This window comes from Sphingobium limneticum, assembly GCF_008710155.1.
In the GTDB taxonomy this organism is placed as follows: Bacteria; Pseudomonadota; Alphaproteobacteria; order Sphingomonadales; family Sphingomonadaceae; genus Sphingobium; species Sphingobium limneticum.
In genome coordinates, this window is the sequence record NZ_VYPZ01000009.1 from 1 (window position 1) to 54,811 (window position 54,811).

General features: G+C 64.7%; 57 protein-coding genes and 2 tRNA genes (1 of these 59 cut by a window edge). 40 read left to right on the forward strand and 19 right to left on the reverse strand.

Annotation, left to right across the window (positions count from 1 at the left end; all coding sequences use genetic code 11):
• Positions 1–423: 423 nt before the first annotated feature.
• Positions 424–1,095, forward strand: a complete 672-nt coding sequence (locus F4U94_RS12500; protein WP_120250581.1) for a hypothetical protein — start codon at positions 424–426, stop codon at positions 1,093–1,095.
• Between the two features lie 163 nt (positions 1,096–1,258).
• Positions 1,259–1,756 (forward strand): hypothetical protein, encoded by a 498-nt coding sequence (locus F4U94_RS12505; protein ID WP_120250582.1) that lies wholly within the window; start codon positions 1,259–1,261, stop codon positions 1,754–1,756.
• Positions 1,757–1,860: 104 nt separating this feature from the next.
• On the opposite strand, the gene F4U94_RS12510 is transcribed toward F4U94_RS12505, so the two are convergent.
• The gene (locus F4U94_RS12510) at positions 1,861–3,597 is read right to left on the reverse strand and encodes a tyrosine-type recombinase/integrase (protein ID WP_170271937.1); all 1,737 of its coding nucleotides are present in this window, start codon (positions 3,595–3,597) and stop codon (positions 1,861–1,863) included.
• A gap of 270 nt (positions 3,598–3,867) precedes the next feature.
• Positions 3,868–3,942: transfer RNA gene (locus F4U94_RS12515), tRNA-Gln, on the reverse strand.
• A 126-nt stretch (positions 3,943–4,068) separates the two neighbouring features.
• Here F4U94_RS12515 and F4U94_RS12520 point away from each other — a divergent pair.
• Positions 4,069–4,578 carry a MarR family winged helix-turn-helix transcriptional regulator gene (locus tag F4U94_RS12520; RefSeq protein WP_120250584.1) on the forward strand — a complete coding sequence of 170 codons (510 nt, stop codon included), beginning with the start codon at positions 4,069–4,071 and terminating at the stop codon, positions 4,576–4,578.
• Between the two features lie 73 nt (positions 4,579–4,651).
• Positions 4,652–4,966 carry a hypothetical protein gene (locus F4U94_RS12525; RefSeq protein ID WP_120250585.1) on the forward strand — a complete coding sequence of 105 codons (315 nt, stop codon included), beginning with the start codon at positions 4,652–4,654 and terminating at the stop codon, positions 4,964–4,966.
• Between the two features lie 86 nt (positions 4,967–5,052).
• On the opposite strand, the gene F4U94_RS12530 is transcribed toward F4U94_RS12525, so the two are convergent.
• Complete coding sequence (locus tag F4U94_RS12530; protein ID WP_120250586.1) at positions 5,053–5,640, reverse strand: helix-turn-helix domain-containing protein; 588 nt, start codon at positions 5,638–5,640, stop codon at positions 5,053–5,055.
• A 15-nt stretch (positions 5,641–5,655) separates the two neighbouring features.
• Here F4U94_RS12530 and F4U94_RS12535 point away from each other — a divergent pair, with 15 nt between their 5' ends.
• The gene (locus F4U94_RS12535) at positions 5,656–6,594 is read left to right on the forward strand and encodes a DMT family transporter (protein ID WP_120250587.1); all 939 of its coding nucleotides are present in this window, start codon (positions 5,656–5,658) and stop codon (positions 6,592–6,594) included.
• A 230-nt stretch (positions 6,595–6,824) separates the two neighbouring features.
• Here the strand turns inward: F4U94_RS12535 and F4U94_RS12540 are convergent, their stop codons facing one another.
• Positions 6,825–7,583: an enoyl-CoA hydratase-related protein gene (locus F4U94_RS12540; protein ID WP_120250588.1), complete on the reverse strand. Its 759-nt coding sequence runs from the start codon at positions 7,581–7,583 to the stop codon at positions 6,825–6,827.
• Between the two features lie 100 nt (positions 7,584–7,683).
• Between F4U94_RS12540 and F4U94_RS12545 the strand changes: the two genes are divergently transcribed.
• The 6 genes from F4U94_RS12545 to F4U94_RS24995 all read left to right on the forward strand — a co-directional run bounded on the left by F4U94_RS12545 (position 7,684) and on the right by F4U94_RS24995 (position 14,310).
• Complete coding sequence (locus F4U94_RS12545; RefSeq protein ID WP_120252120.1) at positions 7,684–8,664, forward strand: bile acid:sodium symporter family protein; 981 nt, start codon at positions 7,684–7,686, stop codon at positions 8,662–8,664.
• Between the two features lie 86 nt (positions 8,665–8,750).
• Positions 8,751–9,932, forward strand: coding sequence for an aromatic ring-hydroxylating oxygenase subunit alpha (locus F4U94_RS12550; RefSeq protein WP_120250589.1), 1,182 nt, complete (start codon positions 8,751–8,753; stop codon positions 9,930–9,932).
• Positions 9,929–11,539, forward strand: a complete 1,611-nt coding sequence (locus tag F4U94_RS12555) for a phytoene desaturase family protein (protein ID WP_120250590.1) — start codon at positions 9,929–9,931, stop codon at positions 11,537–11,539. The genes F4U94_RS12550 and F4U94_RS12555 overlap by 4 nt, the downstream gene beginning before the upstream one ends.
• A 53-nt stretch (positions 11,540–11,592) precedes the next feature.
• Positions 11,593–12,588 (forward strand): aspartate carbamoyltransferase catalytic subunit, encoded by a 996-nt coding sequence (locus tag F4U94_RS12560; RefSeq protein WP_120250591.1) that lies wholly within the window; start codon positions 11,593–11,595, stop codon positions 12,586–12,588.
• Between the two features lie 32 nt (positions 12,589–12,620).
• Positions 12,621–13,844, forward strand: coding sequence for a dihydroorotase (locus tag F4U94_RS12565; RefSeq protein ID WP_120252121.1), 1,224 nt, complete (start codon positions 12,621–12,623; stop codon positions 13,842–13,844).
• Positions 13,845–13,908: 64 nt separating this feature from the next.
• Positions 13,909–14,310: an excalibur calcium-binding domain-containing protein gene (locus F4U94_RS24995; protein WP_249042047.1), complete on the forward strand. Its 402-nt coding sequence runs from the start codon at positions 13,909–13,911 to the stop codon at positions 14,308–14,310.
• Positions 14,311–14,379: 69 nt separating this feature from the next.
• Here the strand turns inward: F4U94_RS24995 and F4U94_RS12575 are convergent, their stop codons facing one another.
• Positions 14,380–14,562: a hypothetical protein gene (locus F4U94_RS12575; RefSeq protein ID WP_120250592.1), complete on the reverse strand. Its 183-nt coding sequence runs from the start codon at positions 14,560–14,562 to the stop codon at positions 14,380–14,382.
• A gap of 498 nt (positions 14,563–15,060) precedes the next feature.
• Between F4U94_RS12575 and F4U94_RS12580 the strand changes: the two genes are divergently transcribed.
• From F4U94_RS12580 to F4U94_RS12610, 7 genes are all read left to right on the forward strand, one after another.
• On the forward strand, positions 15,061–15,978 hold the full coding sequence (locus tag F4U94_RS12580; protein WP_120250593.1) for a YihY/virulence factor BrkB family protein: 918 nt from the start codon (positions 15,061–15,063) through the stop codon (positions 15,976–15,978).
• A 63-nt stretch (positions 15,979–16,041) separates the two neighbouring features.
• Positions 16,042–16,117: transfer RNA gene (locus F4U94_RS12585), tRNA-Trp, on the forward strand.
• Between the two features lie 228 nt (positions 16,118–16,345).
• Positions 16,346–16,549 carry a preprotein translocase subunit SecE gene (gene secE / locus F4U94_RS12590; protein ID WP_056687668.1) on the forward strand — a complete coding sequence of 68 codons (204 nt, stop codon included), beginning with the start codon at positions 16,346–16,348 and terminating at the stop codon, positions 16,547–16,549.
• Positions 16,550–16,619: 70 nt separating this feature from the next.
• Entirely contained in the window at positions 16,620–17,156 is a 537-nt protein-coding gene (gene nusG, locus F4U94_RS12595) for a transcription termination/antitermination protein NusG (protein ID WP_056687666.1), read from the forward strand.
• A 390-nt stretch (positions 17,157–17,546) separates the two neighbouring features.
• Positions 17,547–17,978 carry a 50S ribosomal protein L11 gene (gene rplK, locus F4U94_RS12600; RefSeq protein ID WP_120250594.1) on the forward strand — a complete coding sequence of 144 codons (432 nt, stop codon included), beginning with the start codon at positions 17,547–17,549 and terminating at the stop codon, positions 17,976–17,978.
• Between the two features lie 4 nt (positions 17,979–17,982).
• Positions 17,983–18,681 carry a 50S ribosomal protein L1 gene (gene rplA, locus F4U94_RS12605; RefSeq protein ID WP_120250595.1) on the forward strand — a complete coding sequence of 233 codons (699 nt, stop codon included), beginning with the start codon at positions 17,983–17,985 and terminating at the stop codon, positions 18,679–18,681.
• 255 nt (positions 18,682–18,936) lie between these two features.
• Positions 18,937–20,712 (forward strand): DEAD/DEAH box helicase, encoded by a 1,776-nt coding sequence (locus F4U94_RS12610; protein ID WP_120250596.1) that lies wholly within the window; start codon positions 18,937–18,939, stop codon positions 20,710–20,712.
• A gap of 62 nt (positions 20,713–20,774) precedes the next feature.
• Here the strand turns inward: F4U94_RS12610 and ybaL are convergent, their stop codons facing one another.
• The 3 genes from ybaL to F4U94_RS12620 all read right to left on the reverse strand — a co-directional run bounded on the left by ybaL (position 20,775) and on the right by F4U94_RS12620 (position 23,153).
• Complete coding sequence (gene ybaL / locus F4U94_RS12615) at positions 20,775–22,409, reverse strand: YbaL family putative K(+) efflux transporter (protein WP_120250597.1); 1,635 nt, start codon at positions 22,407–22,409, stop codon at positions 20,775–20,777.
• Positions 22,410–22,558: 149 nt separating this feature from the next.
• A complete protein-coding gene (locus tag F4U94_RS25365) occupies positions 22,559–22,690 on the reverse strand; it encodes a hypothetical protein (RefSeq protein ID WP_269462501.1) in 132 nt (43 codons plus the stop codon).
• A gap of 61 nt (positions 22,691–22,751) precedes the next feature.
• A complete protein-coding gene (locus F4U94_RS12620) occupies positions 22,752–23,153 on the reverse strand; it encodes a hypothetical protein (RefSeq protein WP_232015715.1) in 402 nt (133 codons plus the stop codon).
• Between the two features lie 222 nt (positions 23,154–23,375).
• On the opposite strand from F4U94_RS12620, the gene rplU reads away from it, so the two are divergent.
• The 3 genes from rplU to F4U94_RS12635 all read left to right on the forward strand — a co-directional run bounded on the left by rplU (position 23,376) and on the right by F4U94_RS12635 (position 24,850).
• Positions 23,376–23,672, forward strand: coding sequence for a 50S ribosomal protein L21 (gene rplU, locus F4U94_RS12625; protein ID WP_120250599.1), 297 nt, complete (start codon positions 23,376–23,378; stop codon positions 23,670–23,672).
• A gap of 29 nt (positions 23,673–23,701) precedes the next feature.
• Positions 23,702–23,971 carry a 50S ribosomal protein L27 gene (gene rpmA, locus F4U94_RS12630; protein ID WP_120250600.1) on the forward strand — a complete coding sequence of 90 codons (270 nt, stop codon included), beginning with the start codon at positions 23,702–23,704 and terminating at the stop codon, positions 23,969–23,971.
• Between the two features lie 306 nt (positions 23,972–24,277).
• Positions 24,278–24,850 carry a GNAT family N-acetyltransferase gene (locus F4U94_RS12635; RefSeq protein WP_120250601.1) on the forward strand — a complete coding sequence of 191 codons (573 nt, stop codon included), beginning with the start codon at positions 24,278–24,280 and terminating at the stop codon, positions 24,848–24,850.
• Between the two features lie 116 nt (positions 24,851–24,966).
• On the opposite strand, the gene F4U94_RS12640 is transcribed toward F4U94_RS12635, so the two are convergent.
• On the reverse strand, positions 24,967–25,491 hold the full coding sequence (locus tag F4U94_RS12640) for a GNAT family N-acetyltransferase (RefSeq protein ID WP_120250602.1): 525 nt from the start codon (positions 25,489–25,491) through the stop codon (positions 24,967–24,969).
• Positions 25,492–25,522: 31 nt separating this feature from the next.
• Positions 25,523–26,374, reverse strand: coding sequence for a metal-dependent hydrolase (locus F4U94_RS12645; RefSeq protein WP_120250603.1), 852 nt, complete (start codon positions 26,372–26,374; stop codon positions 25,523–25,525).
• A gap of 55 nt (positions 26,375–26,429) precedes the next feature.
• On the opposite strand from F4U94_RS12645, the gene F4U94_RS12650 reads away from it, so the two are divergent.
• From F4U94_RS12650 to F4U94_RS12665, 4 genes are all read left to right on the forward strand, one after another.
• Positions 26,430–27,047 carry a TetR/AcrR family transcriptional regulator gene (locus F4U94_RS12650; RefSeq protein WP_120250604.1) on the forward strand — a complete coding sequence of 206 codons (618 nt, stop codon included), beginning with the start codon at positions 26,430–26,432 and terminating at the stop codon, positions 27,045–27,047.
• Between the two features lie 189 nt (positions 27,048–27,236).
• Positions 27,237–28,334: a GTPase ObgE gene (obgE, locus tag F4U94_RS12655; RefSeq protein ID WP_120252123.1), complete on the forward strand. Its 1,098-nt coding sequence runs from the start codon at positions 27,237–27,239 to the stop codon at positions 28,332–28,334.
• A 90-nt stretch (positions 28,335–28,424) separates the two neighbouring features.
• Positions 28,425–29,555 carry a glutamate 5-kinase gene (proB, locus tag F4U94_RS12660; RefSeq protein WP_120250605.1) on the forward strand — a complete coding sequence of 377 codons (1,131 nt, stop codon included), beginning with the start codon at positions 28,425–28,427 and terminating at the stop codon, positions 29,553–29,555.
• A 5-nt stretch (positions 29,556–29,560) separates the two neighbouring features.
• Entirely contained in the window at positions 29,561–30,478 is a 918-nt protein-coding gene (locus tag F4U94_RS12665) for an NAD-dependent epimerase/dehydratase family protein (RefSeq protein WP_172598772.1), read from the forward strand.
• A 9-nt stretch (positions 30,479–30,487) separates the two neighbouring features.
• Here F4U94_RS12665 and F4U94_RS12670 read toward each other — a convergent pair whose 3' ends face one another.
• Both F4U94_RS12670 and radA read right to left on the reverse strand, forming a co-directional pair.
• A complete protein-coding gene (locus F4U94_RS12670; protein ID WP_120250606.1) occupies positions 30,488–31,006 on the reverse strand; it encodes a CvpA family protein in 519 nt (172 codons plus the stop codon).
• A 72-nt stretch (positions 31,007–31,078) separates the two neighbouring features.
• A complete protein-coding gene (gene radA / locus F4U94_RS12675) occupies positions 31,079–32,446 on the reverse strand; it encodes a DNA repair protein RadA (RefSeq protein WP_120250607.1) in 1,368 nt (455 codons plus the stop codon).
• 163 nt (positions 32,447–32,609) lie between these two features.
• Here radA and F4U94_RS12680 point away from each other — a divergent pair, with 163 nt between their 5' ends.
• The 3 genes from F4U94_RS12680 to F4U94_RS12690 are packed head-to-tail and all read left to right on the forward strand — an operon-like array spanning position 32,610 to position 36,208.
• Positions 32,610–33,308, forward strand: coding sequence for an endonuclease/exonuclease/phosphatase family protein (locus tag F4U94_RS12680; RefSeq protein ID WP_120250608.1), 699 nt, complete (start codon positions 32,610–32,612; stop codon positions 33,306–33,308).
• Between the two features lie 51 nt (positions 33,309–33,359).
• A complete protein-coding gene (locus F4U94_RS12685; protein ID WP_120250609.1) occupies positions 33,360–35,705 on the forward strand; it encodes a patatin-like protein in 2,346 nt (781 codons plus the stop codon).
• Positions 35,702–36,208 (forward strand): hypothetical protein, encoded by a 507-nt coding sequence (locus F4U94_RS12690; RefSeq protein WP_331852605.1) that lies wholly within the window; start codon positions 35,702–35,704, stop codon positions 36,206–36,208. The genes F4U94_RS12685 and F4U94_RS12690 overlap by 4 nt, the downstream gene beginning before the upstream one ends.
• A gap of 161 nt (positions 36,209–36,369) precedes the next feature.
• Here the strand turns inward: F4U94_RS12690 and F4U94_RS12695 are convergent, their stop codons facing one another.
• Positions 36,370–36,660, reverse strand: coding sequence for a 4a-hydroxytetrahydrobiopterin dehydratase (locus F4U94_RS12695; RefSeq protein ID WP_120250610.1), 291 nt, complete (start codon positions 36,658–36,660; stop codon positions 36,370–36,372).
• A 40-nt stretch (positions 36,661–36,700) separates the two neighbouring features.
• On the opposite strand from F4U94_RS12695, the gene F4U94_RS12700 reads away from it, so the two are divergent.
• From F4U94_RS12700 to F4U94_RS12710, 3 genes are read left to right on the forward strand one after another with little or no spacing between them, the layout of a single operon-like run.
• Entirely contained in the window at positions 36,701–37,108 is a 408-nt protein-coding gene (locus F4U94_RS12700) for a metallopeptidase family protein (RefSeq protein WP_120250611.1), read from the forward strand.
• Entirely contained in the window at positions 37,105–37,704 is a 600-nt protein-coding gene (ccmA, locus tag F4U94_RS12705) for a heme ABC exporter ATP-binding protein CcmA (protein WP_120250612.1), read from the forward strand. The genes F4U94_RS12700 and ccmA overlap by 4 nt, the downstream gene beginning before the upstream one ends.
• Positions 37,701–38,348, forward strand: a complete 648-nt coding sequence (locus F4U94_RS12710; RefSeq protein WP_120250613.1) for a heme exporter protein CcmB — start codon at positions 37,701–37,703, stop codon at positions 38,346–38,348. Before ccmA ends, F4U94_RS12710 begins: the two co-directional genes overlap by 4 nt.
• Before the next feature lie 165 nt (positions 38,349–38,513).
• On the opposite strand, the gene F4U94_RS12715 is transcribed toward F4U94_RS12710, so the two are convergent.
• Entirely contained in the window at positions 38,514–38,909 is a 396-nt protein-coding gene (locus F4U94_RS12715; RefSeq protein WP_150411925.1) for a hypothetical protein, read from the reverse strand.
• 479 nt (positions 38,910–39,388) lie between these two features.
• Between F4U94_RS12715 and F4U94_RS12720 the strand changes: the two genes are divergently transcribed.
• Positions 39,389–40,279, forward strand: coding sequence for a DMT family transporter (locus F4U94_RS12720; RefSeq protein ID WP_120250615.1), 891 nt, complete (start codon positions 39,389–39,391; stop codon positions 40,277–40,279).
• Between the two features lie 115 nt (positions 40,280–40,394).
• A complete protein-coding gene (locus tag F4U94_RS12725; RefSeq protein WP_120250616.1) occupies positions 40,395–41,339 on the forward strand; it encodes a cupin-like domain-containing protein in 945 nt (314 codons plus the stop codon).
• 14 nt (positions 41,340–41,353) lie between these two features.
• Here the strand turns inward: F4U94_RS12725 and F4U94_RS12730 are convergent, their stop codons facing one another.
• Entirely contained in the window at positions 41,354–41,632 is a 279-nt protein-coding gene (locus F4U94_RS12730) for a chorismate mutase (protein WP_120252126.1), read from the reverse strand.
• Positions 41,633–41,736: 104 nt separating this feature from the next.
• Here F4U94_RS12730 and F4U94_RS12735 point away from each other — a divergent pair, with 104 nt between their 5' ends.
• The 7 genes from F4U94_RS12735 to F4U94_RS12765 all read left to right on the forward strand — a co-directional run bounded on the left by F4U94_RS12735 (position 41,737) and on the right by F4U94_RS12765 (position 50,516).
• Positions 41,737–42,765 (forward strand): polyprenyl synthetase family protein, encoded by a 1,029-nt coding sequence (locus F4U94_RS12735; RefSeq protein WP_120252127.1) that lies wholly within the window; start codon positions 41,737–41,739, stop codon positions 42,763–42,765.
• Between the two features lie 110 nt (positions 42,766–42,875).
• Entirely contained in the window at positions 42,876–43,655 is a 780-nt protein-coding gene (locus tag F4U94_RS12740; protein WP_150411926.1) for a TSUP family transporter, read from the forward strand.
• Positions 43,656–43,734: 79 nt separating this feature from the next.
• On the forward strand, positions 43,735–46,329 hold the full coding sequence (gene hrpB / locus F4U94_RS12745; protein WP_120250617.1) for an ATP-dependent helicase HrpB: 2,595 nt from the start codon (positions 43,735–43,737) through the stop codon (positions 46,327–46,329).
• A gap of 55 nt (positions 46,330–46,384) precedes the next feature.
• Positions 46,385–46,663 (forward strand): ETC complex I subunit, encoded by a 279-nt coding sequence (locus F4U94_RS12750; protein WP_120252128.1) that lies wholly within the window; start codon positions 46,385–46,387, stop codon positions 46,661–46,663.
• A gap of 120 nt (positions 46,664–46,783) precedes the next feature.
• Positions 46,784–47,029: an acyl carrier protein gene (locus tag F4U94_RS12755; RefSeq protein WP_120250618.1), complete on the forward strand. Its 246-nt coding sequence runs from the start codon at positions 46,784–46,786 to the stop codon at positions 47,027–47,029.
• A 131-nt stretch (positions 47,030–47,160) separates the two neighbouring features.
• The gene (gene spt / locus F4U94_RS12760) at positions 47,161–48,390 is read left to right on the forward strand and encodes a serine palmitoyltransferase (protein WP_120250619.1); all 1,230 of its coding nucleotides are present in this window, start codon (positions 47,161–47,163) and stop codon (positions 48,388–48,390) included.
• A 122-nt stretch (positions 48,391–48,512) separates the two neighbouring features.
• On the forward strand, positions 48,513–50,516 hold the full coding sequence (locus F4U94_RS12765) for an ATP-binding protein (RefSeq protein ID WP_120250620.1): 2,004 nt from the start codon (positions 48,513–48,515) through the stop codon (positions 50,514–50,516).
• Here F4U94_RS12765 and F4U94_RS12770 read toward each other — a convergent pair.
• The 4 genes in view from F4U94_RS12770 to gcvPA are tightly spaced (at most 56 nt apart) and all read right to left on the reverse strand, a layout consistent with a single transcriptional unit that may run on beyond the window.
• Complete coding sequence (locus F4U94_RS12770) at positions 50,473–51,363, reverse strand: hypothetical protein (protein WP_120250621.1); 891 nt, start codon at positions 51,361–51,363, stop codon at positions 50,473–50,475. The two genes, F4U94_RS12765 and F4U94_RS12770, sit on opposite strands and share 44 nt — an antisense overlap.
• Before the next feature lie 56 nt (positions 51,364–51,419).
• Entirely contained in the window at positions 51,420–52,064 is a 645-nt protein-coding gene (locus F4U94_RS12775; RefSeq protein WP_120250622.1) for a DUF938 domain-containing protein, read from the reverse strand.
• Positions 52,061–53,632, reverse strand: a complete 1,572-nt coding sequence (gcvPB, locus tag F4U94_RS12780; protein ID WP_120250623.1) for an aminomethyl-transferring glycine dehydrogenase subunit GcvPB — start codon at positions 53,630–53,632, stop codon at positions 52,061–52,063. Before gcvPB ends, F4U94_RS12775 begins: the two co-directional genes overlap by 4 nt.
• Positions 53,629–54,811, reverse strand: the 3' portion of a protein-coding gene (gene gcvPA / locus F4U94_RS12785; RefSeq protein WP_120250624.1) for an aminomethyl-transferring glycine dehydrogenase subunit GcvPA. 176 nt of this gene lie beyond the right edge of the window; 1,183 of the gene's 1,359 nt are visible here — the last part of the coding sequence; its start codon lies off the right edge, out of view — the gene reads right to left on this strand; its stop codon occupies positions 53,629–53,631. Before gcvPA ends, gcvPB begins: the two co-directional genes overlap by 4 nt.

A 54,811-nucleotide genomic window follows, 5' to 3' on the forward strand; every position in this document is an offset into this window, starting at 1 on the left:
CGCTGCCAACGATCCCATATCTCCGCTCGCTGGCTGGCCGTGTAATATATCCGACGACGCTGCTTCATCGTGACACTCCATCTTACTCAAAAGATTAAAGTGTTGCCGCCACCCGTTGAACCCACCGTCGTTACCAGTTGTCAGTGTCGCTCGTCGCGACCACGATCCTTTGCCTGCTGCGTCGGAGTATCGAATTCCGACGGCCGCCCCTTGGACTGGCCGACGGTTTTAGGCGACAAGCTCATAGCCTGCTGTTGGAGGCCGCTGGTACGTTCAAGGCCTTGGGCCATTCTTGCAAATTCGGACAGATGGGTTGGCCCTTACAACGACGCCGCCGTTCGTAACATGGGATGAAAGGTGTGATTGCACCAGCCGCGCGGCCTCGGAAATCGTCCGAATCGTCAGCCGCGGGAGGGCATTGTGATGGCTGCCCGCACAAAGCCCGCGCGCATAGCGGTCAAGCGGGCTCTGGTTCCCGTACACGCCAAGGCCATCATTGCCGATGAGGGCGATCCGCTGACTTGGCTTTATACAAATCCGTTGGGCACCAGTGAAACGGGCATCGTGTTCGGCGTCCTTAGGCGAACATATGCCGACAGACTGAATAACGCTGCCGAATTCGGACGGCGCAAGATGCAGCCGATCGCCCCCGCTGGTGATCCGCTGTCCTCGCCGTGGCGCACGACCGCAGAGCGCATAGATGTTGTTCTTCCGCCGGGCACTGACGATAGCCTGGTTGATGCAGAAACCATCCTGACCCGGATGGATGAACACGCCGTCGCGCATGAGAAAGCATTGCTGGTCTATCTCACCCTGCCTTTCGAGAACGACGACCGACTGCACATGGGGTGGGAACGATGCCGTGACTTCGCCCGGCTAATCGCGCGCGAACGTGGCCTTGCGTCGGTTCTGGTTCTCCATGCGCCGGGTTCGATAGGTGCGCCGCACCCGCCGCACTGTCATCTGCTGATCGTTCCGCGGACGACCCGGTTTGGCCTTCGATACGGTGTGTATGATGACGAGTTGACTTGCGATTCCGGGCAGACGGTCATCGATGAGATGTGGCGACGGCACATCGCGAGTGATCCCGCTTAAGCATTAGGCGCCCTAAACGGCGTAGTATCCAGCCCGGGCATGGCGTCGACCATGCCCGGGTTTTTCGTGAATCACGCGGCCGCGGCGGAGCCGCTGCCGGTTGGAATGGAAGGGAGGTGGAAATCGATCCCCGTGGTGGGGATGAAAATGAAGGAAGACCAGAATGAATACCGCCGACACCGCCCTCGATACCGCTCGCCGTTACGTTGAGGCAGTAAGCAAGATGCTCCTCGGCAACAAGAAAATGGGCCCCAGCCTATCGATTATGGCCGCAGACCCGCTAACGCCAGCCTCTGCCACCCACATTGCTTTGACAGCGAAAGAGGCCAACGCTGACATCGTTTGCCTTGAGTTCGATTTTACGGTGCCTGAGCCAGAATTGCTCGGCATTACGCTGGTCGCGGCTCGAGATGAGGCAGTGTACATCCACAGCGGTTGCCGCCTAACCATGGCGTCTGGCAGTCGGTCGGCACGTCTGCTGCCTCGCGAAGGCACGCGCGGCCACTTCCAGATCCTACCGAGCGAGATCGTTCAGCGCGACAGCAAGCCGGCGGGGCTGCTGAATGGCATTGATCGTGCGGCATCGCACTTGCGTCAGTTAGTCCGCAATGGGGTGGATGTGACCGATCAGGTTTCCGTCCATTTGGTGGCAGCAGAATAGTTACGCTCAGGCAGCCGATCATCCGCACTGATGGAATCGATATTGCAATCAGGCTGGGCCGGGGGAGCTTTTGGCTCCCCCGGAAAGATGCCTTGGTCCGGCAGTCACGCTGCGCGACTTTTGCGGCTTTTTGCCGGTTGCGCGATGCGGACGGCAGGCGGCGGCAACAGTATGGGAGCGGGCGTAAGATGGTCCGTGGCTGACGCCAGTTCTTCTATAACAGCTCGAAGCTCCTCGAGGGGGCCGGCGTCGCTGTACCGCTCCTCGTTGATGTTGGTCCCGGCGTGCCCCATCACATCCCGCCGGAATTCACTGAAGACCTTCTTCGTCTTCAGATCTGTCGAGAAGCGATGGCGCATACCATGCACCGTCGCATCGGACGTCATTTCGCCACGAGCTTTCAGGTGAGACCAGACATTCTTGAAATAGACGTCTCCGTAGCCCTGCACAGCGTTCGTGGGGCGTAACTCTGGAAACAGGGCGTCGTATCCGCGTTGGCCACATTCATGGGCGAAGTCCAGAAAGCCGAGGCGAATCAACTCACTGTGCAATGGTACCGGGCGAACGGAGTGGTCATTCTTGACTCGTCCGGTCTCCGTGAAGTCGATCCAGATGAAGGCGATGCCATTCTCGATTTTGATATCGCGGGGGCGAAGCTTGCACAGTTCCTCGCGCCTGGCACCTGTGTAATGCAGCAGGAGGGGGCACCAGTAGAATGCGTCATGCACTATCGCATCACCGGGTGTGAAGCGGGCGCCCAAGACCTTCTGACCGGTCCCACCTGAATGCGGCTGGCAGCCGGTGAAAACCGGCAGCGCGAACAACTTTCCGACGTCGTCGGCTGGTGTGGCAGGGCGCAGGCTGCGAGCGCGCTTTGCCTTCGAAACCGCAATGAAAAGATCGTTGAACTTAACTGCCGGTAGCGCCATCCCATTCTTGCTGGCCCAGCGATAAAGACCTTTCAGGCTGGAGATGTGACGGTTGCGGGTGCGCGCCGAAAGGTGCTGTAACTTGTCCTTCTGGAGGCTGTCGTCAGCCTCGAAATCCGCAATTCTTTGAAGGAGCGCCGCCCTGCTCTTGTCCGACCCCATGTCATAGCGCGCCGGCAGGTAAGCGACCTTGCGCTTGAAACTCGCAAAGTCGGCTTGCGTGTACGTTTCGAAGGGCTTCTGGCCGACCAGCAGTTCGAACAGGGCGGCGCTGCTGCGCGCCTGGCGGGCGGATTTGATGTCCCAAGTCTCCTCGGCAACGAGGTCGGTTATGGCTTGCTCGACAAAATCGCACAGCAGTGGGCCAGACTTCACCCCCGTGGCTGCCGTATCCAACCCTACCGATGGCGCACCGGTTTCAGCGGGATACTGGACATCCTCAATTGGCGCGATTGCTTCTTGAAGCGCGATCTCGGCTTCGATATGGGCGTCGCGAAAATGCGGATAGACAGCGAGTTCCAGCATCCAGCGGAGGCGATCGTTCGGCTCATAGCCGCGCCGCCGCAATTCCTGGTCAAGAGCCTGGGGCTGGAGCTGCGTGATGCCTTTCTCCTCCCGCAACCGGATGATTGCACGAAGGTCGGCGAGCCGCTGCTCGTCCCATCCCAGTTCGGTGGCAAGCCGGAGTTCTTCGTCAGGAAGAAGCGACATATGGCCGCCGAGGCTGGTCAGACGCTGGTAGTAATCGACGAAAGCGAGGTTGGCGGCGCTATGCGCCTCAGCATCGTAAGGCGCCGCGCGTTGTTGGGAACAGAGATCGGCTAGCAATTCCTCGTAGAGGCTGCGTGCCATGGCCTGCAGATCGTCCTCAGCCGGCACGGCCCCCACCGTGCGGATCTTCTCATTCAACATCGTAAGCACACCCCCGGTCGCCCCGGCCAGCGCAGCTCCCCAGTTCCGCGCCTTCGACCGATCCGACGTTCTCAAGGATATCCTGATATCGAGAGGCCTGCCACCGGAAATGCGATGGACCCGGCGCCACCAGAAAATGTGACCGCGTCGATATACGTGCTGCAGAGATGCCATGCTCAGCCTTCCGGCCAGCGTGTTGGCACACTCAGGTGCACAATTTTGGCTGGCCATTTAAGTTAGGCCAGCAAATTCAGGCATTTAAGGTGAAACTGGCTGGGGCGGCAGGATTCGAACCTGCGCATGGCGGCATCAAAAGCCGCTGCCTTACCGCTTGGCGACGCCCCAGCAGCGCCGAACATCATGCCGGCGCGGGGACGCCATATAACGTGTCATTCGTGAAAGGAAAGCCTAGTCATGATAGTTTGATGACGCCAATATGCGCGTAGCCCTTTTGCCGGATCACAGCCCTTCATGTCGGTTTCCAACCCCTCCGCCACGCAGATATCGCCTGCCTCGCCGCTCTTCCTGCGCGAGGACGAGATCCGGCGCGGGATCGAGATGCTGTATTTCGGCTATTCCGCCCTCACCCGATCGATCGACGAGGGGCTGGCGGCGCAGGGGCTGGGGCGCGCGCATCACCGGGCGCTTTATTTCATTTCCCGCCAGCCGGACCTGACGGTCAAGGATCTCCTGCGCCTGCTGGCCATCACCAAACAATCGCTGGGGCGCGTGCTGAACGACCTGGTCGAACAGGGCTATATCGAGACTCGCACCGGTGCGAGCGATCGCAGGCAGAAATTGTTGCGGCTCAGCCCGGCGGGCAAGGCGCTGGAAGCGGAACTGTTCCGTGCCCTGCGCGAGAAGATGGCGACCGCCTATGCACAGGCGGGCCAGGGATCGGTGACGGGATTCTGGCGCGTGCTGGAGGGCCTGATTCCCGAAGCCGACCGATCGATGGTATTCGGCCTGCGCAGCGGATAAACGACACGGCTGCGAAACCTTCTGCCGCTTTCTGCGCTTAGACAGGCACTATTCAATGGCAAGAGGAGCCACCATGCGCACATCCCTACTCGCCGCGGTCGCGGTTTTGAGCGTCGCCGGCCTGTCCGCCTGCTCGGAAAAGGCGCAGACCAATCTGGAAAATGCCGGATCGGCGATCGGCAATGACGTGAGCAATGCCGTCGATGATGCAGGCGCCAAGATCGACAACGGGCTGGATCATGCCGGCCATGCGATCGACAATGGCGCCGAACGGATCGGCGCGGCGAGCGACAATGCGGCGGCCGATGCCAAGCGCGAGGCAGGCGAGGCCAAGCATGATGTCGGTACGACGCTGGAAAAGGCCGGGAACGACCTGAAGAAGGAATGACGGCCCCCTTCGACTGCCCGCCTGCGGCAGTCGCTCAGGACAGGCTTAGACAAGCTCAGGGCGAACGGACTTTTCGCGACTGACGCCTAAAACACCACATTCCTGACGAAGCGGACCGGTTCGGTTTCGCGGTTGGCGAAGAGATAGGGGCGATCGCTGGTGAAGATCAGGAAGTCGCCCCTTTCCACTCGTTTGGGAGCAGCGCCCTCCCGCTCCACGGTCAGCACGCCGTCCATCACATAGAGCATTTCATGCCAATTGGCGGCGTCGGCTTCGGCCGGATAGACCTCCCCTACCCCCAGCGACCATGTCCATAATTCCGCCTCCCGCGCGGCGGGGACGGTGCCGAGCAAGGTAGCGCGGCTGTCCGGGCTTGGCCCGCGCCAGGCGAGACTGTCGATTCGGCTGTTGTCCGGCATTTCGGGTGGACGGACGAGGCGGGAGAAGCTGACGCCCAGCGCCGCCGCCAGCCGGTCCAGCGTCGAGAGGCTGACATTCGCCTCCCCGCTTTCGATGCCGGAGATCATGCGGCGACTGACATCCGCCGCCGTCGCCAGCCCATCCTGACTGAGGCCGCGTTCGGCGCGGAGCGCGCGAACATTGCCGGCGACATGGGCGAGAACATCGGGGCGGCGTTCCGTCGGCCGATCTTGACTGTGCAATATATTACTCATAGGGCGATGTGCATTATGTTGCACAATGACGCCCCCGACAAGCCCGACTCTCCGCGCCTGATGATCGGCCGCCCCGAACTTGCGCTGATCGGCGTGACCGTCCTTTGGGGCGGGACGTTCCTGATCGTCCATCATGCGATGCAGGAAACGGGGCCTTTCTTCTTCGTCGGACTGCGCTTCGGCACGGCGGCGCTGATCGCTCTGCCGCTGGCGCTGCCGGTGCTGCGCGGGCTGACGGGCAAGGAGTTGCTGGCAGGCCTGATGATCGGGCTGGGCATTTTCGTCGGCTACTCGCTCCAGACCTGGGGATTGCAGACGATCAGCAACAGCACGTCCGCCTTCATCACCGCCGCCTATGTGCCGCTGGTGCCGATCATGCAGTGGATCATCTTGCGGCGGCGACCGCGCCTGACCAGCTGGATCGGCGTGGCGTTGGCCTTTATCGGGTTGATGCTGGTGGCAGCGCCCAAGGATGGACTGGCGCTGGGCAAGGGCGAGGCGCTGACCCTGATCAGCACGGTGGCGATCGCGCTGGAGATCATCTTCATCAGCCTGTGGGCGGGCAAGGTGAATGTCGCGCGGGTGACATTGGTGCAGTTGGCGGTGACGTCGCTGCTGGCCTTTGCCTGCATGGGCGCGGTGGGTGAGCAGGTGCCGCCGCTCAGCTGGACCGTGGGGCTGAGCGCCTGCGGGCTGGGCGCGATGACGGCGCTGATCCAGTTCGTGATGAACTGGGCGCAGCGTACCGTTTCGCCGACGCGCGCGACGTTGATCTATGCCGGCGAGCCGGTGTGGGCCGGAATCATCGGCCGGATCGCGGGTGAGCGGTTGCCGCCCACGGCGCTGATGGGCGGCATATTGATCGTCGCGGCGGTGATCGTCAGCGAAATGCAGTTCGGGCGGAAGAAAAAATCCGAGGAAGCCGACGCTGGGAAAGAACCGGCATCGGCGTAACGCAAGCGCCGCCCTGTAGGACAGGCTTTTCTTCTGCCATTTCCTTCTGCCTACCCGCTTCTCGACGACGCTCGAAAAGGACAAGGCTGGGCCTTATGCCGGTAAGTAATGATGTGGATCTATAGCTTTATGTTCCCCGGCGAAGGCCGGGGTCCAGCCGGGAACCTGGAACTGGGCCCCGGCCTTCGCCGGGGAACGCTTCGGTAAGGCACCCTCACCGCATCTTGCTATTAGCCGCGCCTGAAAACCGGCGCGCGCTTTTCGAAGAAGGCGGCGAAGGCTTCCTGCGCTTCTGATGAAGACAGAGCCGCGCGAAACAGGCGCGCTTCCTCCTCGATCCGGGCAATGAGTATGGCGGGATCGCCCTTCATCAGGCGGCGGGTGGCGAGCAAGGCCTGGGGCGGCTTGGCCATCAATGCCGCCGCCTTCGCACGCGCATGGACGAGCAGGCCGTCCGCCGGGACGATCGCCGTGATCATGCCGGCCCGATCGGCGCCCTCCGCATCCAGCGGTTCGCCCAGCAATAGCATCGCCGCCGCCTTAGCATGACCCAATATGGCGGGCGCGAGCAGGCTGGAGCCGGCCTCCGGCACGATCCCCAGATTGACGAAGGGCATGACGAAACGCGCGTCGGGCGCGGCATAGACGAGGTCGCAGTGGAAGAGCATGGTCGTGCCAACGCCCACGGCCTGCCCCTGAACGGCGGCGACCAATGGCTTGTCGAAGGCGGCGATGGCGCGGATGAAGTCGAAGGCGGCGGCCCCGCCCTCTGGCCCGGCCATGAAATCCTTGAGATCATTGCCGGCGCAAAAGGCATCCCCCTGCCCTGCGATCAGCACGGCGCCGATGTCCTGGCACGCGGCGGCATCCGCCAGCGCGTCCGTCATGGCGCGATACATGGGCGCGGTCAGAGCATTTTTCTTGTCAGCGCGGTCGATCATGATTTCCACGACGCCCTGATTTTGCGTGATCGCGATATGCTCGCTCATGGCCAGCCTCTCCTTGCATCCATCCAAGGGGAAATTGTTGGCGCAGGTCGAGCGCCGCGTCTATCCCCCGCCGCAATCCTTCCTTCTGCCGGAAACATGCATGAACCGCCTGCGCCAAGCCCTCGACCCGTTCCTGCTGCTGCTGATCGCCACCGTTGCCCTAGCGTCCATCCTGCCGGCGCGGGGCGAAGGCGCGCGGATCGCGGATTGGGTTGCCGATGCGGGCATCGTGCTGCTTTTTTTCCTGCATGGTGCGAAATTGTCGCGCGAGGCGATCTGGGATGGGGCCAAAGCGTGGAAACTCCATCTGGCGACATTGGCCACGACCTTTGCCGCCTTCCCGCTGCTGGGTTTGCTGATCGGGCGATTCGGATTCGTGCCGCAGGATATGCGCGCGGGACTGCTGTTCCTGACGCTGCTGCCGTCCACGGTGCAATCGTCGATCGCCTTTACCGCGATCGCGCGGGGCAATGTCGCCGCTGCGGTGGTCAGCGCCTCCTTCTCCAACCTGCTCGGCATTTTCCTGACGCCGGTGCTCGTCGCGCTGCTGATGCAGAGGAGCGGGAGCGGCAGCCTGATTTCGCTGTCGTCGGCCGAGGGGATCGTGCTGCAATTATTGCTGCCCTTCGTCGTCGGCCATTTGCTGCGGCCATGGATTGGGGGATTTGTGGCACGGCATAAGGCGATGATCGGCCGGGTCGATCGGGGATCGATCCTGCTGGTGGTCTATGCCGCTTTCTCCGCCGCCGTGGTCGAAGGGCTGTGGGCCAAGGTGTCGAGCGAAGAATTGGCGGTGCTGGCGGGGCTGTGCATCGCCATGTTGATCGTAATCCTGCTCTTCACCCTGATCGTGGGGCGGATGCTGGGCCTGTCGCGGGAAGATGCGATCGTGCTGCAATTTTGCGGGTCCAAGAAGAGCCTGGCGTCGGGCGTGCCGATCGCAGGCGTGCTGTTCCCGGCGGCGGCGGTCGGGCCGATCCTGTTGCCCATCATGCTGTTTCACCAGATCCAGCTGATGGCCTGCGCCTGGTTGGCAAGGCGTTATGGCGCGCAGGTGGAGGGTGATCCGGTCGCGGATTGAGACAGCGACTGAGACAGGTGAATCGACTTATGCGAAAGACTGTTATACGCACGTAAAAATAACGATGCCGGGGGGCGTGGTCTGTGATGCAAGGGGAATATGCCGGGAATGATCCCGACGCAGGATGGAGCCTGCCGGCCTGGACCTATGCCGACGCCGAATTTTTCGGGGTGGAGGTAGAGCGCATCTTTCGCCCGTCCTGGCAGATCATTTGCCATGAGAGCGACATCCCTGCCCCCGGCGATTTCCACACGCTCGACTATATCGGCGAAAGCGTGATCGTGATGCGCGGTGACGATGGTGTCGTGCGCGCCTTTACCAATGTCTGCCGTCATCGCGGGGCGCGCATCGTCAATGACGTCAGCGGCTGCGCGAAGAAGCTGGTCTGCCCCTATCATGGCTGGACCTACGAACAGGATGGCCGGCTGTCGGGCGTGCCGATGAAGGCCAGCTATGGCGCAGCCTTCGCGGTCGCGGATCATGGGCTGGCGCCCGTCGAGGTAGATAGCTGGCAGGGCTTTCTGTTCGTGCGGCTGGTGGACGATGGCGGGCCGTCGGTGGCGCAGATGATGGCGCCCTATGAAGCGGAGGTGGCGCTCTATCGGTTCGCGGACATGCGGGCGCTGGGGCGGGTGACGTTGCGGCCGCGGCCTGTGAACTGGAAGAATATCGGCGACAATTATTCGGACGGGCTGCATATCGCAGTTGCGCATCCGGGGCTGAAACGGCTGATGGGTGATGGCTATGGGGTGGAAGCATCCGCCCATGCCGACAAGATGTGGGGGCCGATTATCGATCGCCCTTCGGCCAATCTGTCCGAGCGGGCCTATCAGCATTTTCTCCCGCCTGTGCCGCATCTGCCGGCGGAGCGGCAGCGGCTGTGGACCTATTATAAGCTGTGGCCCAATTTCGCCTTCGACATCTATCCCGATCAGGTGGACTTCATGGCCTGGCTGCCGGTGTCGCCGACGCAGACGCTGATCCGGGAGATCAGCTATGCCCTGCCCGATGCCAATATGCCTGAACAATGGTGTCGGGAGATGAAGGCCGCGCGATATCTGAATTGGCGGATCAACCGGCAGGTCAATGCCGAGGATACGGAATTGGTCGGGCGGGTGCAGGCGGGGATGGCGTCGGCCAGCTTCACCGTCGGCCCCTTGAGCGAGCAGGAAGTGGCGCTCCGGCATTTTTGCGGGCGGGTGCGTGAGGTTATTCCAGAGGCGCGGTCACATCGCGCGCCGGCGATGGGGTGGAGCAGCAGGGCATGAGCAGATCCTACGACGCAGTCATCATCGGCGGCGGGCATAATGGCCTGGTCTGCGCCTTCTACCTGGCGCGGGCGGGCTATAAGGTCCGCATCCTGGAGCGGCGCGATGTCGTCGGCGGCGCGGCGGTGACGGAGGAATTCCATCCCGGCTTCCGCAATTCGACCGCCAGCTACACGGTCAGCCTGCTCAACCCCAAGGTCATCCGCGACATGCAGCTGGCGGATCATGGCTATCGCGTGATCGAGCGGCCGATCAGCAATTTCCTGCCCCAGCCCGATGGCGGCTATCTGAAGCTGGGCGGCGGGCTGGAGAAGACGCAGGCCGAATTTCGCAAGTATAGCGCGCATGATGCCGACGCGCTGCCGGCTTATTATGATGCGCTGGAGGTGGTGGCCGATGTGCTGCGCGATCTGGTGCTGAAAAGCCCGCCCAATGTCGGCGACGGGCTGAGCATGATCGTCGAAGCGCTGAAACAGGGGCGGCGGGTCGCGGGGCTGGGGCTGGAGCAGCAGCGCGATGTGCTGGACCTGTTCACCAAGTCGGCGCGCACGTTCCTGGACAGCTGGTTCGAGAGCGATGCGGTGAAGGCGGCGTTCGGTTTCGACGCGGTGGTCGGCAACTATGCCAGCCCCGATGCGCCGGGCAGCGCCTATGTATTGTTGCACCATGTGTTCGGCGAGGTGAACGGCAAGAAGGGCGCATGGGGCCATAGCGTCGGCGGCATGGGTGCGATCACGCAGATCATGGCGCAGGTCGTCACCGCGATGGGCGTGGAGATCAGCCTGGAGGCGCCGGTCGAGACGGTGCTGGTCGATGGCGCGCGTGCGGTGGGCGTGCAGCTTGAGAGCGGCGAGGAAGTGATGGGCGGCGCGGTGATCGCCAATGTCGGGCCGAAATTGCTCTATGAGCGGATGATGGCCCCGGCCGACCTGCCCGCCGATTTTGTGAAGCGGATCAAGGCGTTCAAGGCCGGGTCGGGTACGTTCCGCATGAATGTGGCGCTGTCCGCCCTGCCCGATTTCACCTGCCTGCCCGGCGTGGGCGAACATCACCAGTCCGGCATCATCATCGCGCCGACTCTGGACTATATGGACCGGGCGTTCATGGACGCGAAGCGCGATGGCTGGTCGAAGGCACCGATCGTGGAAATGCTCATCCCGTCGACCATAGACGATACATTGGCGCCAGAGGGGTGCCATGTCGCCAGCCTGTTCTGCCAGCAATTCGCGCCGGAACTGCCGGACGGGCGTTCGTGGGACGACGAGCGTGAGGCGGCAGCGGACCATATCATCGCGACGGTGGACGCGCATGCGCCGGGCTTTGCCAAGAGCGTTATCGCGCGGCAGATTCATTCGCCGCTCGACCTGGAGCGCAAGTTCGGGCTGATCGGTGGCGACATCATGCACGGCAATCTGACGCTGGACCAGATGTGGGCGGCGCGGCCGGTGCTGGGCCATGGCGCCTATCGCGGGCCGGTGAAGGGCCTTTATATGTGCGGCGCGGGGACGCATCCGGGTGGCGGCGTGACCGGGGCGCCGGGGCATAATGCGGCGCGGGAGGTGTTGCGGGACGGGACGCTGATCGGGAAATGGCGCGGGCGGGGATAAGTGCGCCAACGACGCCTTGCCCTCCCCTCCAGCCTCCCCTAAAGACCCGGCTCATGCCCGATATCTTCATACCTGACGCCACACCCGAGCTGACCGGCCGGGCGTTGTTTCCGCACAGGCATCTTCTGTCCATCGCGGACTTGAAGCCCTGGGAAATCCGTTTCCTGCTGGATGAGGCGGAACATTGGGCGCAGGCGAACAAGGGCCAGGCGCGCAAGCATGACGGGCGGCTGGCCGGGATGACCCAGATCAACGCCTTTTTCGAGAATAGCACGCGCACTTTGCTGTCGTTCGAGATTGCGGGGAAGCGGCTGGGCGCGGACGTGGTCAATATGGCCGCCGCGACGTCGAGCGTGAAGAAGGGCGAGACGCTGATCGACACGGCGATGACATTGAATGCCATGGCCGCCGACGTGATCGTGATCCGCCATGCCAGTTCGGGCGCCGTGCGGCTGATCGCGGACAAGGTGGATTGTCCGGTGCTGAACGCGGGCGATGGCTGGCATCAGCATCCCACGCAAGCCCTGCTCGACGCGCTGACCATCCGTCGGCGCAAGGGCAGTTTTGCCGGGCTGGTCGTCGCGATCTGCGGCGACGTGCTGCATAGCCGGGTGGCGCGATCGAACATGCTGTGCCTGGCCGCGCTGGGTGCGCAGGTGCGCGCGGTGGCCCCGCCGACCCTGCTGCCGCCCGAGGTGGAAATGCTGGGGGCGACGCCCTTTACGCGGATGGACGAGGGGCTGGATGGCGCGGATGTCGTCATGATGCTGCGGCTCCAGAATGAGCGGATGGACGGGGCTTTCATCCCCTCCCCGCGTGAATATCATGCGCTGTACGGGCTGACGCCGGAGCGGCTGGCGCTGGCCAAGCCCGATGCGCTGGTGATGCACCCCGGCCCGATGAACCGGGGCGTGGAGATCAGCAGTTCGGTGGCCGATCATCCGGAGCGCTCCGCCATTACCGAGCAGGTGGCGATGGGCGTAGCGGTGCGCATGGCGTGCCTGGACGTGCTGACGCGCAGTGCGCGCGGCGTGGAGGGATGGGCATGACCATCCCGACCAACAAGGAAAGCGGGTTGGGCATGAGCAAGATCGCCATCATCAACGGCAAGCTGGCCGACCCCACGGGCGACGCGCCCCTTCCCGGCACCGTGCTGATCGAGGGCGACTGGATCGTCGCGGCCGGCGATGTCGCGGTGCCGGACGATGCGCAAAGCGTCGATGCGGGCGGGCTGGTCGTGGCGCCGGGCCTCATCGATCTGGGCGTGTTCGCGACCGACAAGCCGGCCTTTCATTTCGGCGGCATCACGCGCGCGGCGTTGATGCCCGACCAGCGCGCGCCGCTGGACGAGGTGGGGCTGATCCGCCAGGCGACGCGGGCGGGCAAGCCCGATTTCTGGGTCCACCCGATCGCAGCGGCGACGCGCGGCCTGTTGGGCCAGGAAATGGCCGAAATGGGCCTGATGCAGATGGCGGGCGCGAAGGCGGTCGGCACCGGACGCCAGTGGATCGCCGATTCGGGCGTGATGCTGCGGGTATTGTCCTATGCCAGCGGGTTGGGCCTGACGGTGATCGCCCATGCCGAAGATAGCGGGCTGACGGCCAAGGCAGTGGCGACCAGCGGCGAGACGGCGACGCGGCTGGGCCTGCCGCACGCGCCGGCCTGCGCCGAGGCATTGGCGATCGCGCGCGACATCATGCTGGTGCGCGAAACGGGCGCGGCGATCCATTTCCGACTGGTGACGACGAAGGCGGGCTTCGATCTGATCCGCGCCGCCAAGGCGGAGGGGCTGAAGGTTACGTGCGGCATCAGTCCAGCCTATCTGTTCCTGAACGATCAGGCGGCGACCGATTTCCGGACCTTTGCGCGGCTGTCGCCGCCGTTGCGGGACGAGCGCGACCGGCAGGCCAGTCTGGCGGCGGTGGCGGATGGAACGGTGGACGTCATCACATCCAGCCATGATCCGCGCGGGCCGGAGGACAAGCGCCTGCCCTTCGCAGACGCGTCGCCGGGCATGGCGGGGGCAGAGACGCTGCTGGCGCTCTCGCTCAATCTGGTGCGGGACGGGCATGTTTCGATGGGCCGGCTGATGACGCTGCTGAGCGCCAATCCGGCGCGGATATTGGGTGTCGATGCGGGCAGCTTCGCGGCGGGCAGTGCGGCGGACCTGATCTTCGTCGATTCCGATGCGCCGTGGATCGTGGACCGGGCGAAGATGGCGGCATCGGCCGACAATACGCCGTTCGATCGCGTGCCGGTGCAGGGGCGCGCGCGGCGGGTGATGAAGGGCGGGATGTTCCTTTAGCCGAACGGCATTTGTCATATTTGCGGCAACCGATCCTTTACCCTGATCGGCTTATCCGATCGGCATGACAGTGGGAAATTTTGCCATAAAGGCGGCCTTGGCAGCGGTGGCGATCGGCGGCATAAGCGGGGTCGCATCGCACCAGTTCGCCAGCGAGCCGGCGGCAACCACGCAGGCCGCGCCGAGCGAGCCATGGCGGCCGACCCGCAACACGATCGGCATTGATCGCTCCATGTCCGCCGCTGATCTGGACCGGCAGCAGCCAAGCGGCGGCGGCGCGATATCCGCCCCGCGCGTGCGATCGGCAGCGGCGGTGGGGTCTTCCGGATCAAGCTGGTCTTATCGTGGCTGCCGTGAAGCGAGAGCTGCTGGTGCAACGCCGCTCCATCGTGGCCAGCCGGGCTATGGCGTGCATATGGATGGCGACGGGGACGGCATCGCCTGTGAGGATTATCGCGGGCGCTGATGCGAGGGTGCCGGCCAGAGAAGGTCTGGCGGCGGCGATCGAGATCATGACGACGCGACAGGGCGAAGTTCACAGTGTTGCGCGGCTTTTCGCGCCCGAAGCGCTCGCAACGCGCTCGCGAGGCGTCACCGGCGCGGCATTCGGGTCACGATCGCGCGCCATCAGGGTCACAGGATCGCGCCACTCGCGCGCCAGCATCGCGCCTTTGCGTGCCGACCGATCGGTGATGCAATTGGAGGACGAGGCTTTCATCCCGCAGGATAGACCAGAGAAAATCCTACATTGGAAGCTTGGTAGGAGTGGCTGAAGCGTCGTCCTTCTCCCTTTGAGGGAGAAGGATATGGAGCCTTACCGCATAGCGGTTAGGCGGAGTTGGATGAGGGGGGGACTGGCGCAAGGCCGGTCTATTCTCGTGAGGCTGCCCCCCCTCACCCAGCTACGCCTAGGCAGCAAGCTGCCAAGTCTGCGCAGCCCTCTCCCCCACGGGAGAGGGATAGCCGGCTTGCAATCAGAATTGTCCATGTTCCCCCTCCCGTTTACGGGAGGGGGCTAGGGGGTGGGCAGGCCGTCGCTAGAGCCCACCCCGCTGCGACTAACGCGCTTCGCGCGCAAGTCTCGCTGCCCCTCCCGCAAGCGGGAGGGGTATGGCAGGAAGCCACCCAACACCGCCATTCCATCGCCCGTCCGTCTTCATGAGGGAACCACCCTCCCCCCTTGCGCGCTTGCTTTGGTGAACAGCAGGGGAATGTGATGACCGCTACCGTCGCGAGCCAAGTGCATGTCGATGCGCCGTGGAAGATACCGGCGCGAGGATGGTGGGAGATATTGAAGCGCGTCCATGGCGCGCTGTCGGCCAATCATGTCGGGCTGCTGGCGGCGGGCGTGGCCTATTATGCGTTTCTGTCGATCGCGCCTTTGCTGGCGGCCGTGGTGCTGACCTATGGGCTGTTCGGCGATCCGTCGATGGTGCAGCGGCATATGCAGGCGATCATTTCCGTCGTGCCGGCCGACGCCGCATCGCTGATCAACGACCAGTTGCTGGGCGTGGTCAGTACGCGGAAACCCGCGATCGGGTTCGGGCTGCTGCTGGCGCTGGCGATCGCGGTCTATGGCGCGACCCGTGCGGCGTCGGCGATCATGGAGGCGCTCAACATCGTCTATGGCCAGAAGGAAGGCCGCAACATCCTGAAATTCTATCGCACGTCGATGGGGATCACCTTTTCGGCGGTGCTGGTGGTGGTCGCGGGCGTGTTTACCGCCACGATCATCGGCCTGTTGCAGGATTTCCTGACCAATTGGGGTCCGGGCGTGTTGTTCGCGATCAAGGCAGCGACATGGGTGTGCGCGGGGCTGCTGGCCAGCACGATCTTCGGCCTCATCTATCGGTTCGGGCCGAACCGGCGCCACGCGCAGTGGCAGTGGCTAACGGTGGGATCGGTGGCGGCGACCCTGTTCTGGCTGGCCGCGACGCTGGGCGTGTCCTTCTATGTTTCCACATTCGGCAATTATAACAAGACCTACGGGTCGCTGGGCGCGGTGGTGGTGCTGCAACTGTGGCTGTTCGTGTCCGCCTATATCGTGTTGCTGGGCGCGCAGATCAACGCGGAGGCCGAGCGGCAGACCAGCGCCGACACGCAAGTTGCAGAGCCAATGCAAAAAGCCGCATAATGGCGCTTGCCCTCCCCGCACGGCCACGCTAAAGCGCCCTCCTTCGCTGGTCCCGGCCAGTGCAGGAGTGTAGCTCAGTTGGTAGAGCGTCGGTCTCCAAAACCGAATGCCGTGGGTTCGAGTCCCTCCACTCCTGCCAAGCGAACTGGCCGCGAGCCCTTGAAAAGCAAGGGCTCGCGGCTAAGTGTGCTTAGCGATTTCGAGGTGGGCGGTACGTCCACCGTTAAGAAATCGCGGCCTTACAGGCCGGCGAAGTTGGTCGCGGAGCGTGCGGCCGCACCCCCGGACGCTGAAACATAGCGGGATCGGGAGGGCGGACTGTTGCTTCGCGATTTGGTGTTGGTTTCAAGACGTGCAAAGGCAGACGATGGCGAAGGTATCCCCCGGCGAATTCGTCAACCAGGTACAGACCGAAGCGAAGAAGATCGTATGGCCGACCGGCCGCGAAACGGTGATGACCGGCGTGATGGTCGTCATCATGACGACGCTGCTGGGCCTGTTCTTCTTTGGCATCGACACTTTCTTCGGCGCGATCGTCCAGTGGTTGCTGGGCGTGGCAGCGGGTCGTTAAGCCTAAGGCTTAGATTTGCGGGCGTCGGGACATTGAGCATAATGCTCTGAACAGGAGTTTAGACGGTAACATGGCGCGCTGGTACATCATCCACGCCTATTCGGGCTTCGAGAACAAGGTCAAGGAATCGATCCTGTCCGAAGCCGAGCGCATGGGCCTGTCGCAACTGGTCGAGCAGGTCGAAGTGCCTGTCGAAACCATCACCGAGGTCAAGCGCGGCAAGAAGGTCCAGGTCGAGCGCAAGTTCATGCCCGGCTACGTCCTCGCCAAGCTGGCGATGAACGACGACATCTATCACCTGGTGAAGAACACGCCCAAGGTGACGGGTTTCCTGGGTTCGATGGGCAAGCCGCAAGCGATCAGCGAGGCGGACGCCGCCCGCTATTTCGGCGCCCAGAAGGAAGCCGAAGCCGCCCCCAAGCACAAGGTCAGCGTCGATTACGAAATCGGCGACAGCGTCAAGGTGCTGGACGGCCCGTTCGCCAGCTTCAACGGCGTGGTCGAGGAACTGGATTTCGAAAAGAACCGCGTCAAGGTGTCGGTGTCGATCTTCGGTCGCGCGACCCCGGTGGAACTGGATTTCGAACAGGTCGAACTGTCGAAATAAGCACTGGCCGCAAGGCTGGTTTTCAAAAAGGGTCGCCTTTTCTTCGGATCGGCGGCCCTTTTTGGCGTCTGGACGACCATCCAGATAAGGCCGTTCCCCGGCGCAGGCCGGGGTCCAGTTCAGAGCGTGGACCTGAACCCCGGCCTGCGCCGGGGAAACAGGGAGCAACGGCTTATCGCGATAGGATTGAGGGCCGCGCTGGGATTTTTCGGGAACGGGACAGACCCCCTTTCCTTTCGGAACGAACATCGCTATAGGCCCGCGCTTCCATATCGCCCGTCAGGGTGGATGGAGCCAAATGCGGGAGGTTGTCTTCGTGACAACCGTTCGACCGCTAAACTTGAACCGGCAGATGTGTTCGCACATCCGCCAGCTAAAGAGTGAGTGACAATGGCCAAGAAGATTACGGGCTATATCAAACTCCAGGTGCCCGCTGGAGACGCAAAGCCCGCCCCGCCGATCGGTCCTGCACTGGGTCAGCGCGGCGTGAACATCATGGAATTCTGCAAGGCGTTCAACGCGCAGACGGCCAGCATGGACAAGGGCACCCCGCTGCCCACGATCATCACCGTCTATGCCGACCGCAGCTTCACCTTCACCACGAAGCAGCCGCCTGCAACCTTCCTGATCAAGAAGGCGATCAACCTGAAGTCGGGTTCCAAGGAACCGGGCAAGGTCGTAGCCGGCAAGATCACCCGCACCCAGCTCGCCGAAATCGCGCAGGCCAAGATGGTCGACCTCAACGCGAACGACATCGACGCTGCAACGAAGATCATCGAAGGCTCCGCTCGCGCGATGGGCCTCGACGTGGTGGAGGGCTGATATAATGGCGAAGATCACCAAGAAGGCCAAGGTTCTGGCCGCTGCGGTCGACCGCGAAAAGCTGCACGGCGTTGACGAAGCGCTGGGCCTGATCAAGACCCACGCGACCGCCAAGTTCGACGAATCCGTCGAAATCGCGATCAACCTGGGCGTCGATCCGCGTCATGCCGACCAGATGGTCCGTGGCGTCGTCACCCTGCCCGCCGGCACCGGCAAGGACGTTCGCGTCGCCGTGTTCGCCCGCAACGACAAGGCTCAGCAGGCGCTCGACGCCGGTGCCGACATCGTGGGCGCCGAAGACCTGCTCGAATCGATCCAGGCCGGCAACATCGACTTCCAGCGCGTCATCGCCACCCCCGACATGATGGGTCTGGTGGGTCGTCTGGGTAAGGTTCTGGGCCCCAAGGGCCTGATGCCGAACCCCAAGCTGGGCACCGTGACGCCGAACGTCGCCGAAGCCGTGAAGGCCGCCAAGGGTGGTCAGATCGAATTCCGCGTCGAAAAGGCCGGCATCATCCACGCTGGCCTCGGCAAGTCGAGCTTCTCGGCCGAAGACCTGCGCAAGAATTTCGACGCCTTCGTCGACGCGATCGTCAAGGCGAAGCCGTCGGGTTCGAAGGGCAAATATGTTCGCAAGATCGCCCTGTCGTCCTCGATGGGCCCGGGCGTGAAGGTCGATGTGGCGGAAGTCGCTTCGGTCTGAGTTTTGCGCTATAGACTATGAGACAAGCCTCCTTCCTCGGAATGTGGAAGGAGGCTTTCTTGTTTGAGGGGATACGGCCTTAGCGCCTGTCCCCTTTGCCATTCCGAGAGAGAGAATGGCGGTTGGGCAACCAACCTGAACGGGTGCGAATTGACCTGACGCACCGGCTGATCGCGAACCGGCGACAGCGAGACAGGTTATGTTGATTCCGTCGGATGAAGGCGGGTCGCTTTTAACCGACGAGAAAACAAAAACATGACATTTGAAACACTCCACCCCCTCCTTGCCCAGGCGTTGACGACCAAGGGCTATGAGGCGCTGACCCCCGTCCAGTCCGAAGTGACGCAGGAAGAAGCGCATGGCCGCGACCTGATCGTGTCCGCGCAGACCGGTTCGGGCAAGACCGTCGCCTTCGGCTTGGCCATGGCCGGCGAATTGCTGGGCGACGCCGATCGCCTGCCCCCGCCCGCCTGGCCGCTGGCGCTGGTAATCGCGCCGACGCGCGAACTGGCGTTGCAGGTCAGCCGCGAGCTGGAATGGCTGTACGCCGGCGCCCGCGCCCGCATCGCCACCTGCGTCGGCGGCATGGACGCCGCCAAGGAACGCCGTGCCCTGTCGCAGGGCGCGCATATCGTGGTCGGCACGCCGGGCCGTCTGCGCGACCATCTGGAACGCGGCGCGCTCGACCTGTCGGCGCTCAAGACCGCCGTGCTCGACGAAGCGGACGAAATGCTCGACATGGGCTTCCGCGAGGATCTGGAAGGCATTCTCGACGCGACCGGCGAAGGCCGCCGCACGCTGCTGTTTTCGGCCACCATGCCCAAGCCGATCGTGGCGCTGGCCCGCCGCTACCAGAAGGACGCGCTGCAAATCGCGACCATCTCGGCCGAGCGCGGTCATGGCGACATCAGCTATCAGGCGATGACCGTCGCGCCCGCCGACATCGAAAATGCGGTGGTGAACCTGCTGCGTTTCCATGAAGCGGAAACGGCGATCCTGTTCTGCGCCACGCGCGACAATGTGCGTCACCTGCATGCCAGCCTGACCGAGCGTGGCTTTGCCGCCGTGGCGCTGTCGGGCGAGCATAGCCAGAATGAGCGCAACCATGCGTTGCAGGCGCTGCGCGACAAGCGCGCCCGTGTCTGCGTGGCGACCGACGTGGCCGCACGTGGCATCGATCTGCCCACGCTGACGCTGGTGGTCCATGTGGAGCTGCCCCGCGACGCGGAAACCATGCAGCATCGCTCGGGCCGTACCGGCCGTGCGGGCAAGAAGGGCACCGCCGTGCTCATCGTGCCCTATCCGCGCCGCCGCCGCGTCGAATCCATGCTGAAGGGGGCGAAGATCCCGGTCGAATGGACGACGGCGCCGAGCAAGGAGCAGATCGCCGCGCAGGATGCCGAACGGCTGCGCGCGCGCCTGCTGGAGCCGATGGAGCTGGAAGAGTCCGACTGGGCGCTGGGTGGCGAACTGCTGGAAGCCAAGAGCGCCAAGGAGATCGCCGCGATGCTGGTGCGCAGCGCCCGTGCGGCGATGCCTGCGCCCGAAGAGCTGCTGGACGCCAGCGAGGCGCCTGCGCGTCGTGACGGGCCGCGTCCGGGCTTTGAGGACACGCAGTGGTTCCGCATGGACATCGGCCGTCGCCAGAATGCCGATCCGCGCTGGATCCTCCCGCTGATCTGCCGCCGTGGCCATGTGTCGCGTGGCGACATCGGCGCGATCCGCATCACCACCAACGAGACGATGTTCGAAATTCCGCGCGCCATCGCGTCGAAGTTCATCGCATCGGTCAAGCGCACCGGCGAAGCGGGTGACGAGGGTGCGGACGTCACGTTCGAGCCGACCGAAGGCGCACCGCGCGAGGAAGCCCGCGAGAACCGCAAGCAGCTGCGCCCGTCCAACGATTCGCGTCCCAACCGCAGCGGCCCGCCGCGTGGCGGACCGGGCGGCGGTCGTCCGCACAGCCCGCGCCCGTTCAAGGGCGCCGGCGCCGGTGGCCCGCGCAAGGGCCCGCCCCGCTCGCGCGGTTGATAGCCCTGCTTTGACGAGTTGAAAAAGGCCCCGTTCGGTATGACCGAACGGGGCCTTTTCTTTTATCGCACGCCGCACAGGGTGAGCATGCGGCCGGCCAGTTCGCGTTCGCCCATGACGACATGGGGGACGCCCAGCCGCTCCAGATGCTCGACCTCCGCATCGCTATGGGCGCGGGCGATGACCTGAACCTTGTCATTGAGGTTGCGGGCATGTTCGTGGATGGCGCCGCCTTCATAGCCTTCTGGCACCGCGATCAGCAGGTGACGCGCCTCGCAAATGCCGGCGGCGAGCAGATGCTTGTCCTCCAGCGCGTTGCCCTTCACCACCGACAGGCCGTTTTCCTCGGCCTCCTCCGCGCGTTCCGGGTCGCCTTCCACGACCACGAAATGCACGTCATGTTCATGCAGGCGCAGGGCGATCAATTTGCCCACGCGGCCATAGCCGATCAGGATGACATGGCCGATGCGTGGGCGTGCCGGCGCCTTGGCGGCTTCCACTTCCTCATCGTCATCCTTCTTGTGGTCGCGCACGATGAGCGAGAAGAGGATGGGGTTGAGGAAGATGGAGACGAGCGCGCCGGCAAGGATGAGGTCGCGCGCGTCGGCGGGCAGGACGCCAAGGCCCGTGCCCAGCGAAGCCAGGATGAAGGAAAATTCGCCGATCTGCGCCAGGCTGGCGGCGATGGTGAGCGCCGTCACATTGGCATGGCCAAAGGCGCGAACGATGCCCCAGGCGGCGATCGACTTGCCGATGACGATGATGAGCACCGTCGCCAGCAGCGGCAGCGGATGCTCCAGCACGATCGAGGGGTTGAAGAGCATCCCCACCGACACGAAGAACAGCACAGCAAAGGCATCGCGCAGTGGGAGTGTCTCCTCCGTCGCGCGGCGGCTGAGCGGGGTTTCGCCCAGGATCATGCCGGCGAAGAAGGCGCCCAGTGCGAAGGACACGTCGAAGGCGAGGGCTGCGCCGAAAGCGACGCCCAGCGCGATGGCGAGGACGGCGAGGCGGAATAGCTCGCGCGATCCGGTATGGACGACCCAGTGGAGCGCCCAGGGGATGACGCGACGGCCGACGATCAGCATGACCGCGACGAAGCCTGCGACCTTCAGCAGCGTGCCCAGCAGCGGCGCTATGAGCGCCCCTGCCCCACCGCCGTCCGCATTGTTGAGGACGCCGGCCAGCGCGGGGAGCAGGACGAGGGCGAGGACCATCACCAGATCCTCCACGATCAGCCAGCCGATCGCGATTCGGCCGCGCCGGGTTTCGACCAGGTCGGCGCCCTGCAACGCGCGCAGCAGCACCACGGTACTGGCGACCGAGAGCGCGAGGCCGAAGACGATGCCCCCCATCAGGCCCCAGCCCATATAATAGGACAGGCCCATGCCGAGCAGGGTCGCGACCGCGATCTGCACCAGCGCACCGGGGACGGCGATATTCTTGACCGATAACAGGTCTTTCAGCGAGAAATGCAGGCCGACCCCGAACATCAGCAGGATGACGCCGATTTCGGCCAGTTCATTGGCCAGGCCCGCGTCGGCGACGAAACCGGGCGTGAAGGGGCCGACCAATATGCCGGCGACCAGATAGCCGACCAGCGGCGAGAGTTTGAGGCGATGGGCGATGGCGCCCATGATGAAGGCGACGACGAGGCCGGCAACGATGGTGCCGATCAGGGGCGTGTGATGGGGCATGAAAGCCTTTCGATCCTGTCGCCGGACGCTGTGCGATCCGTCCGGCGGGAATATTTATACCACATTCGTTCGGTTCGAGCCTGTCGAGAACGCAGGCGCGGAGCTGACTGCTTCTCGACTGGCCCCGGCCGAACGGATGGAGGGGACGTTTATTCTACGACGGTCATCATCATCGCCGACAGGCCGGCGGCGGCAACGGCCAGACCGGACATGATGGCGGGCATGAACCACCAGGGTGGGCGGCGACGACGGATGCGTCGCGATGCTTTCCTGCGAGCCATGGGAGATGCTCCTTCTTCCGACGAAAGCCCGGCTGCGAGGGCCGGGCGTTAACGCGAATCGTCAGGAAGCGAAGGGCGGCGCACGGGCGCGGCGGGTGCGCGCGGGGGTAAGGGATCGAAGAGGTGCACGATACCGTGCGACAGAGCCTGTCGCGCGGGCATGGCGGATCGCGAGCAGGACGATGGCCAGCGCCAGCGCGAGCAGCATGGGCGGCGATGCGCCGTCCCCACCGGGGCGGGGCGTTTCCACCGCCGTCTGGGATGCAGGCTGGGCGCGGGCCTTGAGCACCACGTCCAGAGTCGCGGGGTTGAAGGCGGAGCCGGTCGCGCGGCTGAGCGGCGGTCCCAGCGGCGCCAGAGCGGACAGCAAAGTCACCGCCAGCAGCGTCCACAGGGCGGCAAGGATCGGCAGGCGCATCATCGCACCCTTTCCGCTCCACCATGACCCTGTATCCTGCCGCATGCGCGAGACTTGCTCCTATAATAGCGTATCTGTAATGCCGACCTGGCCTGTGTAGCCATGAAGATAGGAACGAAAAAGCGGGAAAACCACCCCGGTTCCAAACTGCCATCGGTTGACAGGCGCGAGTCATTCCACTAACGGGCCACATTCCCGCGCGGGTCGGCAAGGCGTCATGTCTTTGGTGAGTTGCGTAAAGCAGATTTGAACGAGAAGAGACAAGCCATGTTCGCTATCGTGCGCACGGGCGGCAAGCAGTATCGCGTCGCCGCCGGAGACAAGATCGTCGTAGAAAAGCTGGCTGGCGAAGCCGGCGACAAGGTCACGCTGGACGACGTCCTGCTGGCCGGTGAAGGCGGCGACCTGAAGGACGTTGCCAAGCTGACCGTTGCCGCCGAGATCATCGCGCAGGCGAAGGGCGAGAAGGTCATCGTCTTCAAGAAGCGTCGTCGTCACAACTATCGCCGCAAGAACGGTCACCGCCAGAATCACACGATCCTCAAGATCGTGTCGATCGACTGAGCGCAGACATAAGTTAAGGAGTTTAGGTCATGGCACATAAAAAAGCTGGCGGTTCGTCGCGCAACGGTCGCGATTCTGAGTCGAAGCGCCTTGGCGTGAAGAAGTTCGGCGGTCAGGAAGTGATCGGCGGCAACATCATCATCCGTCAGCGCGGCACGCGCGTCTATCCGGGCCGCAATGTCGGCATCGGCAAGGACCACACGCTGTTCGCGCTGAACGAAGGCCGCGTGGTATTCCACACCGGCAAGCTCGGCCGCAAATATGTGTCGGTCGACGCTGTGGCACTCGCCGCCGAATAACGGACGATCGATGACGGATCGTCCCCCGCAAAAGGGGCGATCCTCCCGGCAGATGTCATTAGACGGCTGCCGGTTTTCGAGGGAAACAAGGGGCGCTCCTTTCATGGGAGCGCCCCTTTTTCCGTTGCCCGATTCCAGCCGGATCGTGACAAAAGAATAAAGCGGCACTTCCTCTTCCGATTTCCCTCAAGCCTCTGGAACTCCACGCCTTCTCGCGCGTCTTGCGGGCGGGGAATCATCCAGACCATGCCGTCGCGAAGTCGTCATCATTGACGGCTAACGGCGCAGCCAAGAGGAGAGACGAGAATGTTTGCCCGTACCCCCCGCCTGCTCCTTCGTCCGGGCTGGATGGAAGATGCCCCCATGCTGGCCCGGACGATCGGTGATCCGTCGGTCCTGCGTAACCTGACCCGTGCGCCCAGCCCCTATGGACTGGACGATGCGGAAGCCTTTCTGGCGCTGCCGCAACATCCGCAATTGCCGCGCCTGCTGGCCTTTACCCGCACCCAGGGCGCCCCGCGCCTGGTGGGTGGTTGCGGCATCCATCTGAGCGAGGATGGCGCGCCGGAACTGGGTTACTGGATCGCCCGCCCTTATTGGGGCCTGGGCTTTGCGACCGAAGCCGCGCGCGCCGTGCTGAGCATGGCGCGGGCCAATGGCGTTCGCGATATCCGCGCCTGCCACTTCGCGGACAATCCGGCATCCGGCAATGTCCTGCGGAAGCTCGGCTTCCACTTCACCGGACACAAGGCGCAGCGTTACAGCTTGGCCCGCGATGCCATGGTCGATTGCCTGCTGTTCGAGGAAGGCGAGTCGATGCGACAGGATAACGACCCGGCCATGGACCTGTATCGGGATGCGATGCTGGTGGCGGCGTGAAGTCGATATCGTAAATATCATCGTCATCCCCGCGCAGGCGAGGAACCATCTCACAAGATATCGTCAGACCCAGAAATCGGGAGATGGGTTCCCGCTTTCGCGGGAATGACGATGTTTTAGTGTTTCGGCCGATCGAATACCCGCGTCGGCTTTCCGCCATAATCGGTATCGACGAGCGCGTGGAAACCCAGTTTCTCCGCCACATGGATCGATGCTGCATTGTCGGGGTCGATGATGCAGCGGAGCGAGGGCGCGGCGACATGCGCGTCGGCCCAGTCGAGGATCGCCTGCATCGCTTCGGTGGCGATGCCCCTGCCCCAGGCTTGCGGACCCAGCACCCAGCCGGCTTCCGGCACGCCTTCCAGTTCGGCTATGCCTCGTTCGGCGCTGAGCAGACCGGCTTCGCCGAGGAAGGCGCCGCTGTCGCGTTCCTCTATCACCCACATGCCGTGGCCGAGCAGCGACCACATGCCCGCATAGCGTAATATGCGGAACCAAACCGCCTGGCTGTCCTGCGGCATCCCGCCAATATGGCGTACGACATCCGCGTCGGCCCATAATGTGCGGCAGTTGGCATAATCCTCCACCCTGTGCGGGCGGAGGATCAGGCGGATGGTTTCGAGCGTGGGGGCTTGCGTCATGCGCCGATAAGACGCCGTCCCTGGCGCCCGGTCAAGCCGGCGACGGCAGAGCGTCCTGTTGAAGCGCATCGGCATAAGGGCTTTCGGCCAGCGCGATGAGCGCGCGGTCGTCCACCGCCCAAGGGTGGAAGCCGGGCAGGAAATAGCCGAACCATGGTCGCGCGACGCGGCGCAATATGCCGGGCCGGACCAGCGCGTAGTTGAGCAGCCCGCCCCATGCGCGAACGCCGGTGACGCCGTCCTGTTGCAACAGGTCCATCATGCCGCGGGCACGGTGGTGCAGGAAATGCTTGGTCACGACCAGCATCATCGCACTCTTCACCCACCAGCGTTTGAAGCGGCTCCAGTCGCGAGTGGCATGAACCCAGGTGTCGTGGGCGACGCCCTTATGCTCGATCTCCTCGATCGCGTGCCAGCGCCAGAGCGCGGCAATCTCCGGATCGGCCCCGTCCAGATGGCGCGGATCGCTCAGCAACTCATGGGCGAGGATGGCGGTAAAATGCTCCAGCGCCATGGTCGCGGCCAGGCTGGCGATGGGCGGACGCTGTTTGGCGAGGTCCAGCACCATCGTCACGTCGGCGTCGAGGCGCGATACGTCATAGCCATGATCCGTGACCTGCCGGTTGAAGGCCAGATGTTCGCGGCTATGCACCACTTCCTGCTTGATGAAGGCGGCGATTTCGCTTGCGAGGCGATCCGGCACGCCATCGCGGAAGGTGCGGACGCTGTCGATGAAATAGGCTTCGCCGCGCGGAAAGGTGATCGACAGGGCATTGAAGAAAGCCGTGGCGATCGGGTCGCCATTCAGCCAATGTCGCGCGACCGTGCGATCCCGTCCAAAGCGACGGTCGCGCGGTGTGATAGTGAGATCGATCGGGGTCATGGGGGATGCCTCCGGTTGTTACTTACACTGGTGTAAATAAGAGTAACTGACACTCATGTCAATAAAACGCGCACGCCTCAGCCAGGATGAGAGCCGCCTCGTCGCCGTGGAGGCGGCGCGCGACCTGCTGATCGAGGCGGGACCGCAGGCCGTGACGCTCAAAGCCGTGGCCGGGCGCGTCGGGCGGACGCATGCCAATCTGCTCCACCATTTCGGGTCGGCGGCGGGCCTGCAAAAAGCGCTGGCCGCCCATCTGGGCGACACGATCACGGCCAAGATCGGCGATGCGGTCAATGCGGCGCGGCGCGGCGAAGTCAGCCCCCGCATCATCGTGGACATGACGTTCGACGCGTTCGACCGGGAGGGCGCGGGCGCGCTGGCCAGTTGGATGCTGGCGTCGGGCAATGAGGATGCGCTGGACCCGGTGGTGGAAGCGATCCACCGGCTGGTCGACAAGCTGGCGGAGAGCGCCCTCACCCCCAACCTCGCCGAACTGATCCGCGAAAATACGCTGATGCTGGTGCTGCTGGCGCTGGGCGATTCGCAACTGGGTGGGGCTATGGCCGGGGCGCTGGCCCTGCCGCGCGAAAAAGCACGGGAAATCGCCACAAGGAGCCTCACTTTTGCACTAATGCAGGAGGCGGCCGCCTTAGCTGCGAAGGCCAAGGTTTAACTTTTCACGATAAGGCGCTATGGGCGCGGGCAGGATGGACGATCGCTGTATCGTCCCATTGTTTCTTGTTTACCGCATTTCGCGAGCCGACGGCTGTTCCAGCCGCCTCCGGAATGCTATTTTTGATTTTACGCATTCTGCGAGCCGCCGACTGTTCCAGCCGGCTCCAGAATGCTCTATGGGCGCGCCATGCATTTTCTCGATCAAGCCAAAATCTACATCAAATCCGGCTGGGGTGGCCCCGGCGCTGTCAGTTTCCGCCGTGAAAAATACGAGGAATATGGCGGCCCCGACGGCGGCAACGGCGGCAAGGGCGGCGACATCATCTTCGAAGCGGTGCAGGGCCTCAATACCCTGATCGATTTCCGCTACACGCAGCATTTCAAGGCGCAGCGCGGCACGCCCGGCATGGGCAAGAACCGCTATGGCGCCGGTGGCAAGGATCTGATCATCAAGGTGCCGGTCGGCACCCAGATATTGTCCGACCCCAAGCCGATCGAGGGTAGCGAAGACGAAGACGGCTATCCCGAATATGAGGATCAGGACGTTCTGGCCGACTTCACCGAGGTCGGGCAGCGCGTCACCTTCCTGCGTGGCGGCGACGGCGGGCGCGGCAACATGTCGTACAAGACCAGCACCAACCGCGCCCCGCGTCAGCATGGCACGGGCTGGCCGGGCCAGGAATTGTGGGTGTGGCTGCGCCTCAAGCTGCTGGCCGATGTCGGGTTGGTGGGGATGCCCAATGCGGGCAAATCCACGCTGATCAATCAGGTGACCAATACCAAGGCGAAGGTCGGTGCCTATGCCTTTACCACCACCAAGCCGCAGCTGGGCGTGGTGCTGCACCGCGATCGCGAGTTCGTGCTGGCGGATATTCCGGGCCTGATCGCGGGCGCGGCCGAGGGCGTGGGGATTGGCGACCGGTTCCTGGGGCATATCGAGCGGTGCCGCGTGCTGCTGCACATGATCGACGCGACGACCGACGATCCGGTCGAAGCCTTCCATATCGTGACCGACGAACTGGCCGCGTACGGGGAAGGTCTGGACGAAAAGCCGCAGCTGGTGGTGCTGAACAAGGGCGACCTGCTGGGGCAGGAGCTGATGGAAGATATTGCCGACCAGCTGCGCGAGGAAGCCGGCGTGGAGGATGTCTTCATCATTTCCGGCGCGACCGGCGAAGGCGTGGGCACGCTGCTGGACGCGGTGCTGCTGATGATGGATCAGGATAGCGAGGACCGTGAAGAAGACGGCGGCGCGGACAGCGACGCCGGCTGGTCGCCGATCTAGAGCCAGATCATCAACCTCCGTTCGGTTCGAGCTTGTCGAGAACTTTGCGCGGGGGTTCTCGACAGGCTCGAACTGAACGGACCTTTTACTGTGACCTCTCCCCTCTCCGGTTTCCCCCCTGCCCTCGTCCGCCGACTGGTCATCAAGATCGGGTCGGCCCTGCTGGTCGATCCGGCGGGACAGGTGCGCGTCGATTGGCTGCGCACGTTGGTGGCCGATGTGGCGGAACGCAAGGCGGCGGGGCAGCAGGTCATCATCGTGTCGTCGGGCGCGATCGCACTGGGTGCGCGGCGGTTGAAGCTGCCCAAGGGCGGGCGTGGATCACTGGAGGATGCGCAGGCGGCGGCGGCGACCGGGCAGATTGCGCTGTCGCAATGCTGGGCCAGCCTGCTGGATGAGAAAGGCATTACCGCCGCGCAGATGCTGGTGACGCTGGACGATCTGGAAAACCGGCGGCGTTATTTGAACGCTTCGGCCACGCTGGAGCGGCTGATGGCGCTGGATGTGGTGCCGGTCATCAACGAGAATGACAGCGTGGCGACAAGCGAAATCCGCTTCGGCGACAATGATCGGCTGGCGGCGCGTATCGGACAGGCGGCACGGGCTGACGCGGTTGCGCTGCTTTCCGATGTGGACGGGCTTTACACCGCCAACCCGCACGTCGATGCCAGCGCGATGCTGATAGAGACGATAGAGACGATCGACGCGCGGATCGCGGCGATGGCGGATGACGGGTCCGCTTCGGGCATGGGGTCGGGCGGCATGGTGTCGAAGATTCAGGCGGCGCGGATCGCGACCGGTGCGGGCGCACATCTGGCGATCATTTCGGGCAAGGTGGATTCGCCGCTGGCGCATTGGGCCAATGGTGGCAAGGGTTCGATCTTTCTCGCTGCGCAAGGTAAGGGCGCGCGCAAGGGCTGGCTGGCCGGGCGGTTGACGACGCGCGGGCGGATCATCGTGGACGCGGGCGCGGAAAAGGCGCTTGGCAAGGGTAACAGCCTGCTGCCCGCCGGGGTCGCGAGCGTCGAAGGTGTGTTCGATCGCGGCGACGTAGTCGATATCGTGGCGCAGGACGGGCGGGTCATCGCGCGGGGCCTGATCGAATATGATAGCGAAGCGGCGGTGAAGATCGCGGGCAAGCGTAGCGAGGATATCGCGGCGCTGCTGGGCGAAATGCCGCGATCCGTACTGGTCCATCGCGACCATATGGCGATGGTCTGAGGGTCATGCAGCAGATGCGGATTGCCATTACCGGCGCGACGGGCTTCGTCGGTGCCGAAGTGCTGGAACAGGCGCTGAGCGACGGGCTGCGCGTCAATGCGCTCACCCGCCGGGCGCAGCCGCCACGCGCGAAGCTGAAATGGGTGCATGGGTCGCTGGAGGATGCGGCCGCGCTCGATACGCTGGTGCGCGATGCCGATGCGGTGATCCATATAGCGGGCGTGGTGAACGCGCCCGACCGCGACGGGTTCGAGGCCGGCAATGCGCGCGGCACCATGGCGGTGGTCGACGCGATGCGGAAGCGCGGGATCAAGCGGCTGGTGCATGTGTCGTCGCTGGCGGCACGGGAGCCGGGCCTGTCCGACTATGGATGGTCCAAGGAACTGGCCGAAAAGCATGTGAAGGCCAGCGGCCTGGACTGGACGATCGTGCGGCCCCCGGCGATTTACGGGCCGGGCGACAAGGAAATGCTGGAACTGTTCCGCATGGCCAAGCGCGGCATCATGATGCTGCCGCCGGGCGGGCGCTTGTCGGTGATCCATGTGGGCGATCTGGCCGCGCTGCTGCTGGCGCTGTCGGGCGAGCGGGAAAACAGCCTGACCCGCATTTATGAGGTCGATGACGGTACGCCGGGCGGATGGGATCACAAGGATTTCGGGCAGGCGATCGGCCGCGCGATCGGGCGGTCGGTGAAGACGCTGGCGACGCCGGAATGGCTGCTGACCATCGCGGCGCGGGCCGATCGGCTGGTGCGCGGCAAGAAGGCCAAGCTGACACCGGACCGGGTCGATTATTTCTGCCATCCCGACTGGGTGGTGGGCAAGCGCCGGCAACCGCCCAAGCGGCTATGGTTGCCGCAGGTGAAGACCGAGGATGGGTTGAGCGCGACCGTAGCGGCCTATCGGCTGAAGGGGTGGCTTTAATAACGGAATTTATTGGTTTTCCGCAGCCGGCTTTTTCGCACGTTGTTCGGCTAGAAATTCGCTGATCGCCTGACCGCTGGCGTTGAGCAGCGGATAGGTGCGCGCGTCGCTGAGCCAGTCGGGACGGCGGGCGCCGCTGCCGTAGAATGTGTCATAGACCAAACTGAAGGCGAGGAAGAGGATCGTCGCGCCGATCAGGCCCTTTACCGCGCCGAAGCCCGCCCCCAGCACCCGGTCGACCGGACCCAGGATCGACTGGCGCGTGCGCCGGCCGATGGCGTGGGCGATCAGTTTCCCCACGCCGAAGGTCACGCCGAAGACGAGCACCAGCGCAAGCATCGCCGCGCCGCTGCTGTTGCCGACGAAAGCGCTGAGCAATTCGGCGGCCGGGGCATGGAACAGGCGGATGGCGAAGATCGCCAATACCCAGGCGATGAGCGAGAGGGTTTCCAGCACGAAGCCGCGCATGAGGCCCAATATGGCGCAACCGCCGATGGCGAGCAGGACGAGAATGTCGATGGCGTTCATTGGCGAGCCTGTATTGCCTGACGCTGTTCCCCGGTGAAGGCCGGGGAACAAGCTGGAGATTTCCCGCCGTCGCTATCCGCGTCCCAGCATCTGGTCAACAAGCTGCGCGAGGGTGCGGAAACCGCTGACCGCGATTCCCTTGACCCCGTCCGCCGCCGACGCGGGGATATAGGCGCGGGTGAAACCGAGTTTCGCCGCTTCGCGCAGGCGCAGGGGCGAATGGGAGACGGGGCGGATTTCGCTCGACAGGGCGACTTCGCCGAACAGGACGATATCGACCGGCACCGGCCGTTCCGACATGGCCGAGATAAGCGCAGCGGCAACGGCGAGGTCGGCGGCAGGATCGGTCAGGCGATAGCCGCCCGCGACGTTCAGATAGACTTCGCAGGTCGAGAAGCTGAGGCCGCAGCGTGCCTCCAGCACGGCAAGGATCATCGCGAGCCGGCCGCTGTCCCAGCCGACCACGGCGCGGCGGGGGGTCGCGCCGCTGGAGAGGCGCACGACCAGCGCCTGAATTTCGACCAGGACCGGTCGCGTACCCTCCAGCGCGGGGAAGACGGTCGCGCCCGTGACCGTCTCGTCGCGGTTGGTGAGGAACAGGGCGGAGGGGTTGGCGACTTCCTCCAGCCCTTCGGCGACCATGGCGAAGACGCCGATCTCGTCCGTGCCGCCGAAGCGATTCTTGACCGCGCGCAGGATGCGATATTGGTGGCTGCGTTCGCCTTCGAACGCCAGCACGGTGTCGACCATATGTTCCAGCACGCGCGGGCCGGCGATGCTGCCGTCTTTCGTCACATGGCCGACCAGGATCAGCGCGGTGCCGCGTTGCTTGGCGAATTTGATGAGTTCCTGGGACGAGGCCCGAACCTGGCTGACGGTGCCGGGCGCCCCTTCGATCAGGTCGCTATGCATCGTCTGGATGGAGTCGATGATCAGCAAGGCGGGCGGCGGTCCGTCCCCCAAGGTCGTCAGGATATCGCGGACGGAGGTGGCGCTGGCCAATTGTACCGGCGCGTTGCCGAGGCCCAGGCGCTGGGCACGCAGGCGGACCTGATCGGCGGCTTCCTCACCGCTGATATAGGCGACGGAAAGGCCCCGCGCGGCGATGCGCGCGGCGGCTTGCAGCAGCAGCGTGGATTTGCCGATGCCCGGATCGCCACCGATCAGGGTCGCTGAACCATGGACGATACCGCCGCCCAGCGCCCGATCGAATTCGGCGATGCCGGTGCTGGTGCGCGGAGGCAGTTCGACCGTGCTGTCCAGGCCGACCAGCGTGATGGCGCGTCCGCCATTTTGCAGGTCATGCCGGGACGAAAAGACCGTTTCCGCCGCTTCTTCGACGATGCTGTTCCATTCGCCGCAATCCTCGCACTGGCCCTGCCACCGGCTGGCGACGGTGCCGCATTGCTGACAGACGAATTTGCGTTTTGCCTTGGCCATGTCTTCTCATCTCCGTTTGGTTCGAGCCTGTCGAGAACCGATGCGCGCGGGTTCTCGACAAGCTCGAACCGAACGGGAGTTTGTATGGAAGGAATTTAGGAACAATTCAAGAACATCGCAACATGATCTGGAAACATCCGCCAAGCTGGCGCATTGAAACGGCATGAAAACAATCCGGGTTGCCAGCTATAATATCCGCAAGGCCATCGGCACCGATCGGCGGCGGGTGCCGGAACGGGTGCTGGAGGTGCTGGCGGAGGTAGATGCCGATATCGTCGCCTTGCAGGAGGCGGATCGGCGCTTTGGCGTGCGGTCAGCTGCGATCCCACCGCTGTTGATGGACAATCAGAGTGGATATCGGCCGGTGCCGCTCAACGTGCAGACCGATTCGATGGGCTGGCACGGCAATGCGATATTGGTGCGCAAGGAAGCGGAGGTCGGGAGCCATGACGTGCTGCACCTGCCCTATCTGGAGCCGCGTGGCGCGACCATGGCGGAGGTGACGCTGAACGGCGCGTCGGTGCGGGTGTTCGGCATGCATCTGGATCTGTCGGGCCTGTGGCGGCGGCGGCAGGCGGCGGCGGTGATCCATGCGGCGGCGCAGGGCGAGGCGATGCCCACCGTGCTGATGGGCGACCTCAACGAATGGAGCGCCGGGCGGGGATGCCTGGCCGATTTTGCGCGGCATTATAGCTTTGCGCCTTGTGGGCGCAGTTTCCATGCGCGGCGGCCGGTGGCGCGGCTGGACAGGATCATGCACTGCGGGAAACTCAAGCTGACGAATTGCGGCGTGCATGAGAGCGCGGCGGCGCGGAAGGCTTCGGACCATCTGCCGATCTGGGCGGAGTTTGCGGTTGGGTGAACGAACGGGCTTTGGGTTGCCAATCCCCCTCCCCTCTGCGACGTTCGCCCCATGAAGGAGCGGGAATTGCGGCTGGCGCTGGTCTGCTATGGCGGGATCAGCCTGGCGATCTACATGCACGGCATCACCAAGGAGGTGTGGCATCTGGCACGCGCCAGCCGGGCCTTTCATGATGGCGTGCCGGCCAGCGGCGGCAGCGAGGCCGTCTATGCGCAGGTGCTCGCCGCGATGGAGGCGGCCAGCGGGGTGCGATTGCGCGTCATGCCAGACATTATCGCGGGCGCGAGCGCAGGCGGGATCAACGGCATTTTTCTGGCGCAGGCGGTCGAGACGGGGCAGTCGCTGGAGCCGTTGACGACCATGTGGCTGGACAATGCCGATGTCGACCGGCTGCTGGACCCCGATGCCCGCCCTGCCCGCGCGATGACGAAATTCTGGGCCACGCCGTTGGTGTGGATGGCGGCGCGGCGGCCGGGCGATGCGGTGGAGCGGACCGTGGCACCGGACACGCGCGAGGAAGTGCGGATGAAACTCTCCCGCTTCATCCGGTCGCGCTGGTTCGAGCCGCCCTTTGGCGGGGAGATATTTTCGGCCATGCTGGTCGACGCGTTCGACGCGATGGCGGCGGCGGAAAAGGGGCAACCGCTGTTGCCGGAGGGGCATCCGCTCGACCTGTTCGTGACCGTCACCGATTTCGAGGGGCATCCCCAGAGCCTCAATCTCAACAGCCCGGCACAGGTGATCGAGACGGAGCATCGGCTGTCGATCGGTTTCAAGGCGCGCGGGCGCAGCCAGGACGGGCGCGAACGGGGCTTTGCCGATGCGGCCGAACTGGTGTTTGCGGCGCGGGCGACGGCGAGTTTTCCCGGTGCCTTTCCCCCCTTCACCGTCCGGGAACTGGACCGGGTGTTGAAGCGCCGGCATCGCGGATGGCCGACGCGCGACGCCTTTCTGGCGCGTGCCCTGCCCCGCCATGCGGCGCGCGGGACGGCTGAGGACGCGGTGCTGATCGACGGATCGGTGCTGGCCAACGCACCCTTCGCGCAGGCGATCGGCGCGCTGAAGAACCGGCCGTCGCGGCGAGAGGTGGATCGGCGCTTCGTCTATATCGATCCGAAGCCAGGGCATCGCTCCATCCGCCTGAACAAGGAGGGCGAGCAGCAGGATGCGCCGACCGGCGAGGATGCGCCATTGCCCGGATTTTTCCGCACCATATTCGGCGCATTGTCCGACATTCCGCGCGAGCAGCCGATCCGCGACAATCTGGAGGCGATCGACCGGCATAGTGCGGGCATCAGGCGGATGCGGCGGATATTGGATGCGCTGCGGCCGGGCATAGAGGCCGATGTGGAAAGCGCGATCGGGCGCATGCTGTTTCTGGACCGGCCGACGCCCGCGCGCCTTTCCGCATGGCGCGGCAAGGCGCAGCAGCGGGCGGCGAGCGCGGCGGGCTTTGCCTATCCGGCTTATGGGCATCTCAAACTGTCGGGGATCGTCGAGTCGCTTTGTTCGCTGCTGTTTCGCCTGAGCGGCGAGGAAAGCGCGATGATGCGGGAAAGCTATCGTCAGGCGATCTGGGCGGCGATCCGGGCCGAGGGGGCGGATCAGTTGAGCGACGATGGCGGATCGGCGTCGGCGCCGGTCGCTTTCTTTCGCGCGCATGACCTGGCCTTTCGCATCCGACGGCTGCGCTATCTGGCGCGGCGGCTGGCCGATACGCTGGAACTGGAGGCGGAGGCGGACGATCCGGCGGTGCTGGCGATGCACGACGCCATCTATGGGGCGCTCAGCCTCTATGCAGAATGCGAGGATAGCGAATTTCACGGGGCCGAGGTGATCGCGGCGGCCAAGTCCGTGCCGACCGATGCGGCGGCGGCGATGGAAGCGGTGGCGCAGGCGCGGGGATTGAAGGCGCGGGACGAGGCGGCCGACCTGATGCTGGCGGAGGCGTTCGCCGGCCTGCCCAAGGGCGGTCGTCGCACGATGCTGCTCGCCTATCTCGGCTTTCCCTTCACCGATATCGCCACATTACCGTTGCTCCAGGGTGACACTCTGGATGAATATGATCCGGTCAAGGTCGACCGGATTTCGCCGGAGGATTGTTCCGCGATCCGGGGCGGCGGCGCGAGCGCCACGCTCAAGGGCATTGAATTCAACAACTTCGGGGCTTTCTTTAGCAGGGTCTATCGGGAGAATGACTATCTGTGGGGCCGGCTGCATGGGGTGGAGCGGCTTCTGGACATCGTGATTTCGGCCATGCCCGCAGCAAGCCGTCTTTCGCCCGAAGCATTGGCCGACTATAGGCGGGCCGCGTTTCTGGCGATCCTCGATGAGGAAGAGTCGCGGCTGCCCCATGTAGCCGATCTTATCGCCAGCTTGCGGGAGGAGATCGGGTGAGCGGGCGTTTTGGTCTGGTTCCTGTGGTGCTGATGCTGGCGCTCGTCGCCGGCTGTCGCGACTCGTCCGATGACAGCGCGCAGGCCGATAATGGCATCGCGCCGCCGAGCGTCGTCGCCACCCTTTTGCCGGACCAGGCCGCGCCCCTGCCGATCGACAATGCGAGCGTTCCGGCCAAGGCATCGCCAGTCGTCACCGTGCGCGCCCAGCCGGCGCCGCGCAATGTGATGGACCTGCCGCCGTCGGACGATGATGTGTCCGCCCTGCCCTTCCCGCAGGAAGTCACCGCCTTCATGGTCGATCGCGACGGATGCGACCATTTCCGGGGCGAGGACGCCTATGATGCGGAACGACGCGCCTATATTGCCGAGAATGTCGCGGAATTATGCCAGGGGACCGACGCCCGGTTGGCCCTGTTGCGCCGTCGCTATGCCGGTGACAGGTCGGTGACCGCCGCGCTCAAGGGCTATGACGCGCATATCGAGGGTGTGACGAGTTATTGAGGTTGGGGTGTGGCCTGGTTGGCTTGGCGGACATGCCCCCGACATTCGTCACCCCGGGCTTGACCCGGGCCCCCGCTGCTTATGTAAAGCCAAGATCGAAGAAAGCGGGATCCCGGGTCAGGCCCGGGATGACGATATAGCTTTATTCGCTTGTTGCCTGATTACTCCGCCAACCCGTCGATCGCCTTGGCCAGATCGATGTCCCGCTGCGACAGGCCGCCGGCGTCGTGGGTCGTGAGTATGATGTCCACCCGGTTATAGACGTTCGACCATTCGGGATGATGGTCCGCCTTTTCGGCCATGATCGCGACGCGGGTCATGAAGCCGAAGGCGCCGACGAAATCGGTGAAGGTGAAGCGGCGGGAAATGCCGTCAGGGTCCGATACCGGCGTCCATTGCGGCAGGTCCGCCAGCGCAAGCGCCCGTTCCTCATCGGTCAGTTTACCAATCATGTCCCTATCCTCATGAAATGCCTTGGGGTATGTGGCAGGCATGTCGTCCAACGGTCAACCGCCCCGCTTCGCTCCCACCAGGGAAGAGATTGAGACGCTGGCGCTTGTTGCGCTGAGCCGACTGCCCTCCCCATTTACCGAGCATCTGTCCGATGTCGTGCTGTTCGTGGAGGATTTTGCGGACGCGGCGATCCTGAAAGAGATGGAACTGAGCGATCCGTTCGAATTGACCGGCCTCTACACCGGCCGGTCGATCGGGCAGGAGGCGCAGACCGGGGACGGGCCGCCGACGGTGCATCTGTTCCGCCGGCCGTTGCTGGACGAATGGGTGGAGACGGGCGTGCCGCTGGATGCGCTGATCACCCATGTGGTGGTGCATGAGATCGGCCATCATTTCGGTCTGTCGGATATCGACATGCATGTCCTGGAGGACATGGTCACCCTATGACCGGTGCGGCGTTGCGCCTGACCGATGTCGCCTGCCTGCGGGGCGGGCGGATGTTGTTTGCTGGCGTGACGTTGGCGCTGGAGCCGGGCGGCGGGGCGTTGCTGACCGGGCCGAACGGGGTGGGCAAGTCCAGCCTGCTGCGGGTTTGCGCCGGGCTGCTGCCCGCCTTTGCCGGGACGGTGGCGTGCAGCGGCGGCGTGGCGATGACCGACGAAAGGCTGGCGCTGGACGGCGAGTTGCCGCTGCGTGATGCCCTGTCCTTCTGGGCGAAGCTGGACCGCGCCGGGCAGGAGGCGGTCGATGCCGCGATGGCCGCGATGGCGTTGACGGGGCTGGCGCAGGTGCCGGTGCGGATGTTGTCGACCGGGCAGCGCAAGCGGGCGATGCTGGCGCGGGTCATCGCCATCGGCGCCGGCGTCTGGCTGCTGGACGAGCCGGGCAATGGCCTGGATATGGCGTCGCTGGACCTGTTGGGCCAGGCCGTGGCCGGGCATCTGGCCGCGGGCGGGATCGTGGTCGCGGCGTCGCACCAGCCGCTGCCGATCGACGCGCCGGTGACGGTCGCGCTCTCCGATTATCAGGCCGAGGCGGCATGAGGATATTGTGGTTGCTGGCGGTGCGCGATTTGCGCCAGGCCTGGGCATCGGCGGGCCTATGGCTGCCGATCGCTTTCCTGCTGCTGGTCGCCAGCCTCTATCCCTTCGCGGTCGGGCCGGATGCGGCGTTGCTGGGGCGGACCGGCGGCGGGATGCTGTGGATCGCGGCGCTGCTGGCCAGTCTGCTGCCGGTCGATCGGCTGGTCGCGCCGGACATGCAGGCGGGCGTGCTGGACCAGATCGCGCTGCGCGGCATTGGCGAGGAACTGGTGGTGACGGCGCGGCTGGTAGCGCATTGGCTGGGGTTCGGGCCGCCGTTGATGATCGCCACCCTGCCCGCCGCCGCGCTGCTGAAGCTGGATGGCGCGACGATCATGACGCTGGAACTGGGGCTGTTGATCGGGACGCCGGCGCTGGCGGCGCTGGGGTTGCTGGTGGCGACGCTGACGGCGGGGCTGCGGTCGAGCGGGGCGCTGGCGGGGCTGTTGGCGCTGCCGCTGGCGGTGCCTTTGCTGATCTTCGGCGCGGGGACGCTGGGCGATGGGAGCGGCGCGGCGTTCAAATTTCTGGGCGCGGCGTCCTTGCTGCTGGTGGCGATCACACCCTTTGCAGGCGGGGCGGCGATCCGGGCCGGGCGGGAATAGGATTTCGGGCGCAAGAGTCTTTTGTCACCGCATTTTGCGAGCCGTCATCTGTTCCAGATGACTTCAAAATGCTCTAACTTCGCACATTTCCCGCATGTTTCGATATTTTGTTGCGCGCGCCTGATCCTATTGGAAACTGTTGCGGCAATCGACTGCACGGCGCGATCATGGCATTATTGCGTGCAATAGGACAGCTTTGCGCCCCTGCTTCATTGACGCGTGCCTGCGAATCAGGCAGCCTCCCCTACGGAAGTCGATAAAAATCGACGCCATCGAGAGGATGCCACCATGAACCGAATTCGCGCGAATTCCGGAAATGCCTTTCATCGGCTGCTCGTTCGATGCCTGGCGGAACAACATCAACCCACGGACGAAGAGATTGATCTGGTCGCGGGCAAGATCTGGCACGAAAGCTACGGATCGCAGACCGGCCAGCCATGGGTGGAGGTCGTGCCCGACAGCGTGACCCATCGGCAGATGATTGGCGCGGCGAAAATGGCGCTGCGGCCGCAGTTGCAGCGCGAGTTGGGGGCTGGATAAGGCCGTGCCGGATTGCGCCATGTCCGTTGGCAAGGTCGGACTATGGAGGCGCGGTAGATCCTAAGCCGTAGGCCAGCCGCCAACCAAGTTCGAGATGATGATGTGCATAGGGAAACCGCGCGGCATCAAGGGTGGCAGGCACATAATTTCCCCATGTTCCGCGTAGCTTCGCCTGATAGCGAGATGCGACGGGGACAAACCATAGGACACGTTCCCCGGCGCAGGCCGGGGTCCAGGTCCACGCGCTGAACTGGACCCCGGCCTGCGCCGGGGAACGGACGGCGACAGGTTCGCATCTTTCCTGTTGATATCAGCCCGCATTTGCCCATTGGTGCCGGCTCTAACGGGATGGGTTTTTACGGCAGGATGCGAGCCTCCTTGTCGGTTACGCCCTCTTACCGCGTGACGGGATCGACGAAGGCCCCGGCCGGACCGGCGCATCCCGCCTCCTCCCTTCCTCCGGCTCGACATCGCCCGGCCCTTGCGCCAAAGGCGGCGGCATGTTCGGTCTTGTCGCGCCCATCCTTTTCGTCCTCATCTGGTCCACCGGTTTCATCGTCGCGCGGGCGATGGTGCCGCATGGCGCGCCGGAGCTGATCCTCGCGCTGCGGCTGACGGCGACGGCGATGGTGCTGAGCGGCGCGGCACTTTATGCGCGGCAGGCCTGGCCCAGGGGGCAGCGGCTGGGGCTGCATCTGGCGGCGGGCGCGATGCTGCATGGCTTCTATCTGACGCTCAGCTGGTGGGCGGTGAATAACGGCATGCCGGCCGGCGTCATGTCGCTGCTGGGGTCGCTGCAACCGCTGATGGTGGCGGTGGTGAGCGTAGCGCTGTTGGGCGAGCGGCTGCCGGTGCGTGCCTGGGGCGGGCTGGCTATAGCGATCATCGGCGTGGGCTGCGTCCTGACGCCCGCGATCGCGCGATCCGGCGCAGGCGCGATCAGCATGGTGCCGGCGGTCGTGGGGATGATCGCGGTGCTGGCGATGGCGGGCGGTACGCTGATCCAGCGCGGCGCGATCGCGGGCGACGGCATCGCCGTATCGGGCGCAGTGCAGAATATGGGCGGCGCGCTGGTGGCGATCGCCGCGTCGTTGCTGGTGGGCGAATATCGCTGGGACGGGGCGCCGATCCTGTGGATCGGCCTTGGCTGGTCCGTGCTGGGCCTGTCGGCCGGTGGCCTGACGCTGCTGGTGTGGCTGGTGCGGCATCAGGGGGCGACGCGCATGTCGATGCTGTTGCTGCTGGTGCCGCCATTGGCCGCGATCGAGGCGTGGATTTTGTTCGGCGAGCGGCTGGGGCCGGTGCAGCTGTTTGGCTTCGCATTGGCGCTGGGCGGGGTGCTGATCGGGCGGTCGCAGGGCAAGAAGGTGGAGGTCGTGGAGCCGGCGTGACCGGCCTGCGCGTCCTTCGACAGGCTCGGGCCGAACGGATCTGGGCGCCTGTTCATCGTCACATGAACGTCATGCGTTGCAACATCGCCGTCATCATCGGGCGTTAGGCAGCGGCATGAGCAAGACGCTGCCCTCCCTCCCCGCCCAGGCCGCCGACATGGCCATGCAGATGGCCCTGCGGCAGATCGATTTCGGTGCCGCGCGCGCCGTTGCGCCGCCGCCCGTGCCAGCCAAGGCGCCGGAAGACAGACTGGCGCTGAAGCGGCAAGACTGGTTGATGGAGGTGCAGGAGCGGCAGCGCGCCTTGTCGCCCTATGCGTCCGGCCTGCTGACCGCCGAAAATCTGTCCGGCGAGGATTTCCTGCACGGTTTCTATGCGCCGGGGCGACCGGTGCTGATCAAGGGGGCGATCGGCCATTGGCCGGCGCTGACGCGCTGGACGCCCGACTATCTGGCGAAGACGGTCGGCGACGCCATGATCGAATATCAGGGCGGCCGGTCGAGCGCGCAGGATTATGAGCTGAAGAAGGACAGGCATCGCAAGCGGGCGCCGTTCCGCCAGTTCATCGCATTGGCGCGCAAGGGCGGAAACGACGCCTATCTGACGGCGTCCAACAGCGCCGCCAACGGGCCTGCGCTGCAGCCGCTGGAGGCGGATCTGGGGCCGATCGACGCCTATCTGACGCGCGCGCCGGGGATGCTGTGGATCGGGGGCGAAGGCACGTTCACGCCGCTGCATTTCGACCTGACCAACAATTTGCTGGCGCAGGTGACGGGCAGCAAGCGGGTGATATTGATTCCGCCTTCGCAGACGCGGCGGTTGGCCCACCGGTCGCATGTGTTCAGCGATGTGCGCGATGTTACCGATGAGGCGCGATTGAAGCTGCATCCGCAAGCACGCGACGTGCTGCGCTATGAGGTTGCGCTGTCACCGGGCGACCTGCTGTTCATCCCCATCGGCTGGTGGCATCAGGTCCGGTCGGAAAGCTTTTCGACCATGCTGACCTATACCAATTTCCATTGGGCCAATGTCGGGCATGAAAATTATCCGGCGGGGTAATTCGCCGTCATTCCTCAACCCTCGCGCAGCTGCTCGTGGTGGCGGATGACTTCGTCGATGATGAAGCGCAGGAATTTTTCGGTGAAGTCCGGGTCGAGCTTCGCGTCGAGCGCCAGCTGACGCAGGCGGGTGATCTGGCGATCCTCCCGGCCGGGGTCGGCGGGGGGCAGATCGTGAGTCGCCTTATGTTCGCCGACGGCCTGGGTGATCTTGAAACGCTCGGCCAGCATGAACACCAGCGCCGCGTCGATATTGTCGATGCTTTCGCGATAGCGGTTCAAAGTCTCGTCCACTTGGGCCTCCGGTTCCAGATGGCGCGCTTTTTGCCGCATCCGGCGCCTTGTGCAAGCTATTCCCGCTTGCCTTTCACATTTTGCACCGCCACATGGGCGCGGTCATGACAGCACCCGCCCCCGGTAACGTCCACCCGATCGGCCGCGCGAACGCCGCGCCTTCGCTCGCCCCCATCATGTCGCTGGTTGCCGACGGCATGAACCAGGTCAATGCCGTGATTCTGGACCGGATGCAGTCGCGCATCCCCCTGATCCCGGAACTGGCCGGTCATCTGATTGCGGGTGGCGGCAAACGCCTGCGGCCGATGCTGACATTGGCCTGCGCCGACCTGGTCGGCTATGCCGGTGCGCGCCATTACAAGCTGGCCGCCGCGGTCGAGTTCATCCACACCGCCACGCTGCTGCACGACGATGTCGTCGATGGATCGGGGCTGCGTCGGGGTCGCAAGACCGCCAACATCATCTGGGGCAACAGCGCCAGCGTGCTGGTAGGCGATTTCCTCTTCTCCCGCTCGTTCGAACTGATGGTCGAGGCGGAATCGCTCAAGGTTCTGAAGATACTGGCCAATGCGTCGGCAGTGATTGCCGAGGGCGAGGTCAACCAGCTGACCGCGCAGCGCAAGATCGACACCAGCGAAGACCAGTATCTGGACATTATCGGCGCGAAGACCGCCGCCCTGTTCGCCGCCGCCTGCCGCATTTCCGCCGTGGTCGCCGATCGCAGCGAAGCCGAGGAGCAGGCGCTGGACGTTTATGGCCGGAACCTGGGCATCGCATTCCAGCTGATCGACGACGCGATCGATTATGAATCGGACGGCGCGACCATGGGCAAGGATGCGGGCGACGATTTCCGCGACGGCAAGGTGACCTTGCCGGTGATCCTGGCCTATGCGCGTGGGTCGAGCGAAGACAAGGCCTTCTGGAAGGCCGCGATCGCCGGGCACAAGATCAGCGACGAGGATCTGGCCCACGCAACCGGCCTGCTGCGCCAGACCGGCGCGATCGCCGACACGATGGCGCGTGCGCGCCATTATGGCCAGCGTGCGATCGACGCCCTGGGGCGCTTCGATGCCGGTCAGGCCAAGGCGGCCCTTACCGAAGCGGTCGAATTCGCTATAGCGCGGGCCTATTGAGGTTTTCCGGCGTCTGATCGTTCGATCAAACGCCATCCCCTGACAAAGAAAGTGCAGGGCTTCGACAGGCTCAGCCCGAACGGGTCAGAGGGCGGAGCCGTATTCCGCCCATGATCCTGTCCCCCGAAACCATCGCTTTTCTGGTCGCCGCAGCGACGATGGCCGGGTGCGTCGATGCGATGGCCGGCGGCGGCGGGCTTATCACCCTGCCCGCTTTGATGGCGGTGGGCATTCCACCGGTACAGGCGGTGGCCACCAACAAGCTGCAAAGCTGTTTCGGCACGTTCGGCGCCTGCGTTGCCTATGCCCGGCGCGGGCATATGGATTTGAAGACATATAAATGGCCGATCATCGCGGCCTTTGTGGGGTCCGTGGGCGGCGCATGGCTGCTCCAGCGGGTCGATCCGTCGATCCTGGCGGGATTGATGCCCGCCTTGCTGATCGCGATGGCGGCCTATTTCACTTTCTCCCCCAAGCTGGGCGATGCGGATCGCCATGCGCGGGTGGGCATAGCGGGGCTGACCGGGCTGGTCGGGGTCGTGGGTTTTTACGATGGCTTTTTCGGGCCGGGTGCGGGCGCATTCTATACTACGATCTTGCTGGCGCTGGGCGGACTGTCGATCCTGCGCGCCACGGCGCAGACGAAGGCGGCGAATTTCGCGAGCAATGTCGCCGGGCTGCTGACCATGTTGGCGGGCGGGCATGTGATCTGGATCGCGGGCCTGGCCATGGCCGTGGGCAGCATCACCGGCGGGCAGATCGGGTCGCATCTGGCGATGCGCTTCGGGTCGCGCCTGATCAAACCGTTGTTGATCATCATGTCGCTGGCGCTGACCGCCAAGATGCTGCTGGACCCGAAAAACCCGATCCATATCTATCTGTTCGGGTAAAGGCGGAACACAAGCAACGATCCGCCGGTAGTGGCAGACCGCCTTGCGCTTCGTCCCGATTGGCGCGAGAGGAAGGGCGATGAGCGACCTGCCGATCCCCCTGCCCATTCACACCGTGCTGCCCGACCTGCTTGCCGCGTTGCGGACGGGGAGCAATGCCGTGCTGGTGGCGCCGCCGGGCGCGGGCAAGACCACGGCGGTGGCCCCTGCCCTGCTGGACGAGCCATGGTGCGAGGGACAGGTGCTGCTGCTGTCGCCACGCAGGCTGGCGGCGCGGGCGGCGGCGGAGCGGATCGCCGAAATGATGGGCGAACAGCCGGGCGGCACGGTCGGCTACGCGACGCGGATGGACAGCAAGGTATCTGCGCGCACACGACTGCTGGTGCTGACCGAAGGTATTTTCGTGCGGCGGATACAGGATGATCCGGAACTGACGGGCGTGTCCGCCGTGCTGTTCGACGAAGTGCATGAGCGCAGCCTGGACAGCGATTTCGGGCTGGCGCTGGCGCTGGATGCGCAGGAGGCGTTGCGGCCCGACCTGCGGATCGTGCCGATGTCGGCGACGTTGGATGGGGCGCGGTTCGCATCGTTGCTGAACGGTGCGCCGGTGATCGAGAGCGAGGGGCGCATACAGCCTCTGGAGCTGCGCCATATCGGCCGCGCCGCAGAGAAGAAGATCGAGGATGAGATGGCGGCGGCGATCCGCCGGGCGCTGAGCGAGGAAGCCGACGGCGACCTGCTCGCCTTCCTGCCGGGCGTGCGGGAGATCGAGCGGACGGCGGAGCGGATCGAAGGCGGCGCGATCGAGGTGCATATGCTGCACGGCTCGCTCGATCCGGGGGCGCAGCGGGCGGCGATCCGGCCGTCGCGATCCGGCGCGCGCAAGGTCATTCTGGCCACCTCCATTGCGGAAACCAGCCTGACCATCGATGGCGTGCGGATCGTGGTGGATAGCGGGCTGGCGCGGCGGCCGCGCTATGACCGGGCCGCAGGCGTGACGCGGCTGGTGACGGAGCGGGCCAGTCAGGCGTCGGCCACGCAGCGCGCCGGGCGAGCGGCGCGGCAGCGGCCGGGCGTCGCCTATCGGCTATGGGAAGCGGCGGCGAGCGCGGGGATGCCGCCGTTCGATCCACCGGAGATATTGGAGAGCGACCTTTCGAACCTGCTGCTGGATTGCGCGCTGTGGGGGGTGAGCGATCCCGGCGCGCTGCGCTGGCTGGATGTGCCCCCGGCCGCTGCGGTCGAGGAAGCGCGCAAGAGGCTGACGGTGCTGGAGGCGCTGGACGGCGATGGGCGGATCACGGTGCATGGGAAGGCGCTGGCCAAGCTGCCTCTGTCACCCAGGATCGCGCATATGCTGGTGCGGGCGGGCGAGATGGGAATGGCCGAGGTTGCAGCGGACGTCGCGGTACTGCTGGGCGAGCGAGGGATTGGCGGGCAGGATACCGACCTGACATTGCGGCGGCAGCGCTGGCGGCGGGAAAGCGGCAAGCGGGCGGATGCGGCACGAGGGTTGGCGAAAAGATGGGCGAAACTCCTTTCTCCCCTCCCTATTAGGGAGGGGTTGGGGGTGGGTGGCGAGCGTAGCGAGCCTTCACCATCGGCGTCACAAGCGCCGCTAACGCGGCGCACCCACCCTTGGCCGGAGTCACGTGCCTCCGGCCAACCCTCCCTAGAAGGGAGGGGCTATTCTGATCATGCCGTCGGCATCGCGCTCGCCCTTGCCTTTCCGGATCGCATTGCGAAGCGGCGCTCTGCCGATGGCGCGGACTGGACGAGTGTGGGCGGGCGCGGGTTTCGGCTTGATCCGCTGTCGCCGCTGGCGCGGGAAGAGTGGCTTGCCGTGAGTGAGGTGCAGGGTAGCGCGGCGGGGGCGCGGATATTGTCTGCCGCGCCGATCGCCGAGGCCGACGTCATCGCCTTGTTCGGTTCGCGGATTGCGACCACACGCACGGTGAAATTCCGTCCCGCCAATGGCGGGATCGAGGCGCTGCGCGAACGGCGGCTGGGCGCGGTGCGGCTGTCGAGCGGGTCGGATGATCGGCCCGATCCCGATGCGGTGGTCGCAGCTTTGGTGGACGGCGTGCGGCAGGGCGGGCTGGACCTGCTGCCCTGGTCGGAGGCGGCGCAATCGCTGCGGATGCGGGGCGCATTTGCCGGGCTGGAGGCGCTGTCCGATGCAGCGCTGATCGAGACGCTGGACGAATGGCTGCCATCGCTGCTGACGGGCAAGCGGCGGCTGTCGGATATCGACCGGTCGCAGCTTTCGGGCGTACTGGAAGGGCTGATCGGATGGGATGGGAAGAGCCAGCTGGATCGGCTGGCCCCGCCCGATTTCCGGTCGCCTGCGGGCAGCAACCATTCGATCGATTATGCGGCCGAGGGTGGACCGCGCGTGGAATTGCGGGTGCAGGCGCTGTTCGGACTGGCCACGCATCCGACGGTGGGGAGCGAGCGCATTCCACTGGTCCTGTCGCTGACGTCGCCGGCCGGGCGGCCGATCCAGACGACGCGCGATCTGCCCGGTTTCTGGGCGGGCAACTGGCGCGATGTGGCGAAGGAAATGCGGGGGCGCTATCCGCGCCATCCCTGGCCCGACGATCCGGCCGGCGCGAGCGCCACATTGCGGACCAAAAATGCCGATGCCAGAGGACATGGTGCCCGCAAGTCTTGACTTCGCGGCGGCCACTGGTGCAACGCACAATGACGAATTTACGGAGTCTTTTGCGATGAGCGCGCGCATTTACCAGATCCAGAAGAACGCCCTCCAGTCCGGCAAGGCGCTGACCCACAAATGGGTGCTGGAATATGCGCCGGCCGAAGCCAAGAAGGCCGATCCGCTGACCGGCTGGGCCGGGTCGGGCGACACGCAGCAGCAGTTGAAGCTGAGCTTCCCGTCGCAGGACGCGGCGGTCGCTTATGCGCAAAAGCAGGGCGTGGCCTATACCGTCATCGCGACCCCGCCCAAGACGCTGAAATTGCAGGCCTACGCCGACAATTTCCGGTAAGCGGGCGCAAAAGCCATTTCATATTCGGGCGCGATGCTGCCCGATTGACGCCTTATTCGCTTGCCAAAGAGCGGGATGAGGCGGCAAATGCCGCGCTTTGACGGAAAGAATTTACCGATAATGACCGATCGCACCGCCATTTTCGACAGCGTCGCCACGCAGATCGAGCCTTTCAACAAGAAGGGCGTCGCACTGACCGAAGCCACCAGCTTCGCCGGCGACCTGGAGTGGGACAGCCTGACGGTGATGGATTTCGTCGCGGCCATCGAAGATGAGTTCGACATCATCATCACCATGAACATGCAGGCCGAAATCGAAACCGTCGGCCAGTTGGTGGACGCGGTCGCGAAGCTGAAGACCGCCTGATTTTATAACTCCGTTCGTCCTGAGTAGCCGCGCAGCGGCATATCGAAGGACGGGAGCGGGAAGACCCTACGATACGGGCCTTCGACTTCGCTCAGTCCCTACTCAGGGCGAACGGCATAGGGATTCTTGCCATGACCGACGCCACCGCGACCGAAACGCGCGACCTGTTTTCCAAATTCGATCCGCTGATCAACGAGCGCGAGGCGCTGCTGGCGACCGGCGTGCGCGATCCCTATGCGATCGTGATGGATCAGGTGCTCTCGCCCACCCGCGCGATCATCAAGGGCAAGGAAACGATCCTGCTCGGCACCTATAATTATATGGGCATGACGTTCGATCCCGACGTGGTCGAAGCGGGCAAGAAGGCGCTGGACGAGTTCGGCGCGGGCACGACCGGCAGCCGCGTCCTCAACGGCACCTATCAGGGCCACAAGGAAGTCGAGGACGCGCTCAAGGACTTTTACGGCACGTCGGGCGCCATGGTCTTTTCGACCGGTTATCAGGCGAACCTGGGCATCATTTCCACACTGGCGGGCAAGGGCGACTATGTCGTGCTGGACGCCGACAGCCATGCGTCCATCTATGACGGCTGTGGCCTGGGCAATGCGGAGATCGTGCGGTTCCGTCACAACAGTGTCGAGGATCTGGACAAGCGCCTCGGCCGCCTGCCCGCCGACGCGCTGAAGCTGGTGGTGCTGGAAGGCGTCTATTCGATGCTGGGCGACGTCGCCCCGCTGCCCGAAATGGTCGCCGCGATCCGCAAGCATCCCAATTGCATGATCCTTTGCGACGAGGCCCATGGTATGGGCTTTTTCGGTCCCAACGGCCGTGGCGCCTATGAAGAACAGGGCGTGGAGGGCGAGATCGACTTCGTGGTCGGCACCTTCTCCAAATCGGTCGGCACGGTCGGTGGCTTCTGCGTTTCGAACCATCCCAAGTTCGAGATTTTGCGCCTCGTCTGCCGTCCCTATGTCTTTACCGCGTCGCTGCCGCCCAGCGTCGTCGCCACCGCCGCGACCAGCATCCGCAAACTGATGCACGCGGGCGAAAAGCGCGCGCATCTGTGGAAGAACAGCCAGCGGCTGCACAAGGGGCTGAGCGATCTGGGGTTCAAGCTGGGTAGCGAGACACCCCAGTCGGCGATTATCGCGGTGATCCTGAGCGACCAGATGCAGGCCGTCGCCATGTGGCAGACGCTGCTGGAACTGGGCCTCTACGTCAACATGGCGCGCCCGCCGGCAACGCCGGCCGGCACCTTCCTGCTGCGCTGCTCGCTCTGCGCGGAGCATAGCGACGAGCAGGTGACGCAGATTATCGGCATGTTCGAAGCGGCGGGCAAGGCGACCGGCGCGATCGGCTGACGGGATCCAGGCGCCACATAGCGACCGATGGAGCCATGGGTGCGACGGAATATCGCGCACCCATGGAACTTTTCATCGCCGACGTATCGCCTTGCGCCTTGTTCGGCTAGTGTAACGGTCCGATGGCCGATACCGACTTTCTTGGCGACCAATATGATTGGGGCCGCGCGCTTGTCCGGCGCGCGCTGCCGCTGCTGCTTGGCCTGTTGTTGGTCGGATCGCTGGGGGCGCTGATCTACAGCGCCAGCAACGCATCGCGCGACCATGCGCAGGCACTGGCCGAACAGCAGAGCAGCTTCGAGGTGATCGCACTGGCACGCGGGTTCGAGGCGCGGATGGCGCGCGCCGAAGTGACATTGGCCCGCTATGTGATCAGCCTGGACCCCGATACCGGGCGCCTGTTCCAGGACCAGTGGCGCGGCGCCGCCAGCCAGTTGAAGACGCTGGGCTATGCGACGCGAGGGTCCGCTTGGCAAAGTGGCAATGTCGCGGCGCTGCGCTATGCCTTCATCGCACGCGGCAAGACGCTGAACGAGATCGGCCTGCGCACCACCTACGACCAGAAGATGGGGGCGCTGGCGCGATTCCATCAGGCCGGCAAGAGCCAGGATCTGCGGCGGATCACCGCCCTGCTCGACCTGGTCATCAAGGCGGAGAATGACCGGCTGCGCGAACGCAGCCTGGCGGTGACGCTGGCGGGCGATCGCAACGAATGGGTGGGCAAGACGTCGCGGCTGGTCGGGCTGGCGATGCTGGTGTGCATATTGTTCGGCATCTGGTTCGCCAACACGGCCTTTCGCGAGCGACGCACGGCGCGGCGATTGGCGGAGGTGGAGAGCGAACGCGCCGATCGGCTGGAGGCGGCGGTAGCGGCGCGCACGGCCGAACTGTCGGACGCCTATGAGCAGTTGAAGCAGGAATCGGCGGAGCGCGCGGCGGCGCAGGATCATCTGCGCCAGATGCAGAAGATGGACGCGGTGGGCCAGCTGACCGGCGGCATCGCTCATGATTTCAACAATATGCTGGCGGTCGTCGTCGGCGGGCTGGAACTGGCCAAGCGCAAGATGGCGTTGAAGCCCGACGAAGCGGACCGGCATCTGGACAATGCGATGGAGGGCGCCAATCGCGCGGCGGCACTGACCCGGCGGTTGCTGGCCTTTGCCCGGTCGGAGCCGTTATTGCCGAGCGCCGTCGATCCCGATTCGTTGCTGAGCGGGATGGCCGACCTGATCGATCGGACGATCGGCGACCAGATCAGCGTGCAGTTCGCCGAGGGCGCGAGCGGATGGCGCATCTTCGTCGATCAGCATCAGATGGAAAATGCGATCCTGAACCTGTGCGTCAATGCGCGCGACGCGATGGAGGGACGCGGGCGGCTGACGCTGGCGACGGGGCAGACATTGCTGTCCGACGGCGAAGTCGGGGAATGCATGGCGGGCGATTATGTGACCGTCAGCGTGACCGACGACGGGTGCGGCATGGCGCCGGATGTGCTGGCGCGCGTGTTCGAGCCCTTCTTCACCACAAAGCCCGTGGGCAAGGGTACGGGCCTGGGTCTCAGCCAGATTTTCGGTTTCGTGCGCCAGTGCGGTGGTGAAATTCGCATCGAGTCGACGCCCGGCCTTGGCACCGGCGTTCATCTCTATCTGCCGCGATCGACCGGGGCGCAAGTGGCGGTGGAAGCCGAAACCAGCTTCGCCCGCGCGCCGGTGGAACAGCCCCCCACGCGCATCCTGGTGGTGGAGGATGACGCGCGCGTGCTGAACCAGACGATGGCGGCGTTGAGCGAACTGGGCCATCTGCCGATCGCGTGCGACCATCCGGGCAAGGCGGCCAAGCTGCTGGCGAGCCATGGCGACATCGGCCTGATCATCAGCGACGTGTTGATGCCCGACATGACCGGGCCGGAAATGGTGAAGGCCCTGCCCGCACGCTTCCAGCATCTGCCGGTGCTGTTCGTGACCGGCTATACCGGCGACGGCAATGACAGCTCCGATTTCGCGGGACATCAGGTGCTGCGCAAACCCTATACGCTGATGGCGCTGGGACAGGCGCTGGGCCAGACGCTCAGCGACCAGAATCTTAACGGATTGCGCCGCCCCGGAACAGCCGCGGCAGCAGAGTGACCGCGCCCAGCAACGGCCAGCGCCGTTGCCAGGGCTTGATCTCTATCTTCGTACCGGCATGGCGATTGATCTTCCACGCCAGATAATCGATGCCGCCGGCATAGGTGAAGCTGGCCTTGGCCAGGCGCGTGACCGACAGCCGCTTGCCGCGCCGCTGAAGCTGGCGCCAGAGCGCCGGGGCGTCGGCCGGCGACGGCGGCAGGCCATCGGCCAATGCGGCGTCGCCGAAGCGACGATAGCGGTCGGGATCGGCATCGACGATGGAGAGGGAGCGGCCCTTCTTCTCGGCGCGCAGTTCGGCATTATAGGTGAGGGTGAAGCCGGTCTTCCACAGGTCGAGGGCATTCGCCGGTTTTGGCCCCTGCCCTTCGTGCATCGGCTTTGCCAGCGACAGGAGTGTCGGCGCAGCCTGCGCCACGGCGGCGATGGCGCGCTGGCGGGCGAGATCGTCCGAGGCCCAGAGCAGGCGCGAAGGTTGGGCGAAGCGCGCCCAGACCGAGACATTGTCCGCCGCCGGGCTGTTGAGCCGGGCGAAATCGGCTTCCGACAGGACCGCATATTTTGCGATCAGGCCATTATGTTCGAACGGGAAGACATTGGGCGGGATCAGCCGGTTGGCGGTCGCGAGCCAGCTTTTGCCATAAGCGGTCGGATAGTCCGACACGATCAGGTAGAAATCGAGCATCAGCCCGTCGAGATTGGCCTCCCGCAGGCAGGAGCCGTAGAAGAGGACGGCGCGAGCGGCGGCGCAATATTGGGCGGCCAGCGCCCCGGCCATGGCGGCCGCGCGTGGATCGGCCGGGGACGAGAGTTCGGCGGTGACCAGGGAGAGGAGTTGGTTGGGCATTGTCTATATCATTCGTATCAAATCAATGCCGGCTTTCGCAGGCGCATGTCGTTCTTTCAATCCCGCCGTCGGAATAAGAGCGACAGATTGTTCGCGGGCATTTCGATCAGGCGGTCGAACCGCAGGCGCTGCATATCCGCTGCCGCGATCACATCCTCCACGCCGCGCAGGCCCCAGCGAGGATCGCGCGCCTTGAGCGAGGCGTCGAAGGCGAGGTTGCTGGGCGCGGTATCCACGCCTACGCGGGTATAGGGGCCGTAGAGATAGAGGAGGCCGCCCGGTGGCAGCGCCGCCCCTGCCCCGCGCAACAAGCCGAGCGTCGCGGCCCATGGCGAGATATGGATCATGTTGATGCAGAGGATAGCGTCGGCTTGAGCGAACGGCCAGTCGCCGGCGGCGTCCAATTGCATCGGCGCGCGGAGGTTTGGCAGGTTCGCGTCGGCGCGCCATGCGGCGATCGAGGCGAGCGCGGAGGGATCGGGATCGGTGGGTTGCCAGTCCAGCGCCGGGAAAGCAGCGGCGAAGTGGACGGCATGTTCGCCACTGCCGCTCGCGACTTCCAGCACAAGACCGGAGGATGGCAGGGCGTCGCGCAGGATATCCGTGATGGCGTCACGGTTGCGCTGCGTCGCGGGGGCGTGGCGTTTTCCCGCGACGGCAGGGCCGGAACCCGGTTGCCAGGGTTCCGGCCTGTCGGTCATTCCGCGGCGATCGCCAGCGCGGGGTCGGTCCAGGTCAGGATCGGCTTGCGCGCGGCCAGCGTCTCGTCAAGGCGACGGCGCGGGGCGTGATAGGGCGCGCCCTTGAGCGCTTCGTCGCCCGCCTTGGCCCGCTCGGCCAGGCTGCGCAGGGCCAGAATGAACTGGTCCAGTGCGGCCTTGCTTTCGGTTTCGGTCGGTTCGACCAGCATCGCGCCATGGACGACCAGCGGGAAATACATGGTCATCGGGTGGAAGCCTTCGTCGATCAGCCCCTTGGCGATGTCGAGCGTGGTGAAGCCTTCGGCCAGGCCCTTATCGCTGAACAGCGCTTCGTGCATGCACGGGCCGCTGCCGCCGAAGGGCGCGTCCAGCACATCGTCCAGGCTGCGCAGGATATAGTTGGCGTTCAGCACTGCGTCGTTCGCGACCTGGCGCAGGCCGTCCGCACCATGGCTGAGGATATAGGTCAGCGCGCGGGTGAACATGCCCATCTGGCCATGGAAGGCGACCATGCGGCCGAAGGTCTGGGCGTGGTGATCCTCCGCCGTTTCCTCTTCGACCAGCGCAAAGCTGTCGCCCTGCTTTTCCACGAAGGGGAGCGGCGCGAAGGGCGTGAGCGCTTCGGACAGCACGACCGGGCCGGAGCCGGGACCGCCGCCGCCATGGGGGGTGGAAAAGGTCTTGTGCAGGTTGATGTGCATCGCATCGACGCCCAGGTCGCCGGGGCGGACGCGGCCGACGATGGCGTTGAAGTTCGCGCCGTCGCAATAGACGAAGGCCCCGGCGGCATGGACCGCGTCGGAGATGGTCTTCATGTCGCGTTCGAACAGGCCGCAGGTGTTGGGGTTGGTGATCATCACCGCCGCAACATCGGGGCCTAGGCGGGCCTTCAAGGCTTCGAGGTCCACGCGGCCTTCGGCAGTCGCGGGAATATCCTCCACCTTATAGCCGCAGAAGGCAGCGGTGGCGGGGTTGGTGCCATGGGCGCTTTCGGGGACGAGAACCACGCTGCGCGCGTCGCCGCGGGCTTCCAGAGCGGCGCGGATGGCGAGCAGACCGCACAGTTCGCCATGAGCGCCGGCCTTGGGCGACATCGCGACCGAGTGCATGCCGGTCAGCGTCACCAGCCACGCGGCCAGTTCATGGATGACGGCCAGCGCGCCCTGCACGGTGGACTGCGGCTGAAGCGGGTGGATGTCGGCGAAACCGGGCATCCGCGCGACCTTTTCATTCAGGCGCGGGTTATGCTTCATGGTGCAGCTGCCGAGCGGGAACAGGCCAAGGTCGATGGCATAGTTCTGACGCGACAGGCGCGTGTAATGACGCACCGTTTCCTGTTCCGACAGGCCGGGCAGACCGATGCTGTCGGTGCGGGCGAGGCTGCCGAGGCGGCTGACTACCTGGGGCGCGGCGGCGAAATCGACGCCGGTCGTGTCGGTCGAGCCGATCTCGAATATCAGCGCTTCTTCCAGCATCAGCGCGCGATTACCAGTGGCGGTTTGCGGGGCCATATGGGCTTCCTTGACGGGAACGGGGGTGGTCGGGCGACCTTCCTTCAGCATGCTCATGCCAGTTCCTCCTCAAGCGCGGCGGCAAGACTTTCGATATCCTCCGCCGTGACGGTTTCAGTCACGGCGACGACCAGGCCGTTGCCGATCTGCGGCGCGTCGGGGAAGAGGCGGCCGAGCGAGACGCCAGCGAGAATGCCCTTGTCGGCCAGGGTGCGCACGACGTCGCGCGCATCCTTGGTCAGAACCAGGGTGAATTCGTTGAAGAAGCCATCGTTGAGCAGCGTGACGCCCGGTACCTTGGCGAGGCGATCGGCCGCCTGCACGGCGAGGCCATGGTTCAGCGTTGCGAGTTCGCGCAGGCCGCGTTCGCCCAGCAGGGTCATGTGGATGCTGAAGGCCAGCGCGCACAGGCCCGAATTGGTGCAGATGTTCGACGTGGCCTTTTCACGACGGATATGCTGCTCGCGGGTAGAAAGCGTCAGCACGAAGCCGCGCTTGCCCGCCGCATCGACGGTTTCACCGCACAGGCGACCCGGCATTTGGCGGACATATTTCTGCTTGCAGCCGAATAGGCCCAGATAGGGACCGCCGAACTGGAGGCCGACGCCGATCGACTGACCTTCGCCCACGACGATGTCCGCGCCCATATGGCCCGGCGCCTTGATCGCCCCGAGGGCGACAGGCTCGGTGACGACCGCGACCAGCAGCGCACCGGCGGCATGGGCAGCGTCGGCGAGCGGGGTCAGGTCGGCGATGCGGCCCAGAATGTCGGGATATTGGACGACGACGCAGCTGGTATCCTTGTCGATGCTGGCGATCAGCGCGTCGATGTCGGTCGTGGCGTCCAGGGTCGGCGCTTCATGCACCAGCGCGTCGCCGGTGAATTTCGCCATGGTGTTGGCCACCGAGACATAATGGGGATGCAGGCCGGACGAGAGCAAGGCCTTGCCGCGCTTGGTGATGCGGCGGGCCATGCCGATCGCTTCCCAGCAGGCGGTCGAGCCGTCATACATGGAGGCGTTGGCGACGTCGACGCCCAGCAGGCGCGCCACCTGCGTCTGGAATTCGAACAGCACCTGGAGCGTGCCCTGCGCGATTTCCGGCTGATAAGGCGTGTAGGCGGTCAGAAATTCGCCGCGCTGGATCAGATGATCGACGCTGGCGGGGACATGATGTTTGTAGGCGCCGGCACCCAGGAAGAAGGGCGCCTCCCCTGCCGACAGATTTTTCCGCGCA

Coding starts and splice junctions, on each gene's coding strand:
- F4U94_RS12500 (WP_120250581.1), top strand. CDS start 424: ATGGCTGCCCGCACAAAGCCCGCGCGCATAGCGGTCAAGCGGGCTCTG.
- F4U94_RS12505 (WP_120250582.1), top strand. CDS start 1,259: ATGAATACCGCCGACACCGCCCTCGATACCGCTCGCCGTTACGTTGAG.
- F4U94_RS12510 (WP_170271937.1), bottom strand. CDS start 3,597: ATGTTGAATGAGAAGATCCGCACGGTGGGGGCCGTGCCGGCTGAGGAC.
- F4U94_RS12520 (WP_120250584.1), top strand. CDS start 4,069: ATGTCGGTTTCCAACCCCTCCGCCACGCAGATATCGCCTGCCTCGCCG.
- F4U94_RS12525 (WP_120250585.1), top strand. CDS start 4,652: ATGCGCACATCCCTACTCGCCGCGGTCGCGGTTTTGAGCGTCGCCGGC.
- F4U94_RS12530 (WP_120250586.1), bottom strand. CDS start 5,640: ATGAGTAATATATTGCACAGTCAAGATCGGCCGACGGAACGCCGCCCC.
- F4U94_RS12535 (WP_120250587.1), top strand. CDS start 5,656: ATGTTGCACAATGACGCCCCCGACAAGCCCGACTCTCCGCGCCTGATG.
- F4U94_RS12540 (WP_120250588.1), bottom strand. CDS start 7,583: ATGAGCGAGCATATCGCGATCACGCAAAATCAGGGCGTCGTGGAAATC.
- F4U94_RS12545 (WP_120252120.1), top strand. CDS start 7,684: ATGAACCGCCTGCGCCAAGCCCTCGACCCGTTCCTGCTGCTGCTGATC.
- F4U94_RS12550 (WP_120250589.1), top strand. CDS start 8,751: ATGCAAGGGGAATATGCCGGGAATGATCCCGACGCAGGATGGAGCCTG.
- F4U94_RS12555 (WP_120250590.1), top strand. CDS start 9,929: ATGAGCAGATCCTACGACGCAGTCATCATCGGCGGCGGGCATAATGGC.
- F4U94_RS12560 (WP_120250591.1), top strand. CDS start 11,593: ATGCCCGATATCTTCATACCTGACGCCACACCCGAGCTGACCGGCCGG.
- F4U94_RS12565 (WP_120252121.1), top strand. CDS start 12,621: ATGAGCAAGATCGCCATCATCAACGGCAAGCTGGCCGACCCCACGGGC.
- F4U94_RS24995 (WP_249042047.1), top strand. CDS start 13,909: ATGACAGTGGGAAATTTTGCCATAAAGGCGGCCTTGGCAGCGGTGGCG.
- F4U94_RS12575 (WP_120250592.1), bottom strand. CDS start 14,562: ATGAAAGCCTCGTCCTCCAATTGCATCACCGATCGGTCGGCACGCAAA.
- F4U94_RS12580 (WP_120250593.1), top strand. CDS start 15,061: ATGACCGCTACCGTCGCGAGCCAAGTGCATGTCGATGCGCCGTGGAAG.
- secE (WP_056687668.1), top strand. CDS start 16,346: ATGGCGAAGGTATCCCCCGGCGAATTCGTCAACCAGGTACAGACCGAA.
- nusG (WP_056687666.1), top strand. CDS start 16,620: ATGGCGCGCTGGTACATCATCCACGCCTATTCGGGCTTCGAGAACAAG.
- rplK (WP_120250594.1), top strand. CDS start 17,547: ATGGCCAAGAAGATTACGGGCTATATCAAACTCCAGGTGCCCGCTGGA.
- rplA (WP_120250595.1), top strand. CDS start 17,983: ATGGCGAAGATCACCAAGAAGGCCAAGGTTCTGGCCGCTGCGGTCGAC.
- F4U94_RS12610 (WP_120250596.1), top strand. CDS start 18,937: ATGACATTTGAAACACTCCACCCCCTCCTTGCCCAGGCGTTGACGACC.
- ybaL (WP_120250597.1), bottom strand. CDS start 22,409: ATGCCCCATCACACGCCCCTGATCGGCACCATCGTTGCCGGCCTCGTC.
- F4U94_RS25365 (WP_269462501.1), bottom strand. CDS start 22,690: ATGGCTCGCAGGAAAGCATCGCGACGCATCCGTCGTCGCCGCCCACCC.
- F4U94_RS12620 (WP_232015715.1), bottom strand. CDS start 23,153: ATGCGGCAGGATACAGGGTCATGGTGGAGCGGAAAGGGTGCGATGATG.
- rplU (WP_120250599.1), top strand. CDS start 23,376: ATGTTCGCTATCGTGCGCACGGGCGGCAAGCAGTATCGCGTCGCCGCC.
- rpmA (WP_120250600.1), top strand. CDS start 23,702: ATGGCACATAAAAAAGCTGGCGGTTCGTCGCGCAACGGTCGCGATTCT.
- F4U94_RS12635 (WP_120250601.1), top strand. CDS start 24,278: ATGTTTGCCCGTACCCCCCGCCTGCTCCTTCGTCCGGGCTGGATGGAA.
- F4U94_RS12640 (WP_120250602.1), bottom strand. CDS start 25,491: ATGACGCAAGCCCCCACGCTCGAAACCATCCGCCTGATCCTCCGCCCG.
- F4U94_RS12645 (WP_120250603.1), bottom strand. CDS start 26,374: ATGACCCCGATCGATCTCACTATCACACCGCGCGACCGTCGCTTTGGA.
- F4U94_RS12650 (WP_120250604.1), top strand. CDS start 26,430: ATGTCAATAAAACGCGCACGCCTCAGCCAGGATGAGAGCCGCCTCGTC.
- obgE (WP_120252123.1), top strand. CDS start 27,237: ATGCATTTTCTCGATCAAGCCAAAATCTACATCAAATCCGGCTGGGGT.
- F4U94_RS12665 (WP_172598772.1), top strand. CDS start 29,561: ATGCAGCAGATGCGGATTGCCATTACCGGCGCGACGGGCTTCGTCGGT.
- F4U94_RS12670 (WP_120250606.1), bottom strand. CDS start 31,006: ATGAACGCCATCGACATTCTCGTCCTGCTCGCCATCGGCGGTTGCGCC.
- radA (WP_120250607.1), bottom strand. CDS start 32,446: ATGGCCAAGGCAAAACGCAAATTCGTCTGTCAGCAATGCGGCACCGTC.
- F4U94_RS12680 (WP_120250608.1), top strand. CDS start 32,610: ATGAAAACAATCCGGGTTGCCAGCTATAATATCCGCAAGGCCATCGGC.
- F4U94_RS12685 (WP_120250609.1), top strand. CDS start 33,360: ATGAAGGAGCGGGAATTGCGGCTGGCGCTGGTCTGCTATGGCGGGATC.
- F4U94_RS12695 (WP_120250610.1), bottom strand. CDS start 36,660: ATGATTGGTAAACTGACCGATGAGGAACGGGCGCTTGCGCTGGCGGAC.
- F4U94_RS12700 (WP_120250611.1), top strand. CDS start 36,701: ATGTCGTCCAACGGTCAACCGCCCCGCTTCGCTCCCACCAGGGAAGAG.
- ccmA (WP_120250612.1), top strand. CDS start 37,105: ATGACCGGTGCGGCGTTGCGCCTGACCGATGTCGCCTGCCTGCGGGGC.
- F4U94_RS12710 (WP_120250613.1), top strand. CDS start 37,701: ATGAGGATATTGTGGTTGCTGGCGGTGCGCGATTTGCGCCAGGCCTGG.
- F4U94_RS12715 (WP_150411925.1), bottom strand. CDS start 38,909: ATGGCGCAATCCGGCACGGCCTTATCCAGCCCCCAACTCGCGCTGCAA.
- F4U94_RS12720 (WP_120250615.1), top strand. CDS start 39,389: ATGTTCGGTCTTGTCGCGCCCATCCTTTTCGTCCTCATCTGGTCCACC.
- F4U94_RS12725 (WP_120250616.1), top strand. CDS start 40,395: ATGAGCAAGACGCTGCCCTCCCTCCCCGCCCAGGCCGCCGACATGGCC.
- F4U94_RS12735 (WP_120252127.1), top strand. CDS start 41,737: ATGACAGCACCCGCCCCCGGTAACGTCCACCCGATCGGCCGCGCGAAC.
- F4U94_RS12740 (WP_150411926.1), top strand. CDS start 42,876: ATGATCCTGTCCCCCGAAACCATCGCTTTTCTGGTCGCCGCAGCGACG.
- hrpB (WP_120250617.1), top strand. CDS start 43,735: ATGAGCGACCTGCCGATCCCCCTGCCCATTCACACCGTGCTGCCCGAC.
- F4U94_RS12750 (WP_120252128.1), top strand. CDS start 46,385: ATGAGCGCGCGCATTTACCAGATCCAGAAGAACGCCCTCCAGTCCGGC.
- F4U94_RS12755 (WP_120250618.1), top strand. CDS start 46,784: ATGACCGATCGCACCGCCATTTTCGACAGCGTCGCCACGCAGATCGAG.
- spt (WP_120250619.1), top strand. CDS start 47,161: ATGACCGACGCCACCGCGACCGAAACGCGCGACCTGTTTTCCAAATTC.
- F4U94_RS12765 (WP_120250620.1), top strand. CDS start 48,513: ATGGCCGATACCGACTTTCTTGGCGACCAATATGATTGGGGCCGCGCG.
- F4U94_RS12770 (WP_120250621.1), bottom strand. CDS start 51,363: ATGCCCAACCAACTCCTCTCCCTGGTCACCGCCGAACTCTCGTCCCCG.
- F4U94_RS12775 (WP_120250622.1), bottom strand. CDS start 52,064: ATGACCGACAGGCCGGAACCCTGGCAACCGGGTTCCGGCCCTGCCGTC.
- gcvPB (WP_120250623.1), bottom strand. CDS start 53,632: ATGAGCATGCTGAAGGAAGGTCGCCCGACCACCCCCGTTCCCGTCAAG.